This window comes from Campylobacter concisus (assembly GCF_015229965.1).
GTDB lineage: Bacteria > Campylobacterota > Campylobacteria > Campylobacterales > Campylobacteraceae > Campylobacter_A > Campylobacter_A concisus_BD.
In genome coordinates, this window is the sequence record NZ_JAAKZB010000012.1 from 1 (window position 1) to 57,671 (window position 57,671).

Annotated in this window: 55 protein-coding genes and 2 tRNA genes (1 of these 57 running past the window's edge); 21 read left to right on the top strand and 36 right to left on the bottom strand. The window is 38.0% G+C overall.

The window, feature by feature from the left end; translation table 11 throughout:
• Window positions 1–620: hypothetical protein (locus G6W43_RS06230; RefSeq protein WP_194169380.1), on the top strand; the 620-nt coding region annotated here is incomplete at its 5' end.
• Window positions 621–681: 61 nt separating this feature from the next.
• Here the strand turns inward: G6W43_RS06230 and G6W43_RS06235 are convergent.
• A complete protein-coding gene (locus G6W43_RS06235; protein WP_194169381.1) occupies window positions 682–1,512 on the bottom strand; it encodes a peptidylprolyl isomerase in 831 nt (276 codons plus the stop codon).
• Window positions 1,513–1,582: 70 nt separating this feature from the next.
• Here G6W43_RS06235 and gltX point away from each other — a divergent pair, with 70 nt between their 5' ends.
• From gltX to G6W43_RS06270, 7 genes are all read left to right on the top strand, one after another.
• Window positions 1,583–2,962 carry a glutamate--tRNA ligase gene (gltX, locus tag G6W43_RS06240; RefSeq protein ID WP_194169382.1) on the top strand — a complete coding sequence of 460 codons (1,380 nt, stop codon included), beginning with the start codon at window positions 1,583–1,585 and terminating at the stop codon, window positions 2,960–2,962.
• On the top strand, window positions 2,959–4,212 hold the full coding sequence (locus tag G6W43_RS06245; RefSeq protein WP_004317644.1) for a malic enzyme-like NAD(P)-binding protein: 1,254 nt from the start codon (window positions 2,959–2,961) through the stop codon (window positions 4,210–4,212). The genes gltX and G6W43_RS06245 overlap by 4 nt, the downstream gene beginning before the upstream one ends.
• Before the next feature lie 89 nt (window positions 4,213–4,301).
• A complete protein-coding gene (gene upp / locus G6W43_RS06250; RefSeq protein ID WP_103615123.1) occupies window positions 4,302–4,928 on the top strand; it encodes a uracil phosphoribosyltransferase in 627 nt (208 codons plus the stop codon).
• A 9-nt stretch (window positions 4,929–4,937) separates the two neighbouring features.
• Window positions 4,938–5,444 (top strand): ribonuclease domain-containing protein, encoded by a 507-nt coding sequence (locus G6W43_RS06255; protein ID WP_103615124.1) that lies wholly within the window; start codon window positions 4,938–4,940, stop codon window positions 5,442–5,444.
• Window positions 5,441–5,713 (top strand): barstar family protein, encoded by a 273-nt coding sequence (locus G6W43_RS06260; protein WP_194169383.1) that lies wholly within the window; start codon window positions 5,441–5,443, stop codon window positions 5,711–5,713. Before G6W43_RS06255 ends, G6W43_RS06260 begins: the two co-directional genes overlap by 4 nt.
• Window positions 5,710–6,384 carry an MqnA/MqnD/SBP family protein gene (locus G6W43_RS06265; protein WP_103618079.1) on the top strand — a complete coding sequence of 225 codons (675 nt, stop codon included), beginning with the start codon at window positions 5,710–5,712 and terminating at the stop codon, window positions 6,382–6,384. Before G6W43_RS06260 ends, G6W43_RS06265 begins: the two co-directional genes overlap by 4 nt.
• A gap of 294 nt (window positions 6,385–6,678) precedes the next feature.
• Window positions 6,679–8,514 carry an aryl-sulfate sulfotransferase gene (locus tag G6W43_RS06270; protein WP_194169384.1) on the top strand — a complete coding sequence of 612 codons (1,836 nt, stop codon included), beginning with the start codon at window positions 6,679–6,681 and terminating at the stop codon, window positions 8,512–8,514.
• Window positions 8,515–8,571: 57 nt separating this feature from the next.
• Here the strand turns inward: G6W43_RS06270 and G6W43_RS06275 are convergent, their stop codons facing one another.
• The 10 genes from G6W43_RS06275 to gatC are packed head-to-tail and all read right to left on the bottom strand — an operon-like array spanning window position 8,572 to window position 16,685.
• A complete protein-coding gene (locus G6W43_RS06275; protein WP_107930074.1) occupies window positions 8,572–9,168 on the bottom strand; it encodes a hypothetical protein in 597 nt (198 codons plus the stop codon).
• A 27-nt stretch (window positions 9,169–9,195) separates the two neighbouring features.
• On the bottom strand, window positions 9,196–9,984 hold the full coding sequence (locus G6W43_RS06280; RefSeq protein ID WP_103589954.1) for a shikimate dehydrogenase: 789 nt from the start codon (window positions 9,982–9,984) through the stop codon (window positions 9,196–9,198).
• Window positions 9,981–10,874, bottom strand: coding sequence for an SPOR domain-containing protein (locus G6W43_RS06285; protein ID WP_194169385.1), 894 nt, complete (start codon window positions 10,872–10,874; stop codon window positions 9,981–9,983). The genes G6W43_RS06280 and G6W43_RS06285 overlap by 4 nt, the downstream gene beginning before the upstream one ends.
• Before the next feature lie 9 nt (window positions 10,875–10,883).
• The gene (locus G6W43_RS06290; RefSeq protein WP_002941307.1) at window positions 10,884–11,426 is read right to left on the bottom strand and encodes a DUF1882 domain-containing protein; all 543 of its coding nucleotides are present in this window, start codon (window positions 11,424–11,426) and stop codon (window positions 10,884–10,886) included.
• The gene (locus tag G6W43_RS06295) at window positions 11,426–12,670 is read right to left on the bottom strand and encodes a serine hydroxymethyltransferase (RefSeq protein WP_149712066.1); all 1,245 of its coding nucleotides are present in this window, start codon (window positions 12,668–12,670) and stop codon (window positions 11,426–11,428) included. Before G6W43_RS06295 ends, G6W43_RS06290 begins: the two co-directional genes overlap by 1 nt.
• The gene (lysS, locus tag G6W43_RS06300) at window positions 12,667–14,175 is read right to left on the bottom strand and encodes a lysine--tRNA ligase (RefSeq protein ID WP_223154912.1); all 1,509 of its coding nucleotides are present in this window, start codon (window positions 14,173–14,175) and stop codon (window positions 12,667–12,669) included. The genes G6W43_RS06295 and lysS overlap by 4 nt, the downstream gene beginning before the upstream one ends.
• 4 nt (window positions 14,176–14,179) lie before the next feature.
• Complete coding sequence (locus tag G6W43_RS06305; protein WP_002941362.1) at window positions 14,180–14,647, bottom strand: Fur family transcriptional regulator; 468 nt, start codon at window positions 14,645–14,647, stop codon at window positions 14,180–14,182.
• A 2-nt stretch (window positions 14,648–14,649) separates the two neighbouring features.
• A complete protein-coding gene (locus G6W43_RS06310; RefSeq protein ID WP_103639273.1) occupies window positions 14,650–15,261 on the bottom strand; it encodes a CvpA family protein in 612 nt (203 codons plus the stop codon).
• The gene (locus tag G6W43_RS06315) at window positions 15,261–16,394 is read right to left on the bottom strand and encodes a type IV pilus twitching motility protein PilT (protein ID WP_021085022.1); all 1,134 of its coding nucleotides are present in this window, start codon (window positions 16,392–16,394) and stop codon (window positions 15,261–15,263) included. The genes G6W43_RS06310 and G6W43_RS06315 overlap by 1 nt, the downstream gene beginning before the upstream one ends.
• Before the next feature lie 3 nt (window positions 16,395–16,397).
• Window positions 16,398–16,685 (bottom strand): Asp-tRNA(Asn)/Glu-tRNA(Gln) amidotransferase subunit GatC, encoded by a 288-nt coding sequence (gene gatC / locus G6W43_RS06320; protein ID WP_021085025.1) that lies wholly within the window; start codon window positions 16,683–16,685, stop codon window positions 16,398–16,400.
• Window positions 16,686–16,809: 124 nt separating this feature from the next.
• Here gatC and G6W43_RS06325 point away from each other — a divergent pair, with 124 nt between their 5' ends.
• From G6W43_RS06325 to hisG, 5 genes are read left to right on the top strand one after another with little or no spacing between them, the layout of a single operon-like run.
• The gene (locus G6W43_RS06325) at window positions 16,810–17,373 is read left to right on the top strand and encodes a hypothetical protein (RefSeq protein WP_194169386.1); all 564 of its coding nucleotides are present in this window, start codon (window positions 16,810–16,812) and stop codon (window positions 17,371–17,373) included.
• Window positions 17,373–18,380, top strand: coding sequence for an L-seryl-tRNA selenium transferase (locus G6W43_RS06330; RefSeq protein WP_087581314.1), 1,008 nt, complete (start codon window positions 17,373–17,375; stop codon window positions 18,378–18,380). The genes G6W43_RS06325 and G6W43_RS06330 overlap by 1 nt, the downstream gene beginning before the upstream one ends.
• On the top strand, window positions 18,377–18,709 hold the full coding sequence (locus G6W43_RS06335; protein ID WP_103650332.1) for a hypothetical protein: 333 nt from the start codon (window positions 18,377–18,379) through the stop codon (window positions 18,707–18,709). Before G6W43_RS06330 ends, G6W43_RS06335 begins: the two co-directional genes overlap by 4 nt.
• Window positions 18,696–19,325 (top strand): type III pantothenate kinase, encoded by a 630-nt coding sequence (locus G6W43_RS06340; RefSeq protein WP_194169387.1) that lies wholly within the window; start codon window positions 18,696–18,698, stop codon window positions 19,323–19,325. The genes G6W43_RS06335 and G6W43_RS06340 overlap by 14 nt, the downstream gene beginning before the upstream one ends.
• Complete coding sequence (gene hisG, locus G6W43_RS06345; protein WP_012140323.1) at window positions 19,322–19,936, top strand: ATP phosphoribosyltransferase; 615 nt, start codon at window positions 19,322–19,324, stop codon at window positions 19,934–19,936. Before G6W43_RS06340 ends, hisG begins: the two co-directional genes overlap by 4 nt.
• Before the next feature lie 705 nt (window positions 19,937–20,641).
• Here hisG and G6W43_RS06350 read toward each other — a convergent pair.
• The 10 genes from G6W43_RS06350 to tupB all read right to left on the bottom strand — a co-directional run bounded on the left by G6W43_RS06350 (window position 20,642) and on the right by tupB (window position 30,260).
• Entirely contained in the window at window positions 20,642–21,967 is a 1,326-nt protein-coding gene (locus G6W43_RS06350; protein ID WP_194169388.1) for an aminotransferase class V-fold PLP-dependent enzyme, read from the bottom strand.
• 85 nt (window positions 21,968–22,052) lie between these two features.
• Window positions 22,053–22,241 carry a hypothetical protein gene (locus G6W43_RS06355; protein ID WP_002941192.1) on the bottom strand — a complete coding sequence of 63 codons (189 nt, stop codon included), beginning with the start codon at window positions 22,239–22,241 and terminating at the stop codon, window positions 22,053–22,055.
• 25 nt (window positions 22,242–22,266) lie between these two features.
• Window positions 22,267–23,010: a winged helix-turn-helix domain-containing protein gene (locus G6W43_RS06360; RefSeq protein ID WP_194169389.1), complete on the bottom strand. Its 744-nt coding sequence runs from the start codon at window positions 23,008–23,010 to the stop codon at window positions 22,267–22,269.
• Complete coding sequence (gene fdhD / locus G6W43_RS06365) at window positions 23,003–23,785, bottom strand: formate dehydrogenase accessory sulfurtransferase FdhD (protein WP_194169390.1); 783 nt, start codon at window positions 23,783–23,785, stop codon at window positions 23,003–23,005. The genes G6W43_RS06360 and fdhD overlap by 8 nt, the downstream gene beginning before the upstream one ends.
• A gap of 219 nt (window positions 23,786–24,004) precedes the next feature.
• Window positions 24,005–24,646, bottom strand: coding sequence for a formate dehydrogenase FDH3 subunit beta (gene fdh3B / locus G6W43_RS06370; protein WP_194169391.1), 642 nt, complete (start codon window positions 24,644–24,646; stop codon window positions 24,005–24,007).
• 1 nt (window position 24,647) lies between these two features.
• Entirely contained in the window at window positions 24,648–27,470 is a 2,823-nt protein-coding gene (locus tag G6W43_RS06375) for a formate dehydrogenase subunit alpha (RefSeq protein WP_194169392.1), read from the bottom strand.
• A gap of 30 nt (window positions 27,471–27,500) precedes the next feature.
• On the bottom strand, window positions 27,501–27,674 hold the full coding sequence (locus G6W43_RS06380; RefSeq protein WP_002941238.1) for a twin-arginine translocation signal domain-containing protein: 174 nt from the start codon (window positions 27,672–27,674) through the stop codon (window positions 27,501–27,503).
• Window positions 27,664–28,359, bottom strand: coding sequence for a TorD/DmsD family molecular chaperone (locus G6W43_RS06385; RefSeq protein ID WP_103636030.1), 696 nt, complete (start codon window positions 28,357–28,359; stop codon window positions 27,664–27,666). The genes G6W43_RS06380 and G6W43_RS06385 overlap by 11 nt, the downstream gene beginning before the upstream one ends.
• A gap of 245 nt (window positions 28,360–28,604) precedes the next feature.
• Entirely contained in the window at window positions 28,605–29,558 is a 954-nt protein-coding gene (gene tupC, locus G6W43_RS06390) for a tungstate ABC transporter ATP-binding protein TupC (RefSeq protein WP_194169393.1), read from the bottom strand.
• 9 nt (window positions 29,559–29,567) lie between these two features.
• A complete protein-coding gene (tupB, locus tag G6W43_RS06395; protein ID WP_103646470.1) occupies window positions 29,568–30,260 on the bottom strand; it encodes a tungstate ABC transporter permease TupB in 693 nt (230 codons plus the stop codon).
• Between the two features lie 75 nt (window positions 30,261–30,335).
• On the opposite strand from tupB, the gene tupA reads away from it, so the two are divergent.
• On the top strand, window positions 30,336–31,154 hold the full coding sequence (tupA, locus tag G6W43_RS06400) for a tungstate ABC transporter substrate-binding protein TupA (protein WP_149712071.1): 819 nt from the start codon (window positions 30,336–30,338) through the stop codon (window positions 31,152–31,154).
• Window positions 31,155–31,413: 259 nt separating this feature from the next.
• Window positions 31,414–33,657 carry a molybdopterin oxidoreductase family protein gene (locus tag G6W43_RS10815; protein ID WP_242040008.1) on the top strand — a complete coding sequence of 748 codons (2,244 nt, stop codon included), beginning with the start codon at window positions 31,414–31,416 and terminating at the stop codon, window positions 33,655–33,657.
• A gap of 274 nt (window positions 33,658–33,931) precedes the next feature.
• Here G6W43_RS10815 and G6W43_RS06415 read toward each other — a convergent pair whose 3' ends face one another.
• Complete coding sequence (locus tag G6W43_RS06415; RefSeq protein WP_223232047.1) at window positions 33,932–34,954, bottom strand: tyrosine-type recombinase/integrase; 1,023 nt, start codon at window positions 34,952–34,954, stop codon at window positions 33,932–33,934.
• A gap of 469 nt (window positions 34,955–35,423) precedes the next feature.
• On the opposite strand from G6W43_RS06415, the gene G6W43_RS06420 reads away from it, so the two are divergent.
• Both G6W43_RS06420 and G6W43_RS06425 read left to right on the top strand, forming a co-directional pair.
• Window positions 35,424–35,675 carry a hypothetical protein gene (locus G6W43_RS06420; RefSeq protein WP_107945880.1) on the top strand — a complete coding sequence of 84 codons (252 nt, stop codon included), beginning with the start codon at window positions 35,424–35,426 and terminating at the stop codon, window positions 35,673–35,675.
• A complete protein-coding gene (locus G6W43_RS06425; RefSeq protein ID WP_194169395.1) occupies window positions 35,676–35,963 on the top strand; it encodes a type II toxin-antitoxin system RelE/ParE family toxin in 288 nt (95 codons plus the stop codon). It abuts the gene before it with no gap.
• 21 nt (window positions 35,964–35,984) lie between these two features.
• Here G6W43_RS06425 and G6W43_RS06430 read toward each other — a convergent pair whose 3' ends face one another.
• The 6 genes from G6W43_RS06430 to G6W43_RS06455 form a co-directional block, all read right to left on the bottom strand.
• Complete coding sequence (locus G6W43_RS06430) at window positions 35,985–37,223, bottom strand: hypothetical protein (RefSeq protein WP_194169396.1); 1,239 nt, start codon at window positions 37,221–37,223, stop codon at window positions 35,985–35,987.
• Window positions 37,224–37,724: 501 nt separating this feature from the next.
• Window positions 37,725–38,993, bottom strand: a complete 1,269-nt coding sequence (locus G6W43_RS06435; RefSeq protein ID WP_194169397.1) for a 5-methylcytosine restriction system specificity protein McrC — start codon at window positions 38,991–38,993, stop codon at window positions 37,725–37,727.
• Between the two features lie 4 nt (window positions 38,994–38,997).
• A complete protein-coding gene (locus tag G6W43_RS06440; protein ID WP_194169398.1) occupies window positions 38,998–40,626 on the bottom strand; it encodes an AAA family ATPase in 1,629 nt (542 codons plus the stop codon).
• Between the two features lie 100 nt (window positions 40,627–40,726).
• Window positions 40,727–41,179, bottom strand: a complete 453-nt coding sequence (locus G6W43_RS06445) for a DUF1566 domain-containing protein (protein WP_194169399.1) — start codon at window positions 41,177–41,179, stop codon at window positions 40,727–40,729.
• A 224-nt stretch (window positions 41,180–41,403) separates the two neighbouring features.
• Window positions 41,404–41,844 carry a DUF1566 domain-containing protein gene (locus G6W43_RS06450; protein WP_194169400.1) on the bottom strand — a complete coding sequence of 147 codons (441 nt, stop codon included), beginning with the start codon at window positions 41,842–41,844 and terminating at the stop codon, window positions 41,404–41,406.
• Between the two features lie 26 nt (window positions 41,845–41,870).
• Window positions 41,871–42,338 (bottom strand): DUF1566 domain-containing protein, encoded by a 468-nt coding sequence (locus G6W43_RS06455; protein ID WP_021092599.1) that lies wholly within the window; start codon window positions 42,336–42,338, stop codon window positions 41,871–41,873.
• Between the two features lie 199 nt (window positions 42,339–42,537).
• Between G6W43_RS06455 and G6W43_RS06460 the strand changes: the two genes are divergently transcribed.
• The 4 genes from G6W43_RS06460 (at window position 42,538) to G6W43_RS06475 (ending at window position 46,846) form a co-directional block, all read left to right on the top strand.
• Window positions 42,538–42,969 carry a hypothetical protein gene (locus G6W43_RS06460; protein WP_002941319.1) on the top strand — a complete coding sequence of 144 codons (432 nt, stop codon included), beginning with the start codon at window positions 42,538–42,540 and terminating at the stop codon, window positions 42,967–42,969.
• Between the two features lie 375 nt (window positions 42,970–43,344).
• Complete coding sequence (locus G6W43_RS06465) at window positions 43,345–44,631, top strand: hypothetical protein (RefSeq protein ID WP_194169401.1); 1,287 nt, start codon at window positions 43,345–43,347, stop codon at window positions 44,629–44,631.
• Between the two features lie 96 nt (window positions 44,632–44,727).
• A complete protein-coding gene (locus G6W43_RS06470; protein ID WP_021083671.1) occupies window positions 44,728–45,285 on the top strand; it encodes a ClpP family protease in 558 nt (185 codons plus the stop codon).
• 1 nt (window position 45,286) lies between these two features.
• Window positions 45,287–46,846 carry a TraM recognition domain-containing protein gene (locus G6W43_RS06475; protein ID WP_194169402.1) on the top strand — a complete coding sequence of 520 codons (1,560 nt, stop codon included), beginning with the start codon at window positions 45,287–45,289 and terminating at the stop codon, window positions 46,844–46,846.
• 38 nt (window positions 46,847–46,884) lie between these two features.
• Here G6W43_RS06475 and G6W43_RS06480 read toward each other — a convergent pair whose 3' ends face one another.
• The 8 genes from G6W43_RS06480 to G6W43_RS06515 form a co-directional block, all read right to left on the bottom strand.
• Window positions 46,885–48,858, bottom strand: coding sequence for a double zinc ribbon domain-containing protein (locus G6W43_RS06480; RefSeq protein WP_194169403.1), 1,974 nt, complete (start codon window positions 48,856–48,858; stop codon window positions 46,885–46,887).
• Window positions 48,859–48,870: 12 nt separating this feature from the next.
• The gene (locus G6W43_RS06485; RefSeq protein ID WP_194169404.1) at window positions 48,871–49,422 is read right to left on the bottom strand and encodes a zinc ribbon domain-containing protein; all 552 of its coding nucleotides are present in this window, start codon (window positions 49,420–49,422) and stop codon (window positions 48,871–48,873) included.
• A gap of 97 nt (window positions 49,423–49,519) precedes the next feature.
• Window positions 49,520–49,984: a hypothetical protein gene (locus G6W43_RS06490; protein WP_194169405.1), complete on the bottom strand. Its 465-nt coding sequence runs from the start codon at window positions 49,982–49,984 to the stop codon at window positions 49,520–49,522.
• Window positions 49,981–51,615, bottom strand: a complete 1,635-nt coding sequence (locus G6W43_RS06495) for a phage integrase SAM-like domain-containing protein (protein WP_194169406.1) — start codon at window positions 51,613–51,615, stop codon at window positions 49,981–49,983. The genes G6W43_RS06490 and G6W43_RS06495 overlap by 4 nt, the downstream gene beginning before the upstream one ends.
• Before the next feature lie 58 nt (window positions 51,616–51,673).
• Complete coding sequence (locus G6W43_RS06500) at window positions 51,674–52,957, bottom strand: tyrosine-type recombinase/integrase (protein ID WP_194169407.1); 1,284 nt, start codon at window positions 52,955–52,957, stop codon at window positions 51,674–51,676.
• A gap of 147 nt (window positions 52,958–53,104) precedes the next feature.
• Window positions 53,105–53,195 (bottom strand) — tRNA-Ser (locus G6W43_RS06505).
• A 30-nt stretch (window positions 53,196–53,225) separates the two neighbouring features.
• Window positions 53,226–53,301 (bottom strand) — tRNA-Phe (locus G6W43_RS06510).
• Window positions 53,302–53,428: 127 nt separating this feature from the next.
• Window positions 53,429–57,671, bottom strand: partial view of a hypothetical protein gene (locus G6W43_RS06515; RefSeq protein WP_194169408.1) — the 3' portion only. Its footprint extends 1,016 nt past the window's final position; only the last 4,243 of its 5,259 coding nucleotides appear in the window; its start codon lies off the right edge, out of view; the stop codon is at window positions 53,429–53,431.

Consider the following 57,671-nt stretch of genomic DNA (forward strand, 5'->3'; position numbering starts at 1 on the left):
ACTTTAATGGTATATATGATTTGCAATATAAAAATTCTGACTTTGTAAATAACCTTTTTGGTTATCTAGAAAAAAATAAGAAAAGAATATTAGAGATAATAGAGATTGATTCTTTTTTATTATATATAGAAAAACTAGGCGAATTTGACGAAAAATATAAAGAAAAATATCATAAATTTGCTATCGAAGTATTATTAAAACATTTAAAATCTATATTTGACAATAAACAATATGAATATTTTGATACAGAGACTATCAATAAAATGAATGGCTTTGATGACCAAATCAAAGATTTATACAATAATCTTATGCGTGAAAAAGAGTTTTTTAAAATATATACTGCAAAAGGTATAATAGAAAATATTTTCATGAGTAAGAGCCCAATACCAGAAGTATTGTCATCTAAAATAAAGAGTGAAGACTTAGAAAAATATTGCTATGCGAATAAAGATTTTGTATATAGTGCAGTGAAATTTTTACGCTCTGATAGGCATCCTGAAGCCGATGAGCTTAAAGATAAAATACTAGGTGTATTTAAAAACATATCGAAAAATGGCAATGAAAGTCAAAGACTTAAAATGGGGTTAATTCTGAAGTATTTAAATAATAAGGATTGCTAAAAAACTAAACTCATGATTGTTGTAGGAGAAATTTAGCCACCAAAGATGGCTAAATTTGAAGTTATCTTAGAATTTGAATTTTTGCTTTTGCGCGGAGTTTTTCAAAGTAATCACTCATTAATTTTTCTTGCTCGCCTTGGTAAAGCTCGTTTATAACACCATCTTTTACATCAGCAAAGCTTGGTGTATATGAGCCAATCTTCTCTTTTACCAAAAACATATCAAAGCTGTCAGGTCCTTGCAAAGGCTGTGTGTAGTCGCCGTTATTTGTGCTTGAGATGATCGCAGCAAGCCTTGGATCTATGCTTTGATAGTCCAAACTAACCTCCTGTGTTTGCACGCCGTCTAGTAGTTTCGGGCTTGTCTTTTGAGCTTCAAGCAGATCTGGGTCTTTTGCTCTATAAACTACGACTCTAGCGGTGCTAAAGACCTTAAATTTATCAGGATTAGCGTCAAAATACGCCTTTGCTTTTTGCTCATTTATATTTTTGCCAGCCTCAGCAGCTATGCTTTTATAAAGCTTTTCTTGAAGCATCTTGTGCTCTAAGTTGTTTTTAAAGTCCAAAAAGTCCATGCCTTGAGCTTGGATAGAGTTTCTAAACTGCGAATTTGTCATGCCATTTTGCTTTGCGATCGCCTCGATCCTGTCGTTTAGCTCAAAAGGTGTCACGCTTAAATTTAAGTTTTTTATCTGTGCATCTTCAAGCCTATCTCTGATAAGCAAATTTAAAGCATCCTGCTCTGTTGTCTTTAGCTGTTCTTTTAAGCTATAAACCTCGTAAAGCGTGATAGGCTCGTTCTCCACGATAGCTGCGATGCCGTTTATCATCTGAGCTGAATATAAATTTAAGGCACTTAACACGCCAGCAGCCAAAAAGAGCAATTTTTTCATAATGAAACCTTTATTTAAGTATTTAGTAAATATAATTTTGGGCAATTATAACATAAAAATAAGGCACAAAATGATAGTTACTAGATTTGCTCCGTCGCCTACTGGATACCTACATATAGGCGGACTTAGGACAGCTCTTTATAATTATTTATACGCAAGAGCTAACAATGGAAAATTTCTGCTCCGCATCGAAGATACTGACTTAAAACGAAACTCAGAAGAAGCCACACAAGCGATAAAAGAGGCATTTGCTTGGTGCAAGCTAGATCACGACGGCGAAGTGACCTATCAGTCAAAGAGATTTGATCTTTACAAAGAGTATGTTAAAAAGCTGCTTGATGAGGGCAAAGCCTACAAATGCTACATGAGCAAAGAGGAGCTTGAAGAGCTTAGAGCCAGCCAAGAGGCTAGAAAAGAGCGCCCAAAATATGATAATAGATATAGAGATTTTACTGGCACGCCTCCAGCTGGCATCGAGCCAGTCATCCGTATAAAAGCCCCGCTTAGTGGCGAGATCGTCATACATGATGGCATCAAGGGCGAGGTTAAATTTAAGGTTGAAGATATCTTAGACGACTTCATCATCGCTAGAAGCGACGGCACGCCGACATATAACTTCACAGTTGTGATAGACGATGCGCTAATGGGTGTAACAGACGTTATTCGTGGCGATGATCACCTCTCAAATACCCCAAAACAGATCGTTCTTTACGAGGCGCTTGGCTTTAAGGTGCCAAAATTTTATCATGTCGCTATGATAAACGGTGAGGACGGTAAAAAGCTTAGTAAAAGGCACGGCGCAACTGACGTTATGGAGTATAAAAAGATGGGCTACTTGCCTGAAGCGCTCTTAAATTTTCTCGTTCGTCTTGGCTGGAGCCACGGCGATGATGAGGTTTTTACTATCGAGGATATGCTTAAATACTTCAATCCAAACGATATCAACAAAAGCTCAAGCACCTATAACGCTCAAAAGCTTGACTGGCTAAATTCTCACTATATAAAAACTTTGCCTTACGAGAGGCTAGCGCACGATATGCTCGAGTTTGGCGTGGATTTTAAGGCTTTGGTAAAGGGCGAGCTACTACTAAATTCGCTCCGTGAGAGATCAAAGACACTAATTGAAATGGCAAATAGTGCAAATGCTATCATCAACGCTCCAAAAAGCTACGACGAGAAAGCTTGGGCTAAATTTATAAATGAAAATAGCAAAGAAATTTTGGCAAAATTTGCTCAAATTTTAGACCGTGACCTTGACGCAAAGGGATATGAGGAGCTAACTAATAAATTTTTAGAGCAAAATGGCTTAAAACTAAAAGACCTAGCTCAGGCCCTAAGGATAGCGCTAACTGGCTCAAGCGTGAGCCCAAGCATATTTGAGGTGCTTGAAGTAGTAGGTAGCAACGAGATCAAAAACAGAATACAAAATTTATTAAAGGAAGAGAAATGACACATGTAACTAAAGAAGAGGCACTAAACTACCACATAGGCGGTAAGATCGAGATCAGAGTAAAGACACCTTGTGAGACTTCAAGAGACCTTTCAATGGCCTATACTCCGGGCGTTGCTGAACCATGCCGTGAGATAAATGCAGACACTGAGCTAGCTTACAAATACACAAATAAGGCAAATTTGGTGGCTGTCATCACTGATGGCACGGCTGTTCTTGGACTTGGTGACATCGGCGCTATCGCTGGTAAGCCAGTTATGGAGGGCAAGGCGGTGCTATTTAAGAAATTTGCAAATGTTGATGCCTTTGACATCGAGCTAGATGAGCATGATCCTGATAAGATTGTTGAAATTTGCAAGGCTCTAGCTCCTACATTTGGCGGTATAAATTTAGAAGATATCCGCGCTCCAAAGTGCTTTGAGATCGAGCGAAAGCTTCAAGAAGCGGTCGATATCCCTGTAATGCACGACGATCAACACGGCACAGCGATGATAACAAGTGCTGGCATTATAAATGCGATGGAAATTTCTGGCAAAGATATATCTAAGATAAAGATCGTAGTTAGCGGCGCAGGTGCAGCTGGCATCGCGTGCGCTAAGATGTATAAAGCACTTGGCGCAAAACACATCGTGATGATAGATAGCAAAGGCGTCATCCACTCAAAAAGAACAGACCTAACTCCAGAAAAGGTTGAATTTGCGCTTGAAACTGAGGATAGGACTTTGGCTGATGCGATGAAAGGCGCTGATATGTTTTTAGGTCTTTCTAAGCCTGGCGTTGTGACAAAAGAGATGGTTGCGTCGATGAATAAAGAGCCTATCATCTTTGCTTTGGCAAATCCAGTGCCTGAAATTTTCCCAGAGGACGTCGTAGCTGTAAGAGATGACGTTATGATGGGCACAGGCAGAAGCGACTATCCTAACCAAGTAAATAACGTTTTGGGCTTTCCATTTATCTTTAGAGGCGCGCTTGACGTTAGAGCTAAAAAGATCACTGAAAATATGAAAATGGCTGCAGCTAAAGCGCTTGCTCAGCTTGCAAAAGAGCCAGTGCCAGCTGAAGTTTTAAAAGCAAGTGGCGTTAGTGAGCTAAAATTTGGCAAAGAGTACATCATCCCAAAACCATTTGACAAGCGCGTGCTAACAGCGGTCGCTCCAGCAGTTGCAAAAGCTGCAGTTGAAGATGGCGTAGCGAGAGTAAAAGATTTTGATGTTGAGGCTTACAAAGCCAAACTTGCAAAAGGTTTTTAATTAAATTTAGCCCAAATTTGGGCTAAATTCTCCTCTTGGCATTTTGTAAAAGACAAACCTTGTAAAAACAGTAAATTTAAGGACAAAAAATGCAAAACGTGAAGCTCATCTCACATCCATTGATCGAGCATAAATTAACAATCTTACGTGATAAAAACACCCAACCTTTTCAGTTTCGCATGCTAGTTGATGAGATCAGCTACCTTATGATCTTTGAGGCGACTAGAAATTTAAAGGTAAAAGATGTCAAAGTCCAAACACCAGTTGCGGTGGCAGAGGCAAAGAGGCTAACTACAAAGGTGATGATATGCCCTATCTTAAGGGCTGCTCTTGGTATGCTTGATAGCGTCTTTACCATCATCCCAGATGCGAGTGTTGGCTTTTTGGGCTTTCAGCGAAACGAAGAGACAGCGCAGGCTGAGTTTTTCTACGCAAAGCTTCCAAAAGATGCAAAAGAGCGCATGGCGATCATCATCGACCCTATGTTTGCGACAGGTGGCACGGCGATAGACGCGGTTAAGTTTTTGCGTGAAAAGGGCGTTAAAGAGATCAAATTTGTCTCTATCATCGCCGCACCTGAGGGGCTAAAGAGATTTAGCGAAATTTACCCAGACGTTGAGGTCTATACGGCTTCGATCGATGAGAAACTAAACGAGAAAAACTACATCGTTCCAGGTCTTGGTGATGCTGGCGATAGAGTTTTTAACACTCTTTAAGGGCTAAATTTGAACAAAAGACTTTTGCCAGCTCTAGTTGCCTTTGTTATTGCTATCATCATCGGCACATTCTTTTTTTCAAAAGAGGGTGGCGAGGCAAACAAAAACGCTCAAATTTTACTTGAGCAGCTAAACAAAGAGGGGCAAAAGAGCCAGAGCCTCGCAGAAAATGGCTCATATACCTCAAAAGATGAGGTCGCTCTTTATATCTATAAATTTAACAAGCTACCAAAGAATTTCATAACCAAAAAAGAGGCACTTGAACTTGGCTGGGACGCAAAAAGCGGAAATTTATGGCAGATAAGCGGCGGCAAAAGCATTGGCGGGGATAGATTTTCAAACAGAGAAAAGAGGCTGCCTGAGGTTGATGGCAGAAAGTGGTTTGAGTGTGATGTGAATTATAATGGCGGCAGGCGCGGCGCTGAGAGAATTTTATATTCAAACGACGGGCTTATCTACTACACGCCTGATCACTACGAGCATTTTTACCTGCTTTATGAGAAGAGGATGCAATGAAAAGCGTGATCTTAGATGCCAAAAAGATGCTCAAAAAAGAGAAGATGCATGAGTATTTTGCTAAGAAATTTGACCTGCCAGAGTACTACGGTAGAAATTTAGACGCGCTCTTTGACTGCCTTTGCGAGATAAATGAGCCAACGCTTATAAAGCTAAAAAACGAGAATGCTTTGGATAGTGCCACAAAAGAGAGCTTAATCCAGCTATTTCGCGACGTTTGCAACGAAAACGCGCTAGTTAAATTTGAGCTTGTAAAAGATGAAAAATGATATTTGGAAAGATTGATTATCTAAATTTACTCCCATTTCACGTTTTTTTAAAATCAGCCCCACTAAGCTCTCAGATAAAAAAGGCGATCGAGTTTAAAAAGGGCGTGCCAAGCAAGTTAAACAGAGCCCTAAACGCCAGAAAGATCGACGCTGCGGTGATCTCAAGCATAGCTAGCAAAAAGGCAAATTTAAAGAAGCTAAATTTTGGGATAGTCGCCAAAAAAGATGTAAAAAGCGTGCTTGTGCGCAAAAACTCAGCCCCAAAGCCAGATCCTGCCTCAGCTAGCTCAAACGCCCTAGCCAAAGTGCTTAATCTAAATGGCGAGGTGATCATAGGCGATCGCGCGCTAAAGGCATACTTAAGCGAGGGCAAAGAGTGCTTTTACGACCTTGGTCAAATTTGGCACGAAAAGACAAATTTGCCCTTTGTTTTTGGTAGGTTTTCTTACGTAAAAAATGGTTCGTTTTACAAAAGACTAGTCGCAAAATTTTTGCAAAAAAATGTAAAGATCCCAAACTATATCTTAGCCCATTACGCTAAAAGTCGTGACATAAGCGAGCAAGATATCAAGTGGTATTTGAAATTTATAAGCTACAAGATCGGCCCAAAAGAGCAAAAATCACTCCGCAAATTTTTTAAAGAACATAGGTTTTTAAGAGAAGTAAAGTAGTAATAAGTCTAGGTAAATTTGCTAGCATTATTTTTATTATATTTGACCTTATAAATGGCGAAGATAACGAGGCCCGATACGCTATTTAATAAATTTTAAATATATTTTTAAATTTTAAGCTAGTATTAATCTTAGCGTGAAATTTATGTTATAAAGATTTACTACAATTACACACAAAGCAAATCATTTTTGTTATTCCTTTTACTGATTGAGGCCTTGGTTTTTGCCAAGGCTTTTTCTAAATTTTATAAGCTTTATGAGTAGAGTTTATAAAATTTATCTAAAGGAGATGTTATGAAAAAGACTTTGAGTTGTGTTGCACTAGCCTCTGTGCTTTGCTCGAGCGCTTTTGCGATAGGCGGTCCAAGCGGGGCTAAACTTGACTACGCTATCACTGGGCAGATCGGCGAAGTAGTAGTAAATCCATACGACACAGCGCCACTTACAGCAGTCATCAAAAATGGCGGCTACACACTAAGCAATGCAAAAGTAACCATCGTGCCAAAGCAAGGCGGTCAGGTGATAAGCTACAAAGTGGCTGACAAGCATCTTCGCACACATGGTGGCATCCCAGTTTTTGGCATGTATCCTGATTATCAAAACACCGTTGAGGTCGAGTACGACAAGAGCTACAAGGGCAAGACTGAGCATATAAAAGAGAGCTATAAAATTTACGCCCCAGCTATCTACCTAGAGAGCGCTGGCACGCCAAATCAAAAGGGCGCACTATTTGACAAGATCGAGGTTACTAAGCCAGCAAGCGCTAAATTTGCAAACCGCCTCTACTATGTAAATAACTTTGTAAATAAAACAGGCAAGGGCACAAAAGTCGTTTGGAACAACCCAGCTGGCGGTGCGATCGAGTGGAACTACAGCCCAAATAACTTCATACTTGATACAAAAGGCGAGGTTAGATGGTACCTTGAGCCAAGTAAAATTTATGATCTTAAACAGCCATTTCACGCTGGCGTTATGATGGGCTTTAAGCAAAATGACGACGGCGCTATGACTTGGGGTTACGGCCAAAGATACGCAAAATACGACATCATGGGTAGAGAAATTTTCAACCGCGAGCTACCAGCTAGCTACAACGACTTCTCTCACTCAATGGACGTAGCACAAAACGGACACTACTTCTTGCGCGTGGCAAATGCTGACTACAAAAGGGCTGATGGCAAAAACGTAAGAACAGTGCGCGACGTCATCGTTGAGCTTGATCGAGACGGCAACGTAGTTGATGACTTTAGACTATATGAAATTCTCGATCCTTACCGCGATATCGTGCTAAAAACACTTGATCAAGGCGCAGTTTGCTTAAACATAGACGCTAAAAAAGCAGGCCACACAGCAAGCTCTGATGAGCTTCAGTCTATGGATACGCATGATAAATGGGGCGACATAGTTGGCGCTGGTCCAGGACGTAACTGGGCACACGTAAATAGCGTGGATTACGACCCAAGCGACGATAGCATCATCATCTCAAGCCGCCACCAAGACGCAGTTATCAAGATCGGCCGTGATAAACAAGTAAAATGGATCATGGGCGCTCACAAGGGCTGGAGTGATAAATTTAAAGATAAACTCCTTCAGCCAGTCGATAGCAAAGGCAATAAGATCGTCTGCGAAGATGAGTACTCAAAATGCCCAGGATACGAGAGCGACAAAGGTGGCTTTGACTGGCAATGGACTCAGCATACAGCATTTAGGATAGATAGCAAGTCTAAAAAAGGCGAAATTTATCTAAGTGTCTTTGACAACGGTGACACAAGGGGTATGGAGCAACCAGCCATCGCTGGTATGAAGTACTCTCGAGCGGTCGTTTATAAGATCGATGAGAACAAAAAGACTATCGAGCAAGTTTGGGAGTACGGCAAAGAGCGTGGCAAAGAGTGGTATAGCTCAGTTACAAGCCTTACGCAGTATCAAGATGACCTTGATAGCGTGATGGTCTATTCAGCCGTTGCTGGCATGCAGTTTGACATCGCAAAAGGTCGCCCAGTAGGACTTCCAAGCCCACACATCGATGAGTTTGAGTGGGGCGCAAAAGAGCCTAGCATAGAGATAAAAATGACAAATGCTATGGGCTATCAAGCGTTTCCATTTAGCTTACAAAAAGCTTTTGAAAAGTAAATTTTTCCTCCTTTGCTTAGGCAATGGAGGGCTTTTAGTTTTGTGTGATCTTAAAATTTATTTGCTATTTTGCTCTTTTAAAATAACCTTTGCATTTTTCTCTTTTTTACAAAATTCCAGAAATTCTCTCCCATTTTTTGTATCGTCATTTAGTCCGATGCAGCCAAAGCCCTTCTCATCATGTGGATAAAGCGCTAAATTTAGGTTTGGAAAGATAAAAAAGCACCACTCGTTTAAGGAGTATGTATAGAGCATGAGTAATTTAGCTAGATCTTTGATCTCATCAAATTTCAAAGCATCTATCCTAAGGCAGATGGCAGGTAGCAAAATCTCACCATCTAAACCAAGGTCAAAGTGCTCATTTAGCTCTTGCAAGATGCCTAGTTTTTTAAATTTATCGTGCAAAGTTTTTATTTCAAGCGTTTCATCGCTCAAGTTAGTATCGTCGTAGTTTAAGGCGCTTATGACAAACACCTCTTTTTTAAATTTATTAAAATATTTATCAAATAGTTTTAGCGCGGCATCTACGCCAGAAGCCCAGTTTTCATCCTCTATCTCAAAAAAGCCGATCCAGTTTTTAGAGTGGCTAAAGGAGTTAAAATTTATATCGCTAAGCTTTAGAGCCTTATTTATCAAGCTTGATGATTTTTCCATTTTGTTTAATGCACTCTTGCAAGAGCTCTATAAACTAAGAGCCTCTCGCATAGAAATTTCTATCTTTTTCTCATCGAGGCTGCCATTATAAAATAAATTTAACGCTAAAACCGCTTGATACAAGAGCATATCAGCTCCGTCTTTGCATGCTAAATTTTGCCTTTTAGCCTCTTTTAAAAATGGCGTTTGCTTGCCGTATATCACATCAAATGCAAATTTAGCGCTTTTTAAAATGCCATCTAAAATCTCTTTTGGTGCTGGCAAAAGGTCATCTTTTAGCCCTGCTGAGGTCGAATTTACTACTAGATCAAATTTATGCTCTTTATAATCATCCCAGCTAAAGCACTCATAGTGATCTTTAAATTTTTCAAGTCTTGCCTTGCTTCTATTTAGTATGCAAACATCTATGTTTTGCGATCTAAGTGCGTAGGCTAGGGCGTTTGCGGTGCCTCCAGCTCCAAGAATGATGGCGCTTTTTGCCTCTTTGAAATTTGATATCGCTTTTAAAAAACCAGGCGCGTCAGTGTTGTAGGCATAAATTTTCTCATTTTTTAGCACCAAGGTGTTTGCAGAGCCTATTTTTTGGGCTGCCTCTGAGGCGTCGTCGGCTAAATTTAGAGCAAATTCTTTATGCGGGAGTGTGACATTTGCGCCGTTTAGTTTTAAGGATCTAAATTTATTGATTAGCTCATTGCCATCTTTTAGCAAAACCCTAGTATATAGGGCATCAAGAGCCAGATCGGCAATGGCTTTGTTGTGTAGTCTTGGAGATACCGAGTGAGCTATCGGATCTCCAAAAACTGCGAAGGTTTTCATTTTGCTCTAAAGACAAAAGCGTCTTTATTGACATCTTTTCTTATGTCATTTACAGCTTTTTGTAGCCCTTTTTCATCAAATGGACCAACTAAAATTTTAGTTAGCTCGCCAGCTTTTATAGTCTTGTAGCTATAGCCTTTGGCTGCTATTTTTTTCATATAGTCGGCATTTGGGTTAAATTTACTAGTCGCAAATACTTGAACGTAAGAGCCTTTTGCGACGCTCTCGACTTTTGCTGGAGTTTCAGCTTTTTTCTCTACTTTTTCTGCTTTTGCAGGAGCTTCAGCCTTTTTTTCTACCTTTGTTTCAGGTTTTTTCTCAGCCTTAGTTTCAGCTTTTTTCTCAGCTTTTGCCTCAGTTTTAGCTGGCTTTGCTTCAGCTTTTTTCTCTGCTTTAGCTTCGCTTTTTGTTTCAGCTTTCTTAGCTGGAGCCTCTACCTTTGTCTCAGCTTTTTTAGGTGCTTCAGCTGGATGTTCGACAGCTTTTACTACCTCTTTTGGCTCTTCAGTTTTAGGAGCTGACTTTGCACCTTCTTTATCTTTTAGCTTTTTGATCATATCTTCAAAATCATCTTGTTGCTTGTTTTCAGGCACGATAGGTACTTGCTCGAAAAGCTGAGTATCGCCTTTTTTAACATCTGAATTTGTATCTTGTGCAGGTACCTGCGTATCGACTGGCTGCTCTGCTGGCACTGGAGGCAGAACTAGTCTTGAGTCGGCTTCATTTTGTGCTTGTGTAGAGTCGCTTGAGTTTATAAGCTTCATGGCTACGATGATGATTAAAAAAAGTATAACAAGAGCTGCTATAAACATAAGAAGTTTCTTTAGTTTTGCACCCTTTGCCTCATCATCTTTTTCTAAAAGTATATCTTTTAACTCTTCGTTTTCCATTATTTCTCCTTACATATATTTTGACCAACTTGCCCCACGCTCTTTTTGATAGAGGTTATATGGCAAAGTTAGGATGTTAAATTCTTTTGGCATATCTTGATTAGGAAACATTCTCCACTCTTTGGCTAACTTTTGTGAGAGCTTTGCGCTTAGCATATTTGCAAGCGTGCAAGCTTCATTTAGCGTAGTGTGACCTTTATGCACATAAAGGTGCAAATGCCCTGGCGTCTTGGTCTCGTAGGCTGTGAAATTTATAAAGCCTTCTTCTCTTAAAAGAAGCTGAGCTCTATGCCAAAACCTATCTGGAGTTCTGCCGTTGTAGTCAAAGACTATATTTTCGACCTTATCACTTGCATTAATTAGCGAGTGGGCGATTATAGCTTTGCCCTCCTCATGCTCTTTCATGACACTATAAGTTAGTGGTTCGTTGATCTTTTCAAATTTATCAAAGAAAATTTTACCCTTGTACTCTATCTTATTGACGATCGTGTCACGTTTGATGTAGTAGTGGGTCGTTATTATCTTTATAAGAGATGTATCAATACTTTGCATCAAAATGTCGCTTTATCGTAGATTATAAATTTATGAGCAAGATCGACTAGTTCGGCTTTTATCTTCTCTTGTAAAGATGCGTTGTTGATGTCGCTTAGCACGTCAGCGATCTTGTTTGCTATTAGCTCAAATTCAGCCTCTTTCATGCCGCGCGCTGTAAGAGCTGGGCTACCTACACGTATGCCACTTGTGATAAACGGACTTCTTGTCTCACCTGGAACTGTATTTTTATTTACAGTTATACCAGCATTTCCAAGAGCGATATCAGCGTCTTTTCCGCTAAATTCGCGGTTTAAGAAGCTCATTAGGATTAGGTGATTATCAGTGCCGCCACTTACTAGATCAAAGCCTCTACTTATTAGCACTTCGCCAAGTTTTTTAGCGTTTGCTTTTACTTGTTTAGCGTAAATTTTCCACTCAGGGCTAAGGTTGTGCTTAAAGCCAACAGCCTTTGCAGCGATGACATGAACTAGTGGTCCGCCTTGGATGCCTGGAAAGATAGAAGAGTTTATCTTTTTAGCGTACTCTTCGTTGTTTGTCATTATGATGCCGCCTCTTGGGCCTCTTAGAGTTTTATGAGTAGTTGAGCTTACGACATCGCAGTATGGGAAAGGATTTTGATGCTCACCAGCTACTACAAGGCCAGCGATGTGAGCAACGTCTGCAAAGAGTATCGCACCAACAGCGTCAGCTATCTCTCTAAATTTCTTAAACTCGATCTCTCTTGTATATGCGCTTGCACCACAAACGATCATCTTTGGTTTTACTATCTTTGCGATATCCATAACTCTATCGTAGTTTATGCGACCATCAAGCTCTACGCCATAGAAAAAGCTCTCATACATCTTGCCAGAGCTGCTTACCTTTGCGCCGTGAGTTAGGTGTCCGCCGTGGCTTAGATCCATACCTAAAATTTTATCGCCTGGGTTAAGCAAAGCACCATAAACGCCTTGGTTTGCCTGAGAGCCTGAGTTTGGTTGAACGTTTGCAAATTCGCATCCAAAGAGCTCTTTGCATCTATCGATCGCGATTTGCTCGATCTCATCGACAAATTCACAACCACCATAATATCTCTTACCAGGGTAGCCTTCAGCGTATTTGTTTGTTAGGATTGAGCCCATAACCTCCATAACATCTGGATATGTGAAATTCTCGCTAGCGATCATCTCAAGGTGATCACACTGGCGTTTTAGCTCTAAATTTACTAGATCGTAAATGTCTTTATCATAGCTTTGCAAACTCATTTTTCGTTCTCCTTTGTCTCAGTTTTTAGTGGCCTCATCGCTGGGAAGAGGACAACGTCGCGTATTGATTTTTTATCTGTTAGAAGCATCACAAGTCTATCTATGCCTATGCCTTCGCCTGCAACTGGCGGCATGCCGTATCCTAGAGCTTTTACATAGTCCTCATCCATCTCATGTGCTTCGTCGTCGCCTGCGTTTTTAGCATCGATCTGCGCTTTAAAGCGGTTGTATTGATCGATCGGATCATTTAGTTCGTTAAAGCCATTTGCTAGCTCACGACCAGCGATAAATAGCTCAAATCTCTCTGCCACATCAGGATTTGTGTCGCTTCTTCTTGAAAGTGGGCTAATAGAGATCGGATAGTCGATGACAAAAGTTGGGTGTATTAGCTTACTCTCCACGTAGTTATCAAAAAGTTCAGCCTGCAAGTGACCAAGGTCAAGCTTCTCGTTTGCCTCAAAGCCATCTGCTCTTAGTTTTGCTAAAATTTTAGCCTTATCGCTTACGATATCTTCAGCAAGTCCGCCTATCTCAACTAAGGCTTTTTTATAGCTTATGCGTTTAAATGGCTTGCTAAAATCAATCTCCATGCCATCAAAATTTATCACTTTCTCCATGCCAAGTTTTTCTAAAATGACATTAAATAAATCCTCTGTAATGCCCATTAGATCGTGGTAGTTATGGTATGCCCAGTAAAACTCTATGCTTGTAAATTCAGGGTTGTGGGTTAGATCCATACCCTCATTTCTGAAGTTTCTATTCATCTCATAAACAGCTTCAAAACCGCCAACTACAAGGCGTTTTAGATATAGCTCAGGAGCGATCCTTAGGTATCTCTCAACTCCAAGGGCGTTGTGAAATGTCACAAATGGTTTTGCATTTGCGCCACCAGCTATTGGGTGAAGCATCGGAGTTTCAACCTCTAAAAAGCCCTTTTCTTCAAAAAATCTTCTAATCGTGCTTATAATCACTGAGCGCTTTTTAAAATCAGCCCTAACTTCAGGGTTCATTATCATATCAAGGTATCTTTGGCGGTATCTTGTCTCAACATCAACTAGCCCATGGTACTTCTCTGGAAGCGGACTTATCGATTTTGTAGCTAAGCTAAGCTCATTTACGTGCATTGAAAATTCGCCAGTTTTTGTTATAAAAGCGTAGCCTCTAACATAGACGATGTCGCCTATTTCTACATATTTTTTAACGATTTTAAACCACTCTGGATCAAGCGTCTTGTTACTAAAATAAATTTGTAAATTTCCATTTTCGTCTTCAATGTTTGCAAAGACTGCTTTACCAGCGTCACGGATCAGCTTTATCCTGCCTGCAAGGCCAACTAGCTGCCCCTCTGCTTTTTTCTCTTCTGTATCTTTTATATAGTTAAATTTAAGTCTAAATTTAGAGATATTCATATCTCTTCTAAGAAAATGTGGATATGGATTTATGCCTAAATTTCTAAGCTCATCTATGCTTTCTAATCTTTGAATTTCATGTTGGTTGTCAAATATCACCTTACTTTCCCTTTATATTATTTTTTGAACATTTTTCGCAAATTCCATAAAGCTGCATCATGTGACCAGTTAGTTTAAAGCCATGCTCTTTTGCGATGCTTATTTGCCTTTTTTCTATCATAGGATCTTCAAATTCTATGATAAGACCGCACTTTCTGCATATCATGTGGTCATGGTGTGGCTTTGTGGCAAGCTCAAATTTCTTACCTTGAGAGCCAAAGCTGATAGATGTTACCATCTCTGATTCTTCTAGTAAATTTAGTGTCCTATAAACAGTTGCTATGCCGATATTTAGCTCAGGATAGGTCTCTTTTATAAAAAGATATAGCCTCTCTGGCGTAAAGTGTTCGTCGTTGTTATAAAGCGTTTTTAGTAAAATTTCACGTTGTTTTGTATATTTTAAACCGTTGTCGCGAAGAACTCTTTTAAATTTCTCAAGCAAGGCATCGTATTCTAAATTTTCTATCATCTTTATTCCCCTTTGGTGACATTTGTGTCGGTGTTTGTGCTTGCATTTGCATCCATTGATATAAATGCATCACTCTTGTTTGTATCCTTTGGTCTTACTACCATTTCATCTAGCTCATTTTTGATATTTTTCATATCGACGTTTGTTATCCATCTGCCAGTTTCAAGTAGGAGCGGATAGACTTTGCTATTTGTGAAGTATGGCTCGATCATTTTATTTAGCGAAGTGCCTGACATCACGGCAACGACTGCTGAAAATGTGAGGAAAATTTTGCCACTTCCCATGACAAATCCACCAAACCTATCTAAAAAGCCAAGTCCGCTTACTGAAACCATCTTTGATAAAAATTTACCAACTAGCAGACAAACTAGCCAAAAAACTAGCCAAAGTCCGATAAATGCGACAAATTGTAAAAATGAAGGATTTTCAAATTTATATATATTTTTACTTATGAAGCTCTCAGCTACATCTGAAAATCTACTAGCGACAACTAGACCGCCGATAAGTCCGATAAGTCCAAAAGTCTCTTTTATAAGCCCGTTTATTATGCCTTTTACACCAAGTATCAGGACAAGGGCGATGACGATAATGTCAAACCAAGTTACTAAATCCATCATACAGTTCCTATTAAATTTTGAAGTTCTTGCTGGCTAGTCGAGTAGGCTAGCGCGTTTTCTTTTGTGATCAAGCCCTCTTTTAGCGCTTTCATCAGCGCTTGAGTCTGCGTGCTCATGCCAGTTTGTTGCTGATTTAGCTGCATTTGAGAGTAAATTTGATGCACTTTATTTTCGCGTATCAAGTTTGATATCGCCATGTTATTTATCAAAATTTCATGCACAGCGCACCTTCCACCGCCTATTTTTGGTATCAGACTTTGTGAGATGACAGCAGTTAGAGAAACGCTAAGCATATTTCTTACTTGAAGCTGCTCGCTTCCATCGAAGCTATCAACTATCCTATTTATAGTTTGTATGGCTGAGTTTGTGTGAAGCGTGCCAAAGACTAGGTGTCCAGTCTCAGCTGCTGTAATAGCCGTAGAGATCGTCTCTCTATCCCTCATCTCGCCCACAAGTATGATGTCTGGGTCCTCGCGAAGTGCAAATTTTAGCGCCTTTGAGTAAGAGTGCGTGTCGGTGCCGATATTTCTATGTGAAAATAGGGCTTTTTTGTTGTTGTGCACAAACTCTACTGGGTCCTCAACGGTGATGATGTGCTTTCTATAATTTAAATTTATCTCATTAAGCATCGCCGCAAGCGTCGTTGATTTACCACTGCCTGTTGGTCCAGTAACCAGGATAAGGCCTTTTTCTCGTTTGATGATATATTTAAAAATTTGTGGCGCATTTAGATCATCAAGCGAAGGGATGTCGATAGGTATGATACGAAAAGCTGCGGCTAGATCGCCATTCATCGTGTAGTAGTAGTTGCCACGGAAGCGGCCGATATTTGGAAGCTCTATGGCAAAGTCAAGCTCTTTATTGTTTTCAAGCTCGCTCTTTTGGGCGTCTGTGATTAGAGCGTAACATAAATTTTCTATATCTTTGCCACTTAGCACGCCAAATTCAAGCGGTCTTAAAGTGCCATCTATCCTTATTTGAGGCTCAGACCTTGAGACTAGGTGGAGGTCACTGGCTTTATTGAAAACAACGGTTTTTAGAAGCGTTTGGATGTCACCAGAGAGATTACTCTCTGATGCTTTGGTTTGGGCATCCGAGCTTTGCGCTCTTAGTTGTTCGATTAGATCCATATTTTACTCTATGATCTTTGGCACGGCAAAAAAGTGTCCTTCACGTGAAGGGGCATGCTTTAAAATTTCATCGACAACGTCACTTAAATGTGGCTCATCTTCTCTTAATGGAGTGCCACCTTTTATAGAGCTAACTACGGCCTCATCGCTGCTTAGATCGAGCTCATTTAAAACATCGACAAAAGATACGATTTCACTTAATTGCTTCTTGATCTCTTCTCTTTTTTCATCATTAATTTGTAATGCTGAGAGTTTTTCTAGTTTATTTAAGAGAGTGTCGTCTATTTGCATTATTAAGCAACCTTTTAATTGATTTTGAGGCATTATATCACATTCAAGCTTTAATTTTGGGCTACTTTTAATTTAATTATGCTAAAATCTGCGAATTAAAATTTTTCAAAAGCAAGGAAAAACGTTGGCTATAAAAGAAGACTTAACCGAGATAAAAAAAGAGATCGACGCCCAGGAGCAGTTTCTTGAGAGTATGATCAAGGGAGAGCGTTTTTTTAGGAAATACAAAACTTTGCTGATCGTGCTATGCGTGGCAGCTATCGTCGCACTCATCGGATTTTACGCTAGTAAGGTTTTAAACGACAACAGAGTTGAGGAGGCAAATTTAGCCTATTCAAAGCTTATTTTAAATCCAAATGACACAAGCGCTTTAAATGTTTTAAAGGAGAAAGAGCCAAGCTTATATGCGCTTTTCTCACTTGGGCAAATGCTTGATAAAAACGATACAAAAGGCATTAGCGAGCTTGCAAATTTAAAGGTAAATCCGATCGTAAAAGATATCATCCTTTCACAAACTGGCGATACAAATACTCAAATTTTAAGCGAATATAACGCGCTTTTAAAAGGTTTTGAGCTTTTAAAAGAAAACAAGATCAAAGAGGCAAATGTGGAATTTGACAAGATCGCACTTGACTCACAACTACAAACTTTAGTTAGAAATTTAAAACACTATCAGGGAATAAAATAATGAAAAAACTTACACTATTCTTGGCTTTTGCCTTGGCTTTAGTTCTAAGCGGATGCGGCACAAAAAGACAATATTTTGAGCCTGCGCAAACTTCTGGCGAGATATCTTTGTCAAAAGATCTTCCTTCTTACATCAAATCAGCAAATGCAAATGGCGCAACGCTGGATAATGGCAACATCATCACGAAAAATGGGCTAAATAAAAGCATTACCTTGCCTGAAAATTTCAACTTCTTAAACGAAAACAACGGCTTTGTTATCTCAGCTAGCATAAATGGCGATCTAAACGTGACTGATCCTAGCGGCCACAGCGTTTATAGTGGTAAATTTCCAACTGCGATCGTAGCAGCCTCACTTGATCAAAACCAACTTGCAGCTATCAGCGCATCAAACCACATCTATCTAATCGACATCAACACAGCTACGACACTAATGGAGTACAGCTCATCTGACATCGCAGCGGTTGATTCAAGAGTTGTGGCACCTTATTTCATGAGCTCACTCATCGTCTATCCAGCACTTGATGGTAAAATTTACATCGTGCAAAAAGAGACTGGTAGAATTTTGCGCGACGTTGTCGTAAGCTCTGAAAATTTCTTTAACAACATTATATTTTTAGGCGTTGAGGGCGATAATCTAATCGCAGCAACAGCCAAAAAACTAATCGTCATCAACCCAAGCCAGACAGTCTATTATGACGGTGAGATCAAAGACGTGCTAGTTCATAACGATGAAATTTACATCTTTAAAAAAGATGGGACGATAGTAAGAACAGACCTTATGCTAAAAGAGCAAAATAAGGTAAATTTCAAATTTGCTATCTTCTCAGCGGCTACTATCATCAACAATAAGCTCTATGTTATCGAAAAAACAGGCTATGTTATAAAGACAAATTTAGACCTTAGCGGAGCTGAAATTTATGAATTTAGCGACGAGATAAAAGATAAAAGCTTCATGGGCAATGGCGCATTTTACTACGATAACGAGTATGTTAATCTAGGACAATGAACCAAAAAATTTGGGAGCTTTTTGAAGCTAAAAAGATCTTGCTAAGGGATCTAAAAAGGCTTGAGCTTAGCGAATTTACCAAGAAACGCTCGCTTGAGGCGTTTTTTGGTGTTGATACAAAAAATTTCTACGAGATCGTTTTTTTAAGAAGTGCAAATAGCAGGCTTTTGCTTAAAGAAGCCAGCGAGATAAATGAAATTTGTACTAAATTTGAAGAGAAATTTCAAACCAAGATCAAAAAACGTGTGATCTTTTACAACTCTCAAATTTGCTCAAAATCCCTAAACTACTTCAAAGAAGAAGGCTGGAGCTGTTATGATTTTGTGTGATATCGGCAACACCAACGCCTCTTTTTTACAAAATGGCAAGATCACACACATAAAAGTTAGTGAATTTAAGAACTATAAACCAAACGAAAAGGTCTATTTTATCTGTGTAAATGAAGAAATTTTGCGCATGATAGATAAGGATGAAATGTTTGTAAATTTAGAGCCTTACTTTGAGATAGACACGATATACCAAGGTCTTGGTGTAGATAGAAAAGCAGGTTGCTATATGATAAATGATGGCGTTATAGTAGATGCTGGAAGTGCTATAACTGTCGATATAATGGCAAACTCACTTCATCTTGGAGGCTACATCTTGCCAGGCATCGCAACTATGTTAAATGCCTATAAAAGCATCTCGCCACGCCTTGATGTGACGCTAAATTCGCAAATAGACATCGAAGCGTTACCTCAAAAGACGAGCGACGCTGTGAGTTATGGCATCATAAAGCCCATTATCACGCTCATTTCAAAGTTAGCAGGCAGCAAAAAAGTCTATTTTACTGGCGGAGATGGTGACTTTTTGTCTAAATTTTTTAAAAATGCCATTTGCGACAAGATGCTGATCTTTCGTGCCATGCAAAAAATAATCGATGAGAAAAAGGAAATTTTAAAATGATAACAGTAGCCTTGCCAAAGGGCAGGATCGCAGAAGATACACTTGAAATTTTTAGAAAAATTTTTGGTTCGAGCTTTATGTTTGAGGATAGAAAACTCATCCTTGAAGAGGGAAATTTTAGATTTTTAATGGTTCGCAACCAAGACATACCAACTTACGTCACCGAAGGCGCCGCGGACATCGGCGTAGTCGGTCTTGACGTGCTTGAAGAGCATAAGCCAAATGTAGTGAGACTGCTTGATCTGCAAATAGGCAAGTGCAAGGTCTGTATCGGCATAAAAAACGAAGAGGAGCTTGATTTTTCAAGGTCTGAGCTAAAGATCGCTACTAAGATGCCAAATATCACTAGAAACTACTTTGCCAAGCTTGCTGTTGGTGTCAAGATCATCAAACTCTATGGCTCGATCGAGCTAGCACCACTTGTTGGGCTAAGCGACGCGATTGTCGATGTGGTCGAAACTGGCTCAACCATGAAGCAAAATGGGCTAAAAGTGGCTGGCGACATCATGCAAAGCTCAGCCTATCTGATCGCAAATAAAAATAGCTTCATCATCAAAAAAGATGAAATTTTGGAGCTTTATCAAAAGATAAAAGATGAAATTTCAAAGTGAAATTTGAAATTTCGGCTTCTAAATTTAAAAAATTATTAAATTTATCAACTTTAAAGCTACTAAATTTAACCATGTAAAATATTAAATTTATATGGCTTACTTTATTTAAATTTTAAAAGCTTTACCACTAAAATTTAAGCTAAGTAAGATAGAGCAAAAGCCGTAGCCGCCACTAAATTTAAAAGTTAAATTTGAATGTATTTTGTTGGGTGCAAATATGTTTTTCGGTTAGGCTTATGAGCTAGCATGATCAATTTTATTTCGAAACCAAATTTGATATAGGTAGAGCCAGTTTAAATTTGAAAAACAGAGCTAGTTTTACAGAAGCTGTTTAAAAAACAAAATGCTTAAATTTCAAAATCTATTTTTAAAAGACTTTGCTGTTAAAATTTAGGCAAATTAAAAGTTGTATCCACAACTAAATTTATAAGTTAAATTTAAAAGGGGAAGCAGATATGCTTTGCTTTGCGGTTAGGTTTCTGGGTTGCTATGATAAATTTTAAATTTTTATTCCAGACTGACTAAATTTGATATAGATAAGCTGGTTTAAATTTAAAAAACAGAGCTAATTTTGCGAAAGCTATTTAAAGCAAAGCGTTTAAAATTTCAATGAGATTATGATATAGCTAGTTGTATCTGTGCTGGTACTTAAAAATAAAGTGCTTAATATCCAAAACCTATTAAATTTAACTCAAAAAATTTAACCTAAATTTTCCCGCCAAACATCTCATACATCGCCTTCTCCTCGCCCCAAAGCTCGCGGTGCTTTTTGATTGATGATTTGATAGCGTTTATGAGATAGAGCACGTCCTCTTTTGTGTGCGTGTAGTGCATGCTCACCCTCACAAAACCTGGCTTTTTCTCTAAGATCTTATTCTCTTTAAGCCCCAGTAGTTCAAAAGCATAAGGTCCAGCGCACATCACACCAGCGCGGCTTTGTATGCCGTGGTTATTGCTAAGCGTTGCAGCAAAGTCATATGGCGAAATGTCTCGCACATTAAATGAAAAAATAGGCAGTTTTTCTGCATTTTTAGGCCCATAAATGGTGACATCTTTGATGCTACTAAGCTCTTTTTCAAAGAAATTTGCCAGCTCCTCTTCGCGAGCTTTGATATTTTCTACTCCGACACTTGCTTGCAAGTTGTAGGCTAGACTTGCTCGCACCAGCCCCAATATAGATGGCGTGCCAGCCTCTTCAAGCTGCTCGGCATTTTTTATAAAAAGGTGCTTTGATGGCGTCGCAAGCGCGATGGTGCCGCCACCTGCAAAGCTTGGCATATCGCTTGTGTAAAGCTCTTTTTTGATCGCTAAAAGCCCACAACTCCCAACTCCGCCAAGTAGCTTGTGAGGCGAGAAAAAGGCTGCGTCAAAGTATGTGGCGTCTAAAATTTCATGCGAGCTGGTTGCTGCGCAGTCAAATGCCACCACTCCGCCAAATTTCTTAACGAGCGAGTAGATTTTCTTGTAGTCAGTTTTTACGCCTGTGACGTTTGAGGCGGCGCTAAAGCAGGCGATGATCTTTCTTTTTTCGTTTAGTTTTAGCGTCCTCTCAAGCATCACGTAGTCTATCTCGCCGTTTTCATCAAGCCCGATGCGCTCGCAGTCGCAAAGCCCTTCACGAAAGCTGATCTCGTTTGAGTGGTGCTCATAGGGGCCTACTAGCACTAGTGGTAAATTTACGCTTCTTAAATTTGCTTCGCCGATCAAGGCTCTTGTGGTTGGCGGCAGATAAATTCCCATTATCTCCTGAAATTTTTTTATCGCAGCCGTTGCGCCTTGTCCTGTTGCTATTAGATAAAAGCTATCATCAAGCCCCAAAAGCTCTTTTAACTCGACTCTTGCGTTTTCGTAGCGTTTTTGCGTTAGCACGGCGCTTGAGCTGCTGTCCGAGTGAGTGTTTGCGTAGGTTTTTAAAAATTTTGAAATTTCATCTTCGATAGGCGCATAGGCAAGGCCTGAGGCCGTGTAGTCAAAATAGTAAATTCCATCTTTTAAAATGATATTTTTTCTTACTTCATCTATGGTTGGCACGATTTTCCTTTTGGTTAAAAGCGCGATTATAGTGAAATTTTGTATAAAGTGAGGTTACAAGCGGGCAGAGCGCCCACTCGTGTGTTTATTTGTTTAAGAAGTTTTTCTCTAACCACTCGTTAGCTTTTGCTTCACTCTCAAATCTTTGGCTCTTAGCAACTTGGTTTGCACCCTCGTAGAAACGGATACGAATGCCGTCTTGAACGCTATCGATCTTGATTCTAGTGATCTTATCTTTGTTTAGATAAGTCCTGTCATTTAGTTTTACATACATGTTTTTCTCCTTTTAAAAATTTGGTTTATTTTTTATCGTTTTTCTTTTCGTCTTCTTTTAAAAATAGCTCTTTAAAGCGCTTATTTGCATAGTCTTCGATGTCGTTTTGAAGCTGTTTATAGGCGTTTATAAGCTCATGGGCCCTATCATTTAGCGTGGTGCCAGCGCTATCTCCTCCACCTTGCTTGGTTGTAAAGATATCTTCTTTTAAATTTTTTTGCAAAATTTGCAGATGCGACCAGCATTTTTTATAGTTCATACCTAAAATTTCAGCTGCCTTTGATATCGAGCCAACCTCGGCTATAACGTCTAAAACCTCGGTTTTACCCTTGCCAAATATAAGCTCGCCCTCGTCGTTTTCTATCCAAGTCTTTGTCTTTACTCTCATCTTTTTGCCTTTCTTTTCCTTAAAACAGCCTAGCTGACAGTACTTCACGTCAAAGCCGTAGTCTCTAAGCGTCGAGCGCATGGTCTTTAGCCCGCCGCTAGTTGCCGCCATATCCCTTGCATCTTTGCAAAAAACTCTGCCCTTTTCGTCGCTCACTTCTTTTAGTTTTAGTGACAATGTAAATTTACCGCGGTCTTTATCCAAGCCACCAAACTGCCCAAGCTCGCAGTTGTCTATCTTGATGCCTAGCCTAGTTGCCTCGTCGCTTACCTCGCCGACTTCTATGCCAAGCTTGTTTGCGATCTTAAAAGCCGTACCGCAGTCAAGTTTGCCACTTTTATTTAACGTTTGTTTTATTAGCTCTTCTAAATTTTCACTCATAAATTCTCTCTTCACCGCTATAAACGTTGATATTTTCGCCCCTTGCAAAACCACAAAGTGTGAGCTCAAATTTACGAGCGATCACTACGCCAAGGCTAGTCGGTGCTGTCCTTGAGATAAGCGCTGGGATGCCGTGCATAACGGCCTTTGCGACCATCTCTGAGCTAAGCCTGCCACTCACCATCAAAAATGAATTTGCTAAGTTAGCTCCGTCTAAAACGGCCTTGCCAACGGCTTTGTCTATCGTGTTATGCTGAGCGATATCCTCGCCTATGTAAAATTTATCTTCGCTCACAAAGAGCTTTGCCGTATGCACGCAGCCAGTCATCTCGTAAAGCTCGCACTGCGTGTAAAACTCCTTCATTTGAGCAAGGATCATATCTTTGTTAAATTTAGCTCCGCTCTTTACAGCTCTTGCCGCCATCGCCTGTGGGTCGATATTTGCCGTTGAGCTTCTGCCACAGCCGCTTATTATGACCTTTTCTTCGTCAAACTGCTCTAAGCGTTTTTCATTCACTTTGGCGCTTACATAGACGCTTAGCTCGTCGCTTGAGAGCCTAACTTCGGCTATGTTCTCTGGCTTTGTGATGACGTTTTCACTGATCAAATAGCCCACAGCAAGCGCCTTTTGATCCGTTGGCGTTGCCATAACGGCACCAAATTTTTTGTCATTTATGTAAATTTCAAGCTTGATCTCACGCACCAAAATATCATCAACATGCGCTTTTTGCTCGCCTTTATATTTGATGATCTGCGTTTTATAAATCGGTTCCATCTTGCTCCTTGAAGTTTTCACAAATGATAGCCCAAAAAGCTAAATTTAATTTTGGATTGTAGTAAAAACTTGCTTAAACAAAGCAAAAAGCTTAAACGTATTTTGATACGAAATAAACGTTATTATAATTAAAATTTGATATGCAAGATAGGCATATTTCTTAAAGTATAAAATTAGAGAAAATAACAAATTTTATAGGTGCAAAAAGCACCTATAAATTTACGCTTTTAGTTTTAGTCTGTCGCCAGCGTAGTAAGCGATCTTCCAAACAGTAGTTTGTTTTAGGTTCTTTTCGCCATAACCTCTTGCAGCAACTCTGTCTTTGTAGATTTTTTCGATCACATCTGACTCGCCAACTAACAAAGCCTTTGTAGAGCACATCGCAGCACAAACTGGCACCTTGCCCTCAGAAATTCTATCTTGTCCATATACTTCGCGCTCTTCTTCGCTATTAGTTGGTAGCGGACCGCCTGCACACATGGTGCATTTATCCATTACGCCCCTTGCACCAAAAGCACCATCTTTAGGGAATTGTGGCGCACCAAATGGGCAAGCATATAAGCAGTATCCACAACCTATGCAGATATCTTTATCGTGAAGTACGATGCCATCAGCTCTGATGTAGAAACAATCAACCGGACAAACAAGCGAACAAGGCGCGTCTTCGCAGTGCATACATGCGATTGACGTTGAAATTTCTTTACCTGGCACACCTTCATTTAGCGTTATAACGCGGCGTCTTCTTACCCCGATAGGCAACTCATGAGCTTCATCACATGCTACTGCGCAGCCGTTGCAATCAATGCATCTATCTGTGTCGCAGTAAAATTTAAGTCTATTGTTATCGTTAAATGCGCTCATGTTATGCCCTTTCTATGCGGCAAAGACCGCCTTTTGTTTCTGGAATTTGAGTGACTATGTCATATCCGTAGTTTGTTACGGTATTTGCGCTCTCACCAACTGCAAAAGGTCTTGTTCCCTCAGGGAAATTTCCAGTCATATCAACACCTTGCATATATCCAGCCCAGTGGAATGGCAAGAAGATCATATTAGGCTTGACTGATGGCACTATCCTTGCACGAACCTTGATCTTGGTACCCTCAGGCGAATGAACCCAAACAAAATCCCAATTTTTAATGCCATGTTTAGCCGCTAGCTCTGGGTGGATGTCAGCAAACATCTCAGGCGTAATGCGTGATAGATACTTACTAGCACGCGTCTCCATACCAGCACCACTGAAATTTACGAGACGAGCTGTGATGAGATTGATAGGGAATTCTTTTGAGAAGTCCTTACTTTGCTGCAAGCTTTCAAATTTAGTATCAACGCGGTATTGTTTTGCTTTATCTTTAAAGCTTGGATACTTCTTGGCTAGATCTGGTCTTGGTGAGTGGATCGGCTCTCTGTGTTGAGGGATCTGATCAGCAAATGTCCAAACGATAGTTCTAGCACGTGCATTGCCATACGGAGCGATGTTTTTCTCCAAACATTTTGTTGCTATGATATTACTATCATCAGTTGACCAGCTAGCTCCTATCCTTGCTTTTTCATCATCAGTTAGTGTGATGCCTAAAATTTTCTCGATATTGTCTTTTTTGATCTCAGGATATCCGCCATTTATAGATGAACCAACTGGCGCTGAGCCTTCAGCTGCTAGCTGGCTAACACCGTTGTGCTCTAAACCAAAGCGGTTTCTAAAGCCCATTCCACCTTCGCGAACTGATTTGTGTGTATCATAAAGTATTGGGCTACCTGGGTGATTTTCTGTCCAGCATGGCCATGGAAGTCCGTAGTATTCGCCCTCAACAGGAGTGCCAGGCTTGCCAAGAGATGTTACTTCATCAAATTTATCCCAGTTCTCTTGGTGGCGTTTTAGGCGCTCAGGTGTCCAGCCAGTCATACCGATAGTTTTTATAATATTTGCTATCTCGTGAGTAGCAGCTTCTGGCCACTCTATCTTGCCGTCAGCGTCCCTTATAGTGCGAGTTAGCTCATCATAAAAGCCTATGCGTTTAGCTAGTTCAAATAACAATTCATGATCAGGTATGCTCTCATAAAGTGGTTTGCATACTTGGCTTCTCCATTGACCACTTCTGTTTGTAGCTACGACTGTGCCGCTAGTTTCATACTGAGTTGAAGCAGGTATGACATATACATTATCTTTTTTATTTGTTATAACGGCAGCGTCATTTACAAACGGATCTACACAAACAAGTAACTCAAGTGCATCAAGACCCTCTTGAACCTTTGCTTGTTGTGCAGTAGATGTTATGCCGTTACCTATAACTACAAGAGCTTTTAGGCTATCTCCTGCATTATCGATCGCATCATTGCCATCTTTACCATTTAGCGTACCAGCCCACCAGCGTGCAAGTGAAAATCCTGGCTTAAACATCCACTCAGGCTTGATAAAATTCTTTTGCAACCACTCGAAATCAACCTTCCACATTTTTGCAAAATATTTCCAGCTTCCTTCATTTTTAGGGTAATAACCAGGTAGGTTATCTGGTAAATTTGCCATATCGGTTGCACCTTGAACGTTGTCGTGGCCTCTTAGGATGTTACATCCGCCGCCACTTACGCCCATGTTGCCAAGCACTAGTTGCAAGATCGGAGCTATACGAGTGTTTGAGCTACCTATTGTGTGCTGAGTTAGACCCATCGCCCAAACGACTGAGCCAGGGCGGTTTTTAGCATAGACTTCCGTGATCTCTTTAAGAGTTGCAGCTGGCACTCCAGTCACGTCTTCAACGACTTCTGGTGTCCATTTTGCAGCCTCTTCACGAATCAGATCCATGCCATAAACACGGTCATCAATAAATTTCTTATCCTCCCAGCCATTTTCAAAGATGAGATTCATCATGCCATATACAAAAGGTATATCCGTTCCTGGGCGAATTTGTGCGAAATAATCAGCCTTTGCAGCTGTTCTTGTATATCTTGGATCGATTACTATTAGCTTAGCGCCCTTTTCTTTTGCTTTTAAAAAGTGTCTAAAGCCAACTGGGTGATTTACCGCTGGGTTTGATCCGATTATAAAAATAGACTTCGCGTTTTGGATATCTCCAAGGTGATTTGTCATAGCTCCATAACCCCAAGTATTCGCCACACCGGCGACTGTAGAGCTGTGTCAAAGACGTGCTTGGTGATCTAGGTTGTTTGTCCCAAACATCGCAACGAATTTGCTTATATAGTAGCTTTGCTCGTTGCAGTCTTTTGCTGATCCTAAAAACATTACTTGCTCTGGATTTTTCTCGCGGTAAGCTTTTAGTTTTGCACCGATCTCGTCAAGTGCTTGCGTCATAGAGATGCGTTGCCACTTGCCACCAACTTTTTTCATCGGATATTTTACACGGCAGTGTGAGCGCACCATATCGATAACGTCTGCTCCTTTACAGCAGTGACCACCAGCACTTACTGGGTGATCTTGTGCTACTTCTTGACGCACCCATACACCGTTTTCTACCTCTGCTAGTACTCCGCATCCTACAGAGCAAACTGTGCAGACAGTTTTTACTATTTTTGAGTCTGGAAATGGGTTTGCCATCTCTTGAGCTGTTGCTTCTCTTGTGACATTGCTTGCTGCAAAGCCGGCCGCTCCACAAGTACTTGCTAATGCAGCCATTTTTAAAAACGATCTACGGCCGATGTTGTTTGGCGTAGCGTTTAATCTAGCTTCAGACATTTTCATCCTTTCTTAAATTTCTATCAAATTTTATTTTGCTTGTTTGTAGTAAAGTTCCCAGTTTTTGCTTCTTTTATAAAGCACTTCGGTCTTTTTACTCTTTCCTGATTTTAAATTTTCATTAGCATTTGCTGCTACCGCACCACTTGCTGCCACAGCGCCAACTAGACCGACTTTTTTTAGAAATTCGCGTCTATTTTGCATATGTACCCTCCGTTCTTAGTTTTCTTATCCTATTTTTTTCTCTTCTTATGCTTTCAGATCTTGAAAGACCATCGCTCTTTTTGTGGTCTATCTTGACTGGTTTTGGTGAGTTTAGTGCCACGCGCTCAAACGCGATAAATTCGTTTAGCAAAACGGCCACATCCTTGTAAATTTCACTATTTTTATGCTCATATAAATTCTCTATAAACTCATCAATGTTTGGATTTATAATATTTTTAAAAAGCTCATCTTCGCACTCGTCAAATTTGCCGATAAACTCGTTCATAAGCGTAAAGACAAAGCCCACGTTATCTTCATTCTCTTTAAATTTACTCTCATCTCTTCTGATGTTTGTCTTAGCTAAAATTTTACGCACATTAGCGCAAGCATGACCCACTTCATATCCCTCATCGTAAAAAGAGAGCGAGTTTCGAAGCGGACTTGGCGGAGTGTGAAAAATGTCATCAAATTCGGTGATCAAATTCTCTGGATTTTTTTCATTAAATTTACTTTTTATATTAGTAGCAGCTTGCGAGACTTCATCGTTTAGGCTATATTCTTTGATAAGATCAAGCATTTTACTAAGGCCATCAAATCTCTTTTCATCTTCACTAAATACGAAGAATTTAGAGAAAGTAGCGTAGTAAAGTTTTCTGCCAGCTGCAAATTCCTCTTTTGTGCTCACCTTTTTCCTTAAATAGTTTTTTAACGACACTGAAACTATACAATTAATTGCCTTATTAATGTGGCTTAAAATAAAATAAATTAGAAAAGTTAAAAAAAGCTTAAATATGCCTTGATTGCATATTTAAAAATGCTATTTTTAGGGGGTTATATAAGATATGATTTGTTAGCATGATTATTAAAATTTAGCTCTTTTTTGACATCCATTTTTATTTTTGGGCTAAATTTAAAAAGTGTGTGTAAATTTTACTCCAAAGCTAGCATCGAGCCATCTTCAAATTCTAAAAATACTCTCTCACCGATCTTTGTAATTTCATCATCGTGGCTAAAAATTTTGATCAAAAAGTCGCCAACTTTGACCTTCAAAAGCTTTTCATCGCCCATGTAAAGCGAGGCCGAGTGCAAAATCCCTGAAATTTGACCACCACCACCTGTTTTAGAAATTTTTATCTTGCTTGGGTTGATCGTGATCTTGCTTTTACCTTTAAAATTTGAAGGTAAATTTAGCCGTGCGCCACCACCAAAGCTTAGCACTCCACCTTCTATCTCAAAAATATTTTTGTATTCAAACTCGCAGACCCTGCCTTTGTGCAAAAACACGCACTCGTTTGCTAGCATGCTAAGCCACTTCTCGTCGTGACTTGCGATGACAAAGCCGCAGCCATATTTCTCGTGCATCAAATTTATAGCCTTGCTAAAGAGCTTTGAAGTGCCGATATCAACGCTATTTGTCGGCTCATCAAGCAGATAAAATGGCACTCTTAAAGAAAGTGCAAGTGCAAATGCGATGCGCTGCGTCTGACCAGAGCTTAGCTCAAAGTGGCGCTTGTTTAAAAACTTCTCATCAAGTCCCACAAAGGCGAGTGCTTCGCTGGTTCGCTCATCAAATTCGCTTAGTAAATTTCTACTTTTTAAAATGGCTTTGAAATTTTCTCTAACACTTCTTTTTAAAAGGGCAGGTTCAGGCAGTAAAACTGAAATTTTACGCAGCATTTCAAGGCTTGGTTTGCTCTCTCCCCAAAGTGAAATTTCACCGTTATTTGGGCTTTGTAGGCGTGAGAGCACACGTATGAGCGTGCTTTTGCCACTGCCATTACTGCCCATTAGAGCGGTTATCTTTTTAGTATTTATATCAAGGCTTGGGATATTTAGGATCTCGCTTTTGCCGTAGCTTAGGTGTAAATTTCTTATCTTTATCAAAATTTGCTCCTATTTGTCTAGTTTTTTGAGCGCAAAGATCGCTAAATTTACTAAAAATGCGATAAATATCAAGACCATAGCCAGCGCAATACCCATGGCAAATTCGCCCTTGTTCGTCTCGAGCGAAACGGCTGTGGTGATCGTTCTAGTAAAGTACTTGATGTTGCCACCTATCATCATCGCAACGCCAACTTCAGCCACGATCCTACCGTATGCGGTGGCGATGACGACCATGAGAGCGTAGCGCAGCTCGTAAAGCACACAGCAAACTAGCTTTGTAGGTGCAAGGCGTAAATTTAGGATAGTTAGATAGTGCTTTTTCTCCATATTTTCAACCACGCTTGCAGTAAGCGAGATGATGATAGGAAGGGCTAGCACAAACTGGCCTAGCATGACCGCTTTTAGTGTAAATAGTAAATTTAGGCTGCCAAGCGGGCCGTTTCTAGTGATAAAGGCGTACAAAATAAGGCCGATCGCAACCGTTGGCATAGCAAGAGCCGTGTCACTTAAAAGGCGTAAAATTTTTCGGCCCCTAAAGTCATAAAAGCCAAGCATGAAACCAAGTGGGAAACCCACAATAACAGCAAAAAGTATCGACACGCTTGATGTGTAAAGAGTAGCCTTGATGGCTGAATATGTTTCAAGGTTGCCGTTTAAAAGCAGATTAAAGGCTTCTGCAAAGCCGTTAAGTAAAAAATCCAATTATTCTTTCCTAGCATATTTCTTAAGATTATTTTAAATGTGCTATAATATCACAATTTTTTTTAAAGGAGAAAAATGAAAAAGATTATTTTAGGCTCACTAGCAGCCGCAGTTTTGGCGTTTGGCGCTGACAATGAACTAATCATGGCGACTACAACAAGTACAGATAACACTGGCTTGCTTGATGCGATCTATCCAGCTTATAAGGCAAGAACAGGTGTTGATATAAAATGGACAGCTGTTGGTACAGGTGCTGCACTAAAGCTTGGCGAAGACTGCAACGCTGACATACTTTTCGTTCACTCACCAAAAGTTGAGAAAGAATTTGTAGAAAAAGGTTTTGGCTTAAAAAGAAATGCCGTAATGTACAATGATTTCGTCGTTATCGCTGATAAATCAATCGCTGATAAATTTAAAGGTAAAGATATCAAACAAAGCTTTGAACTTATCAAAAAAGATGGTATCAAATTCTTCTCACGTGGCGACAAATCAGGCACAGACAATAAAGAAAAAGGCATCTGGAAAAAGATTGCTGGTGAAGTCCCTGAAAAAGATAGCTGGTATATGCAAACAGGTCAAGGCATGCTAGCTACGATAAATGCTGCTGCTGAGCAAAAAGGCGTTACATTTACTGATCGCGGTACTTACATTAAATATGAAGCAAATCAAAAAGGTCATCCTGAGATGGTCATCATCAATGAGGGCGACAACGACCTTAAAAACTTCTACTCTCTAATCGCAGTAAATCCAAAACACTGCCCTAAAACTGACATCGAAAATGCAGAGAAATTTATAAAATGGGCGACAAGCGAAGAGGGTCAGAAATTTATAGGCGACTTTAAACTTCTTGACAAGCCACTTTTCACTCCAGACGCAAATACACGCAAAAACTAATTCAAAGGGCGAGCAATCGCCCATCTTTTTATAAATTTTCATAATCTTTAAATTTATTTTTAATCACTTAAGCTAAAAACCAAATTTAAAATAAGACAAAAAATGGTAAAAAGCTCCGTAAATTCAGCGTCAAAGTAATATGCAAATTTTGCATATTACTTAAAATTTTTTTAAATAAAATAATTAATTTTAAAACTACTTTTATTTTATAAGGTATATAATAACCGAACTATTAGAAATATTACTTGAAAGGAAATCTATGCAAAAGATTGTTCAAACAACCTGTCCGTATTGCGGAACTGGTTGCGGCATAGACCTTATCGTAGAAAACGGTAGGATAGTCGATGCAAAGCCGACTGAGAACCACCATGTAAATGATGGCGAGTTGTGCTTAAAAGGTATGTTTGGTTGGGAATTTGTAAATTCTCCAAAACGTTTAACTAAACCAATGATGAGAAAACTAAACGGAGAGTTTAACAAAGAGGGCAAACTTGAAGAGGTTAGCTTTGAAGAGGTTTATGAATTTTTAGGAAAGACTTTTAAAAATAGCGTTGAAAAATATGGTCCAAGCTCTATCATGGGCTTTAGTTCAGCTCGTTCAAACAACGAAGACAACTATGTATTTCAAAAATTCTTTCGTGCTTTAGGAAGTAACAACGTAGATCACTGCGCTCGTCTTTGACACGCTCCAACAGTGGCAGGTCTTGCCAGCACCCTTGGAAACGGAACGATGACAAACGATCTTGTTGAATTTGCGACTGATACAGATGTATTTTTACTAATAGGCACAAACACAAGCGAATGCCACCCGATCATCGCTATGCAGATGCAAAGAGGCTTAGAGCGTGGTGCAAAAATGATCGTTGTGGATCCAAAACGCACCGATATGGCTAAAAAAGCCGATATATTCTTGCAAATTCCAGTTGGCTCAAACATCAAAACACTAAACACAATGATGAACGTCATCATCTCTGAAAATTTACAAGATACAGAATTTATCGAAAAATATGCAGAGGGTTTTGAGTACCTAAAAGAAGCGGTAAAAGACTTCACTCCTGAGAGATTTGAGCGTGAGACTGGTGTGAAAAAAGAGCTCATCATTGAGGCTGCTAGACTTTATGGCAAGGCTGGCACTGCGGCTATTTGCTACACTATGGGTATCACTCAGTTTAGCGACGGTACATCAAATGTATTCTCACTTTCAAATTTAGCGATCCTAACAGGAAATTTAGGCAAAAAAGGCGCTGGAGTAAATCCACTTCGTGGACAAAACAACGTTCAAGGCTCATGCGATATGGGCGCACTACCTAACGTCATCCCAGCAGGTGCAGTAAATAGCGCTTACGCACAAGAGCAAGCTCGCAAAGTATGGCACTTCGAGCTTAATCCAGTGCCTGGCTTTAAACTAACATACGCACCTGATAAGATGGATAGCGGCGAGCTAAAAGTGCTTTACGTTTATGGCGAAAACCCTGTTATGAGTGACCCTTGGACAGAGCACTTTGTGCATGCTACACATCACCTAGACTGTTTCATCGTGCAAGATCTATTCTTTACTGAAAGTGCTCAAAAGGCTGACGTTGTCTTACCTGCAGCTGGTTGGGGTGAGAAAGATGGAACATTTATCAACACATCTCGCCGCGTTCAAAGGACTAGAAAAGCAAGCGAACCAGTAGGTGGCGTAGAGCCTGACTGGAAAGTAGTTTGTAACATTGCAAAAGCTATGGGACTTGAGGGATTTGACTTCTTAAGTGCAGAAGAGGTTTGGGACGAGCTTAGAAAACTAATGCCTAAATTCTTTGGCGGTATCAGCTACTATAGACTTGAAAAACTAGGTGGCATCAGCTGGCCATGCCCTGATGAAGATCATCCAGGCACACCTGATCTTTATACCGATCACAAATCAATGCTACCTGATGGTAAATTCCGCCTAGCTCCAGTGCTTTACGCTGACGATAAAGATAAGCGTGCGAGCATGGAGGCTGAATTTAAAGCCAAAATGCATATACCTGATGGCTATCCAGTAGGTTCAGGGGCGATGAGCGAAGTGCCAGATGAGGTATATCCTTGCTTATTTACAACAGGTAGAAAAGTGTATCACTACCACACAGGTACGATGACAAGAGAGTGCCCACCACTAGAGTATGGCGCTGGTATCGAAGGTCCGCTAATCGAAGTAAGCCCTGATATCGCAAGAGAAAGAGAACTAGAAGATGGCTGCTATGCAATGGTAGAGAATAAACGTGGTAGGATCGCAGCTAAACTTCGCGTAAATCCTGACCTTAGAGAAAGTACGATATTTACGACTTTCCACTATAGTGAGGCTGACGGTAACGAGCTTGCAAACGCACAAGACCACGACCCACTCTCAGGTATCACACCTCTTAAGATCACTATAGCTAACATAAAAAGGTTAAGCGAAGAGGAGTATATAGCATTTAGACAACAAAACGAGATGTCTATGCACTCTGAAAAACCTTATCTTTCACCTGTTAGATCATAATTTCAAGGGCGCAATGCCCTTGAATTTTTAATTCAAATTTTCATAGCAAATCAACTTTTATTAACTAAAATTTTCTATTGTTTCTAGATGAAATCTCATAGTAAGAATGGGTTGTTTTTATAAAATTGCTATAAAGTGCTATCTCTATTTTTTACATCTATCAAGGCTCTTAGACTTTTAAAGCTTGTATGCGCCGGCTAAAAGCTTTTGTTGGCTTTAACTTTTAAATTCTGTGATCACTAGCTGGCATGAGAGTATAGGTATTGTTTTTCTTTTAGCTGACTAAGGCAAAATTTTTGGCTGTTTTTGAATTGTCTGTCAAATACTCAATATTCTTATGTAGTGGAATTTGCCTATATTTGCTAACGCCTCCTTTTTGCTTGGTAGTCTTAACATTTATAAATTTTATGCCATCTTCTTCTCCTACACTTTTGCTATCAAGTTGCCAAATTTCATTAAACCTTAGCCCAGTGTGAAGAGCAAACATCATATAGTTTCGTAGATCAAGCCTTTTTGTATCAAAAACTATTTTTAGTTCATCTGGGCTAAAGTTATCTTTCGGCGACTTCTCGTCGGCTGGAATTTTAAAAGATGTAAGCATTTTAAAAGGATTGGTCGTGAGCTTGCCCATCTTTATAGCATAGTCAAAGAGCCTTTTTGAGTAAGATGTGTAGTTGTTGATGGTCTTTTTATTGAGCTTTTTGCTTGCTAGAGTTGTTTGAAAATTTTCAGCATCGCTGTAGCTAAACTCTTTACTTTGATGATCCTTAAAAAACTCATCCAAGAGCTTGCCAGTTTTAACATAATAGCCCTTTGTCTTATCGCTAGATTTTAGCTTTAAACACTCTGTTTGCACATATCTTTTAGCTACCGCTTCAAAGGATATTGGTGTGGTTTCTTTTGGACTTAAAGATGCATCCAATAATGTTTTGAGCTCTTTTTCAAGCTTTTCTTCTGGAGTTACTAGATTGTAAAATTTAGCTATTACCTCTTGTGACAGCTCTTTATATTTGCTAACATCTAAAAATATGCCATTTTGTTTAATGCGCCGCTCATTTTGCCTTTTAATGTTTATCAAGGCTCTTAGGCTTTTAGAGTTTGTATGCGCTATGGTTACCTTTTTAGTAAGAGCTTCGTTGGCTGCAGCTTTTATAGAATTTGCCAGTCTTGCCGCCTCATCTAGATCTTTTGTGAAAAGGCAAAATTTAACAGTTAGCTTTTTACCATCTTTAAGAGCAGTATCAAAAAAGTAGAAATTTGGTCTGTTGGGAACCTTGGTGATCAATCTAGAGCTCATAGTATGATCCAAATAGTTTCTGTAACAAAAGTGCAAATTTTCTGTAACAAAGCTGATTTGTCTGAAATTTAGGACAAAAATATCTGCTAATAAATGTGGTTAAAATACCGAAATTTAGGGAAGTTGGAAAGAAAAATATTGTGTTGGTGGCGGACAGAGAGGGACACTCCGCCAAGTTTATGACTTTTATCACTTTTTAACCTTTCAAAAGCCCGATATATGCGACTTTTTATTGATATGGAGATTATATATTTTAAAGCTTTATTTTTGCTGATTTTCTGTAACAAAGTCTCAAATTTTCTGTAACAAGTATTCTATGATTTTAAGGAGCTTTTAGAACATTTTTAATAAAAAACTTGTCCAATTATCAGGACAAGTTTTTCTAGAATTTTTAGCTATAGAAATTTTTGTTTTAATAAAATCAAAGACTCTAAAGTGTTATAATCTACCCAAATTTAAAAGGACTCTTATGATTACCATGATAAACATTCAAACAACTGCAGATAATACAACTCTCGAAGCGATAAAGGCTCTACTTTTTAAAATAGATCCAGCTGCTATTTTTGAAGCCTATGGTGAGCAGCAAAACTATCTTAGTAAAGAGGACGAAGAGCATCTAAAGAGGATTTCTGATATGGATGATAAAGGAGAGCTAGAGTATGTCTCAATGGACGAAATGAATGCTCATGTAAATTCTCTTTTTAAAAAATACGGTGCCTAAATGCAGCAAATTCCTTATTTAAGCAAGGAATTTCTAAGCCAACTTGATGCGATTTTGGATTTTTACTCTAAGGATAGCGTTGAGACTGCTTGGATTTTTTATTGCGAGCTATTAGAAAGGCTAAAAAGCATCTCTTATATGCCTTATAGATTTAGAAAAAATAAAACAATCAATAGAGAAGACACGAGAGATCTTATCTTTAAAGGGTATGTGGTGGTCTTTCGTATAGAACAAGATTACATAAAAATACTTGCAATATATAAGCACAATCTCACTCCTTACTCATAGAAATACACTATTAGCTTAAATTTATAAAGACTGTAGCTCTAAATTACTATTTAGCTCTTGCACCTTAATCCCCACAGGAAAGGCTATACCAAAGTGTTCAAGCTCTCTTTTTAGCTTGATATTTGTATTTGCATGAGTTATGACTAGATTATAAATTTCTTCTTTTACTTGCCTTATCTCTTCTCTTGCAAGCTCTATTTCACTATTCTTTTTGATAAGCTCTTCATTGGCTTTACAAAGCTCATTTTTAGTAGTTTGTAGCTTCGTCTCTTGAGCTTTATATAAGCTTTCTTGATCGCTAAGCCTTGTTCTTAGTGTTTGATTTTCATGCTCTAGCTCTTCTATCTTTACTTTTTGATCTTCGCTGTATCCAGTAATGATCTCTATATATGTCTCATCTTTTTCAATGATAGCCTCTAGCTCTTCTAGTTTTTTCATAAGCTTATCATTTTCGCTAGCCACTCTAAAAGCTTTTAGTTTCTTATGCTTACTGCCACCATCTCCTTTTATCATTCCCAGAATTTCAGCATTTGTGTTATATACAGTTTTAAAAACGGTTTTATAGTCCAAATTTGGATCAGTTGTATTCTTTTTGAATCTTTGCATTTGGTTTCTGCCATTTACTAAGCTATTCCATTCTACATGAGCATGCTTTTGAAATATTGGTTCAAATTTTTCATATTCCAGTTCAGCCCCTTTTTCATAGTATTGCTTGCCATTTATGCTCTCTTTTATATGAATATAATAAGCCCTGCCATCCTTATCTGTAATGTATGTGCCACCTAGTTTGCCATTTTCATCATGAAATAGTGGAAATATCTCCTTATTATCGCTCTTTCTCAAAAGGTGCCCCTCATCACTATGAATGTATAAATTTATGGGTTCAATATTTAAAATTTTGCTTACAGCTTTTATGGATTTTAGTAAGCTTGATAGTTGCGTATGCTCATTTAGTCCTATGACGCATTCATAGTGACAGTTTTGCTTTAGTGGCTTTTTGCCTTTATATTTATCTACTAGCTTGATCTTGCCAAGATGTGATACTTCATACTTCATCTCGTCTCTTCTTTTTTGCCATAAATCATCGAAGCTAAACTTATTTAATCTTATGTACCTCACAGGCTTTTTCAAGATGCCATATTTTTCGTTTAGATAGTATCCTGGCATTAGGTAGCCAGGTTTTTCTTCTCTACTATTGTGAGTATTTGTGCGGTTACTAGCTAGCTCAAATGTTATGTTTGCTTGTTGGTTTTTAAACATATTGCCTCTTTAAATTTAATATCTATTTATAGTAATTATATGTGTTTGGGCAAAAATCATTAGCCTAAACCATTTTATTGCCCAAATTGGTTTAGAGAGCTCTAAACCTTTGGGCTCTGCGAGGCTTTTTAATGTAAAAGAGAGATTTGACCTACATTCTTTTAAAATATAAGTCATATTCTAGAGCTAGACTAAATGAGTCCTTTATGCCTTAGCTTGTTTGTGCATCATCTGCTACATAGGCATTTTTCTAATTGCATATTTTACGTATTTTATTTTTTATCTTTAAAGCATATCTTTACAGTATGTTTCTCCGCTTAGCACTGCGACTACTAGCGGATCACTTGATGATATAGTGCCTTTTATCTTATATCCACATAGACAGCGATACTATCTTTTTTCTTTTAAAAGAACATCTTTACCATATATCCTTCTATGGATAAAACAGCTTTTGCATCCAACAAGCTTATAGCCATAAACGTTACAATTTTTATAATGTTTTCACATTATCTCTTTTATTTTTATAGTTTCTAAAATCTTCTTAAGATACTTTTTAAATTTGTCAGCAGATGTTTTATTATCATTTTTTAATACACTGAGTATAAAAATTTTGTTTTCAGAACTATGTCTTATGTTTTTTGGCTCATTAAAGACGTTACTTTTGGCATAGATTAGAATTCCAGTGTTTGAACCGGCTTTCTCCACGTATTGTTTTATTTGTAGCAAATTCTTGCAATCAGTTTCACCTATATAGGCATTATAAAAATGCCTATATTTAGCATCCAAAACAGCTAAAATTTTCCCTTCTTCATCTTTTATCGCAAAATCAGGTCTCAAATCCAAGCCTGGAATTTTATACTGAGTCTCTAGGCTAAATTTACCGCCAAATTCGCCTAATACACTTCTTATGAGCCTCTCGACATAAAGTTCAAAAAGGTTGGGCGCATACAGTAAATAACCAAAATTTAGATTTTTGACGGCGCTTTCGTTCGTATATCTAGAATCTTGCAAAATGATAATCCTAGCGATTTGAAGGGCAATTTTGTAGTCTTTGTAAAGCTCGTTCATCACGGATTTTGAGTTCAAAGCCGTATCTATGTCTCTGATACTCTTCATCTTGCCATTAGCATTGGCTAGCAAAAAATTCTTTATTTCTTTGTCGTAAAGTGCGAATTTAGTGTTTTTTCTAACCAAGATATCGTAAGCTTTTAAAAGCACCCTTGCGACCACTTCGTCAGGCACTCGCGAGCTTTTTCGACTTGAAATTTTACCCATAAAGGGCTGATCTTTTTTGATAAAATTTTTAACGTCAAGGCTTCCGTGCAGGGCGTAGTCTCTAAAAGGAATTTTCTTATAAACGCTTGGAAAGCCGCTTAACTTGGCTAGCTTTAAGCGGCTGATAAACGAGGCGTAAAGGATGTGGTCCATAGGGATCTCGCCATTTATCTCGGCGACGCTACTGCCAGAGCTAAAAAACGACGAGTCGATAGTTTTAAAAAGCTCGGCTTCTAGTTCTTTGCCAAAACGCGAGTTTATGATATATTCTTGTCCTTCAAAGGTAAAACGGCCTATGTAATTGTCAAATACATAGTTATCGTCTTTGCATCTTTTAAGGATATAGTGCGCATCTTTGCCGTCTTTTTTCTTTGGATCAAATTTATCGTGCCGTCCATTTAAAAAAATTACATCCGTCTTACCTTTTATCAGCTCATCAAAGGTTATTTCTTTTTGATGCTCGGCACACTTGTAGCAGCTGTTATCTTCAAACATCGCACTAGCCTACGAAAATTTTCTTAGCCATCTTTAGTTTTTTCTCTACTTCGCCGTCGCCAAACTGCGTTCTGATATATTCACGCAAGATCGGCTCTATATGCCTATCCCAAATTTGCTGCTCGCTCATTGTTTCCTGTTTGAGAAAATACGAATGTCCAATCTCGTAAGCTCTGCCTAAATTTAAGCCGTTATTTTCCGATGAAACTATGTGCTTATTTAAATTTTTGCATTTTTCTTTGTAACCCTTATTGTTTGCCTCTATATTATTTAGAGTTTCATAATCACACTCCATCAAAACCCACGTAAAGCGCCTTCTTAGAGCCAAGTCAAAGCAGTCGATGCTTTTGTCCACGTCGTTCATCATACCTATGAAATATACGTTGCTTGGTATAGAAAACTCCTGCTTACTAAGTGCATAATTTTTAGTCTTTATGCTTTTACCTCGGTAATTCTCCTCTAAAAGCGATAACGTTTCGCCAAATACTGCTGCTATGTCGGCTCTATTTATCTCATCAACTATGAAAAAGAAATTTTCTTTTTCATTTTGCGCCGCTTTTAAGCAAAATTCTTTAAATATGCCGTTTGTCAAAGCTAAATTTAAATTTCCGTTTTGTATGCCGATCGGTTTTATGCCGTCTATAAAATCCTCGTATTCAAAACCGCTATGAAACTGTACCCATTCGGTTCTAGTGCGGTTCGGATCTAAAATATCAAGGCAGTCTTTTACGAATTTCGTTTTGCCGGTTCCAGGCGCACCATAGTAGATGATGTTTTTAGAACCCTTAGTAAGCTCTCTTAGAACTTTATTTTTAATAATTATGCCTATAGCTTCCCAAATAGCTTTTCTAAAATCCGCAAAAATTCCAAAGAGATCGCCTAAAATTTCTCTTAGCTCATCATCTGTTAGTTGCTCTCCGCTTCCATCGTTACTCCAATTAATCTTGGACAGCAACAAGCAAAGTATTTGATGAATTTTAAAGCACATATTTAAAGCCCAGTTTTCTCCTCGCATTTCTTCAGTGCCACCCTTTTGCGTATAAACATAAAAGCTATTTTTACCATCTTTAAAATATTCTATTAGCTTTTGAAAAATATTTATATACAAGACCTTTTTATCGCTATCGAATTTAAAATCGCAAACTTGTAAAAGCTCATAAAACGCTGTATATAAAATTACAAGGTCGTCTTTTTTGATCTCGTTTGGAAATTTATTTAGCAGAATCGAAAAGTATTGATCTATATTTTGGTTATTTTTTATATCGCCTATCTTAAAATTCGATGCGGTTATACCAAGAGTTTTTATGTCGGCGTCACCTATTTTAAGCATAGTTTTTGGATTTAAATAAAAAGTATTTAAACCGTTTTCATGAATTTTATTAAATTTTTGTTCATCGCTTTGTTTTTGGTTGGCTTCATTTCTATCAAACGTGTCTTTGTATTTAGTATTGTTTGCGCTATCCACGTATTCTCTTGTATATACAATAGGAAAAATTTGATTGTTAAATTTACCGCCTGTTTCAGTTAAACTCCAATCAAACCCCCTAAACACTTTCAAATTTCCCTTGCAGTCGACAACTCTGCTAAAAATTTCGTTTATTTTTATTATCTGTTCTGCCGTAAAATTTGTCATTTTATTCTCCAAAATTTAAAAAGCTCCCGTAATGGGAGCAAAAGGCTTTTCAAAGCGCCTCCATTAAGTCCGAATTTCTCAAAAAAAGAAATTTCAAAAATCAATCCTGTCGGACGCACCGCACGAAGTAGCGATGAGAAATGTCGTCCCAGCCAGCGCGGCCGCTATTGAAACGCATGATCATCGCATTAGACGAGTAGATGTTATGTTTGGTAGAGCTCCAGTACCATGGTAATTCGGAGTCTGCTATGTATTTAAAAGCGGTATTTAGAGCGAGGTTGGATCTTACTTCATCCGTTATACTTAGCAGCTCTGTTCCGGTCGGTAGCCTCCAGTCTTTGTATCCGGCTAGGTTTACTATCTTGCAGTATTCTTGCGCCTGCTCCCACGTTCCTTCAAAAATTTGTTTTTCATCCTGCCACATTAGTCTTCCTAGATTCTTTTCACTACATATCACTACGTTTTTATCATTATCTCGGTAGCACACAGTGCTTAGCGCCTCTGCGTGAAGCAGTCCGCAAAGCAGCAAAGATATAGTTATGCATTTTTTCATCCATCTTCCTTTACTTTTTAAAGTTATATATCGCTTGGATATTTTCCAGGCTTTCATTTATCAAAGCCACCTTTTACTTAGCCCATTTTATATGAGTTAGAAACGAAGCTTTTTTAAATTTATAAGTTTTCACCACACTGTTTTCTAAATAGACGCAAAATCTCATAGAAGCTCTAAATATAGAAAAATTTTTATATCATAACTCTTTCAAATCCTTTCAAAAATCAATACTGTCGGACGCACCGCACGTAGAGAGGACCGCTGTTCCCGGAACTTCCACCATTCCAGAAATCCACGTACCACGCAGGCAAGCCGTTGACGAAAGTTTGGCTCCAGTACCATCGATAACCAGAGTCTGCTATGTATTTAAAAGCTGTATTTAGAGCGGGGTTGGATCTTGCTTTATCCGTTATACTTAGTAGCTCCGCTATGGTTGGTAGCCTCCAGTCTTTGTATCCGGCTAGACTTAATGTTTTGCAATACTCCTGTGCCTGCTCCCACTTTCCTTTAAAGTTTTGCTTTTCATCCTGCCACATTAGTCTTCCCAGTTTCTTTTCGCTACATATCACTACGTTTTTATCGTTATCTCGGTAGCACGTAGGGCTTAGAGCTTCTGCGTGAAGCAAACCGCAAAGCAGCAAAAAAACGGCTATATGTCTTTTCATCTTTTATCCTTTCTTAAATTTTAAAATCAATACTGCCGGACGCACCGCACTAAGCCTTTATGAGATGAAACGCTGTAGCGGAAATCTTCGCCGTTATCGAAATCCACGACCCACACATCAGACGAGTCGTCGGCGCTCTTTGTAGAGCTCCAGTACTTGCCGCTAGGTATGTCGGCATACTTAAAAGCTAAATTCATAGCAGAACTATACTTGCTGTAGTCAATGATGCTTAAAAGCTCGTTTACTGTAGGTAGCCGCCAGTCATCAAAGCCAGCAAAATTTAAATTTTCGCAGTATTGGACTGCTTTGTCATAATACATACGAAATGGTGGCAAATCACCATCTTGCCACATCAGCTTATATATATCGTCTCTAACGACTTCCAATCGGTTATCTCTGCTAAATCCGGTAGTTATATCGCCCACAATTTGATCAAACGCAAACGCAGAGCCGCAACACAGCAAAAGCGCAAACATAAAAGCTATCTTTTTCATCTTTATCCCTTCTTGTTTTGCTTGAAATTAGACCTATTAACCTGATGACGTATGTTGGTTTATAAAAACTATCACTATTAAGAAAAAATTTACTATACGGATAATCTTATTAGAATTATTCTTATTGAATACTTAATTCATATAGTATTTTTTTATCAATTATACTTCTTAAATTTAGAGCAATTTCAAAGAGTGTAAAATGCAAATTTATGAAAGAATAAATGCGATCCTAAGAAGTAAAAAGTTAAAGAAAAAGGACTTTGTCCAAAAATTTATAGATCTTGAACCTAGGCTAAAAAGCACAGGCGAAGTGCCGTCTCTGCCATCTATATATAACTATCTCAATGGAAATAGAGAGATCAAAGCTGAGCTTATACCTTATATAGCAAAAGCCCTTGAAGTAAGCGAGCAAGAACTTTTCATAGACGACCTTAACATCTCAAGCTTTTTAAAAGATATGGTCAATAAATGTAATTACAATGACAAAGAATATGAAAATTTACAAAACATAAGTCGTATCATAGACCTTTGTCAATATGCTTCAGAACCACTCTTATCAAGGCTAATAGAAATTCTAGAGAAAAACAAAGAGCAAACGCTAAGACATATGAGAGATATTTCTCTTTTATAACCACCTTCTACTCGCCATAAAGACAACCATACCTAGAAACTATGTAGTTAGAATAAATTTTATATTAAATAAAGTTCGTAATGAATAATATACTTGAAAATTTTTACTTATAGAAAAAGGCATTATTTATTATATGCTTTTTTGCTAGTATGGTATATGGATTGGAAAGAGGTGCTACTAGCAATTTCAAATACATTATAGATACAGGTGTTCAATCAATCTATGTGCTTCAAAATAGAACAGACGGCTATGACTTATCATTTCAGCAATATTATTGCTTTGTTTTTTGGAAAACTAATAAAAATGTAGATAGAATTTTGGTGGATGTAGCTTATTGAAATACTACGGGTCTATTAAAAACTACAAGGATAAAATATGTCATTCGAGGTCGAATATAAACTTTTTAATGGTAGAAGCAAAAAGAAGTCAAATAATAACCTAAAAATAAATCAAACACCTATTTTAAACTCTCTTGTAAATACATATGCACTCTCTCTTTTTGTTGGTAAATTTTATGATTTTAGTAAAGAAAATGATCTACCTATACTGAAAAGGTTGGTTGATAAAGAAAGAGATAAGCAGACTGAAAAATTTATGGATGAAGTTTGCAAAGTTTGTGGTAAAGACGAAGATCTAATAGTAAATGTGCCAAGACTTCGTGGCTACATCAAAAATTTTGATGAAAAAATAGACAGCAAAAGAAGGCAAATAAATATAAAGCTAAAAAAAGTATGTGAAGAGTATGCACTTATAAAGCTAGATCGAAATTTATCACTGAGCCAAAAACAGCATATAAATGATAAAAATAGTTACATCCTAGCTCCAAATGAATACCTAGAAAAGCATGTAAAATCTCTAAAAAGTAGATCAATAGACGATGATGAAAAATTTACATATATGCAAGACGCTGCTTTTATAATGATGTGTTTAAGACCAGGAAATTACCTTTGGGATTGCGAATACAAAGACTTTTCAAGTAGCCAGCCAGATGGTATGCCGCTTTATCTTTTAAGCTATGTTTATGACGAGGCAAAAGTTCAGAGATTTTTAAAATCCATGAATGTTTTGATCATAAAAAGAGGCTTTGTGATGGGGCTAGATATGGACAATCAAGCGCTAGTTTTTAGCAATATGGGATCTGAAATTTTTGAACTTGAAATTTTTAAAGATAGATATATAAGCTTTAGAGAAGATGATGCTTTGGTTATATTTTCACCTGCATTTTTTGGTAACTTTGATCAAATTTATGATGAAATTTGGAAGATAAAGCAAAATATGATAAAAATAAAAACCACCCCTACTAAAAAGCGCTTAAGATCTTTAGATGATAGCTCACTTTTAGATCCTGAGCTTATATATAAATCCCTTAAAGATGAAAATATCTTTGTATTAAGCAAATTTAAAAAGGAGCTAGATAATCTAAAAAATGATCTTTCTTACAAAAATTTTGAAATAAACAAAGATAGATACGCAAGGCAGTGGCTTATAGATGATATCTACGGACTATACCTTGCCACGCATGCTCCTTTTAAATATAAAAACTCTAAAGAGCTAGCTAAAATTTACTTCGAGGATCTCCTTGGTAAGAGCTTAAATTTATTCATCGATGAAAAAAGATCTCCTGCTTTAGGACATCACATAAACGATATAGAGCTTTTATAAACTACCAAGCCACCGGCTCTAGAAGCAATAGGTGGAATTTAAAGACTCATCTACTATCTTAAACTTCTCTCACAAAAATCAAAACAAGGAGAGAAGATGGCAGAGTTTGACAAGTTAAATTTCGCCGACATTCACATGAGCTTGCTAGCTGATAGAAATATCTTTTTATATGGGCAGATAGATCAAGAAATTTGCCTAACTACACAAAAGACGCTTTTGTATCTTGACAGCGTAGATCAAAGCGACATAAACATATATATAAGTGGCCCTGGAGGCTCGATATATGATGGCTTTGGGCTAATCGACTTTATGAAGACCATAAAATCACCAATCAATACATTTTGCGTGGGGCTAGCTGCCTCTATGTCCGCACTCATATTTTTAAACGGAGATAAGCGCTATATGTTGCCAAACTCAAGCCTCATGCTTCATCAGCCTCTTGGCGGTGCATCGGGTCAGGCAAGCGACATAGAGCTGATCGCAAATCAAATTTTAAAAATCAAATCAAAAGTCAATGAGATGATAAAGGCTAACAGTAACCTAAAAATAGCAAAGATAGAACAGCTCACCGATAGAGACTGCTATATAGACGCATCATCAGCCATCGCTTATGGCCTAGCTAATGAAATAATACCAACTAACAAAGGAGAATAATATGTCAGTTTTTTCACTAATTAATAATACAAAAGGTGCAGCCCAAATCGCTACTTCAAACGCTCTTAGCATACCTATTAGCTTTACGCATGCGATGATAACAGGGCAAACAGGTTGCGGTAAGACCACTTCAGCGATCCTGCCAGCGATGGATGAACGCATAAAAGTAGGGCATGGGATGCTTGTCTTTGACTACAAAGGAGTTGAGCATAAAAAGGTTAAATTTCTAGCCAATAAGCATGGCAGACTAAAAGATGTCGTAATGATAAATGTGCCATGGGGGAACAAAATAAACATAATGGATGATGCAAGTGAAAGTTTATTGATGAATTTCTTTCAAAAGACATTTGGTACAAAGCGTGATCCTTTTTGGGGAAATTTAGCAGCAAATATCGCTACAAAGTCCCTTTCAACGATGAAGGCGATATGTGACCTTACAGAGCAAGGTTTTTGCACCCCATATATAGAAAATAGAACAAAAGATCTAAAGCCAAGCTTTGCAAATTTATGCAAATCAACCCAGCAGCTAGGCGACTTTAAAAAATTTTATGCCTTAGTTAAGCTGGTAGATGATCATGTAAAAAGCGACACGGCATTTGCAAAAGGTATAAGCAAAAGAAGACATTTGGCTAACTCTTTAAATGAGAAAATTTGGGCATTAGGTGAGTTTAATGAAAAATCTGAAAATTTCATACAAGCTTTTAAGGAGTATGAGGGTGTAAGAAATGATGAAGAATCACAAAAAGCAAGGCTTTTCTCAAACTATACATTTATGCTCTTTGCCTTGCAAAGCATAGCCGACGATGAGATGCTAAACTATCATGGCAATAGCATAAGTAAGCTACTAAATGAAGGAAAGATAGTCGTTGTAAATTCTCAAGGACTAAAGGATAGTGCGGTTGAGCTTATGCTAAATTCCACCCTTTCAAATATGGCGCAACGCATAGCAAATGAAGAGAAGGTGCCAGTTAGTATCTTTATAGATGAGGCGCAGCGTGTGCTAAATCCATCAACGGACCTGCACGCTGACGTGCTAAGAGAAGCTAGGGTCGAGCTCATACTCGCCTTTCAAAACGAAGATGTGCTAAAAAGCAGCCTTGGTAGTGACTCAAGATATAAAGAGCTGGTGGGAAATTTAACCAATCAATACTTCTTTAAAAACTCGGTCAGACAATATGCCAGCGGAGAGGATAAAGACTTTAGCAAGTTAAAAAAATTTGAGTATTACCACGATGGTAAAATTTATAAAGCCTCGCCTATATTTATAGATGAAAATGACCTATTAAAGGCTGAGTTAAGCTATCAAAAAGAGCTTGGCATCGGTAGTAGTTTTACTAATGTAACTCTTGGGGATAATGAAATTTTAGTATATAACGAGCAGCTATTTAAAAGGCGCTCTTTGCTCATAAAGCAAGACATAGTGACAAAAAAGAAGTCTGAAGTACCAGTGCTAAATCAAAAACTTGATGCACTGCTTAAAAAGCTAAATGCTTTAGTTCAAGAAGCAAACGAAGCAAACGAGGCAAGTGACGAAGATAAAGAGCTCTGGGAGATTTTATAAGATGTAAATTTACTCATGGGAGAGCTTCCCATGAGTGTTTAGTTGCTAAAATATTGATTAAGTATATCTAGTGCTTTTTTATCGCCCAGTTTATAGTATGCTTTATTTAGCGCATCTTTTGCCTCTTGTTTTGCATTGGTATAATTGCCATATTTGCATAATATTTCGCCTAAATTTGTGCATCCCCTAGCATAGTTGTAGTCATAACAAGATTTTTTGAAGTAAGAGTATGCGTTTTGCATATTTTTTTCAAAGCCAGCGCCATCTCTATAATTTACGCCAAGGTAGTTACAACCTCTACCACTTCCTGCGTCACAAGCTTTTTTATTATATTCATTAGCCAAAGTTAGATCTTTAGTTATCCCATAGCCATATTTATAGTTATAACCAAGACTTGCACATCCATCAGCATCGTTATTTAGATCGCAAGCTTTTTGATAGTATTTATTAGCTTCTTTAAGATCCTTTTTTATACCATCGCCTTCTCCGTATCCAGCACCAAGGATAAAGCAGCTCTTGCCATCTTTTAGATCGCACCCTTTTTTAGCAAATTCGATAGCTTTTTTTAGATCCTTAAAAGAGTTTGCGTCATCCTTAAAAAGTTCGCTTGCATACCCACAAGATTTAGCCATACCAAGATTACAAGCTTTTTCAAAATTTATAGCAGCACTATCTATCTTTTCTTCAACTATATAATATACAAAAGCTAGGTTTTGGCAAGCAAAACCATCTTTAATATCACAAGCTTTTTGGTAAAACCCTTTTGCTTTGTCTATATCCACTAAGACTCCTTTTCCAGTTTGGTAATTAGCGCCTAAATTAGTGCAAGATTCGCCATTTCCTAAATTACACCCCATTTCATAATATTCATTCGCTTTCTTGTAATCACCCTTGTTGCTATATTCTAATCCCAATTCAAAGCAAGCAAGACTATTGTTTAGAAGGCATCCATGTTCGCCGTTAAAAACTGTATTTGCTTTAGAGGCATCAACTTTTTTATATATCTCATAAGCTACTTTTATATTTTTTTCAGAGGGATTACCTTTTAGTAGATTGCCAGCTAAAGCCTTGCAAGCTTCTTTGTCGTTATTGTTACAAAGCTTTGTATAGATCTCGTTTGCATGCTCTAGGTCGTTTTTTTGTTCATAATCTTTAGCCAGTTTTATGCAGCCATCGCTTATCCATATCTCGCAAGCAATTTTTGCATCGTCTTCAAGTGCTTTTTGCTTATCGCAAGCTTGTGTATTATCTAATTTGCAAGATGTTTTGTAATATTCATAAGCCTCTTTATAATCTACATTTTTTATCTTCTCTAAAGTAAAACTACTAGTTTGATAGTCGCCATGTTCATAAAGCAGGCCTAGTTGATAGCAGGCTTTAGAGTCAGATTTGCACTTCTCTTTTAGAAGACTTATTGCTTTGTCTGCATACAGCTTTGCTGCAGTGTCATGCTTCTTTTCATAAAAGTATGCCAACTTCATACAACTATCACCATTTTGATTTTCGCATTCATTTTCTAGACTATAAATTTCATATCTACTTGGATTTCCTAAGAATATAAATGCAGAAGCTACCGCTACAGCAAGTATAAAAATAGATATAGCATATATAAATTTATAGTTTTTTATATGCTTTTTTAGTTGCTCTTTGTTTTCTCTTTTTTTGGCTTCCTCAGCAAGTCTAGCTTCTTCTAACTCACGCTGTCTTTGCTCTCTCAAGCGAATTGCCTCTTCTTCTTTTTCTTTTCTTAGCTGCTCCTCTCTTGCTTCTTCTTCTAACTTTCGCAGCCTTTTTCTTTCACTCTCTTCTTGCTCTTTAATGATCTCTTTTTTGGTTTTTGGCATAAAGTGCAAGGTTTCACCACAAAATCTGCACTTGGTAGCATTTGTCTTTACTTCTTCTTTGCAAAAAGGGCACTGTGTTTTTAGCTGTGTATCGCAGATAGGACAAAACTCCAAGTCCTTTTCTATTTCTTCAGCACAAAAAGGACATTTGACTAGATTGTTATTCATGCTCAAATCCTACTAAAAAAATAGTCTTAGAGATATCAATTGTGCAATAAGCAATACTAAAAATGCACCAATTGCCCAGCCATAATTAAATTTAACTGTTTTTACTGGAAGAACATTATTTGCTATTGCACCCGCTATGATTTGCGTCACAAGCAAACCTATTGTATAAACTATAGAAACAATATTAATCATTTCTATACTATCATTTTTTACGCCTATACCGATTAAGAAGTATAATAAAACTGTTGATATAGTTGTTAGAAATATATATAGCAGGTTATCATATCCAGTATAGTATAAAGGCCCAAACAAAAATGCCCAAAAGTTAAAACCTTGTGGTTTTAGGATTATTTTTCCATCCCACGTTTTTATAAAACCAAGCGGAATTTCATTACTATTTGCTTGGTTTTGATATGGGAAATTATTCGCCATATTTTTTTGGCTATTCATTTGTTCTCTTGCTTGATTTTTGGCTTCCTCATTTAAGAAGCTACCACAAAATCTGCATTTAATAGCATCTTTGTTAATTATCTCACCACAAAATGGACAAAATTTAGTCTCCATACTACTTTCCTTTTTTTATTTTTAAAGAATAGAATTATTCAAAGTGAATAATTCTATTTAACTTTTACTAAGCTCATTCTTAAAAATAAGCATTGCTTTAATAAATATAAGAAGGCATGGACTGCTTGAAGCCATATTGCATATCTAAACCTTGTGGTATTTTAAACTTGTCTAGAATTTTTTTAAACTCATCAAGTTTTTTATTGAATTTTTGATAAATTTCGTCAAATTCCTCTTTGTCTGTGCAGCCTATGGACTGACAAAAGAGCCCAACTAGCTTGCCCCTGATCTTAAAGACTTCATCGTATAGCTCTTTACAAAAATCTAATACATTTTGGTAAGTCAATGCCTCGCCTTGTTCGCCACCTATTGTGAAATCACTCGTTTCTGTAGTAAATTCGCCAAGAGATGAACCGCTTAAAACAAAAGAGCATTCTTGTTTTAAGCCCATGATCATCGCATCAAGCCAATCATTAACAGTCTCAAACGGATCATCAAATATATAAAGTTCGTCTGAGTAAGCAGGTCTGAACAAAAGTTCATTGTTATGAATTACTATCATTTTTTGTCCTTTTTATTATTTTTATTATTTTTATTTGATTTAATGTGTGGTATTTTATTACTTGGTATATCTAAGTATTTGAAAATACCTGAATATTCATCAAATGCTTTTATGTCTCTTAGTTTAGTTTTCAAAAGTTTAGACTGGGCGTATATGTCAAGAGCGTCGGAGAGATTGTAACCCAACATTCCCCTAACTTGGTCGTTATATTGTTCAAGATTCTTTCTATTGTTTTTATTTGTATTGTGGCCTAATTCATCTGCAACATTTACAATGGAGTCACTTATGTTGTTTATATGATCGTATTCTACTAATTTCTTAGCAAAGTTGCCTCTCAAGCGATGATCACTAACTTTTTTATCACTTATAACTTTTCTTATGCAGCCATTGGCTTTTTTATTAAAAGACTTTATTGTAGGGTATTGTTCTTTTATGGCTTTAACCCATTTATAATTATGTAAGTCTTTGATATTTTCATGTAGGACAATTACTCTTTTGGATTCGCTACTGTATTTGCCTTTTGCTGTATCTATAATGACACAATTATATGCTTGCCCATCTATTGTCTCTGTTATGAAACTATTTTCATTTAATCTAAAGAATTCTTCCATACGAAGTCCAACATGTAGTTTGAACCGAAAATAGTCTAATATCTCTTTTTCAATACCATGTTGCCCTGAAAATAATAATCCTAATTCATCCACAGTGAAATTTCGCTTAGTAGTTTTTTCATTAATGGAAAAACGTATAAGTGATGTCTTGCTAAAATAGTTAGTTTCAATAAGACCTAAATTTACAGCTCTTTCAAAAATTTTTGAAAGAAAGCCAACTATATTATTCACTCTTTTTTCGCCACGTTTCTGTGTTTCATCTTTAGAATTTAAAAGACTTTCTTGAAAATTTTCAGCTACAATTAAATTTATATCATTTATCCCAATGCTTTTACTATCAAGAAATTCTTGAAGTAGTTTTGATACCAATCTGTATTCTTTTTTTGTGCTTTCGCTAAACTTTTGCCTTGATCCAACACTTTCTAAATAGTTTTCAACTAAATCTTCTATCGTTGTTATATTTAGTGAATATTTGTTAGGCTTGATTGGCTTTATTTTGGTTTTCTTTTTCTTTTCGGTATAGTTTAATATCTCTGACACGATATAATGTGGTATAAAAGTACCAAAAACAATAAGCCCACCTTTTACCTCTACTGTATTGCCACTAGGATTTTTTTTAGCATTCTTTTTCTTGTGGGCTGGTTTTTTCTCTGGTGTAGCTGGACAAAAAATATTTATTAACTCCTCTACAGGCAGATCATCATCTATTGGGACGGCAGGTCTTGGGGTAGTATCGGCCTTGAATTTTAAGGCACTAAGTCGCTCATCTATTATCTTATCAAGCTTTTTAGCTCCAGGCAAATGGACAGAGTATGGAAATAGACCAAAAAGATTAAAGCATATTTTTAGCCAGTAATCTTTATTCTTATCACTTGTGGCTCTCTTATATCCCTTTGTGAGACAATATTTTATATCATCAGATAGTTCTTTTACCTTATCTTGATAATAAAACCTTATTCCTAGATGATTTAACTCATTAAAATCATCAACTTCAAGTTGCTGTTTAATATCTTTTGTCATAAAAACTCCTTTATTAAAAGATTTATATTAGTAATTATACTTTTCAAAGTGGTCATTTTTAAATAATTAGTAAATGATAGTCATCGAGCCCCTTTAATGCCTCTTTTTTAGCTTTCAAGGACACTCCTTTTGCATATGTGTCAGTTGCTAGGTCTGTGCTATGACCTAAAAGAACCGAAGTAAGATCTGCTAGAGAATTTTCCAAACAATAGTCTTTAATGGCTTTTGCAAAATTGCCACGTAGTCTGTGAAAACTAACATTTGCACTTGGGATAGATTTATGAATATGTCGATTTAGGCGCTTTCCAAAATAATCACTACTATCTTTTCCTTTCTTGATTTGCTCTAGCCACTTTAAATCAGCCAAATGCTCAATATTCTTATGTAGCGGAATTTGCCTATATTTGCTAACGCCTCCTTTTTGCTTGGCTGTCTTAACATTTATAAATTTTATGCCATCTTCTTCGCCTACGCTTTTGCTATCAAGTTGCCAAATTTCATTAAGCCTTAGCCCAGTATGAAGAGCAAACATCATATAGTTTCGTAGATCAAGCCTTTTTGTAGCAAAAACTATTTTTAGTTCATCTAGACTAAAGTTGTCTTTCGGAGACTTCTCATCGGCTGAAATTTTAAAAGATGTAAGCATTTTAAAAGGATTGGTCGTGAGCTTGCCCATCTTTATGGCATAGTCAAAGAGCCTTTTTGAGTAAGATGTGTAGTTGTTGATGGTCTTTTTATTGAGATTTTTGCTTGCTAGAGTTGTTTGAAAGTTTTCGGCATCGCCGTAGCTAAACTCTTTACCTTGATGATCTTTAAAAAACTCATCCAAAAGCTTGCCAGTCTTAACATAATAGCCCTTGGTCTTATCACTTGATTTTAGCTTTAAACACTCTGTTTGCACATATCTTTTAGCTACTGCTTCAAAAGATAGCGGTGTGGTTTCTTTTGAACTTAAAGATGCATCCAATAATGTTTTTAGCTCTTTTTCAAGCTTTTCTTCTGGCGCCACTAGATTATAAAATTTAGCTATCACCTCTTGTGAGAGCTCTTTATATTCGCTAACATCTAAAAATATGCCATTTTGTTTAATACACCGCTCATTTTGTCTTTTAATGTTTATCAAGGTTCTTAGGCTTTTAGAATTCGTATGTGTTGTGGTTATCTTTTTAGCAAGAGCTTCGTTGGCTGCGGCTTTTATAGAATTTGCCAGTCTTACTGCCTCATCTGGATCTTTTGTGAAAAGGCAAAATTTAACAGTTAGCTTTTTACCATTTTTAAGAGCAGTATCAAAAAAGTAGAAATTTGGTCTGTTTGCTATCTTAGTAATTAGCTTAGAACTCATGATAGAGCCTGTCTATTTTCTGTAACAAAAGTGCAAATTTTCTGTAACAAAGCTGATTTGTCTGAAATTTAGGACAAGAATATCTGCTAATAAATGCAGTTAAAACACCGAAATTTAGGGGAGTTGGAAAGAAAAATATTGTATTGGTGGCGGACAGAGAGGGATTTGAACCCTCGAGCCCCGATTAAGAGCTGCACCCTTAGCAGGGGTGTGGTTTCAGCCGCTCACCCATCTGTCCACGTTCAAGAAAAATTTTATTAAAAAGAAATGGTGGTTAGAGGCAGAATCGAACTGCCGACACGCAGATTTTCAGTCTGCTGCTCTACCGACTGAGCTATCCAACCACCTTGATAAAAGAAATTGGATTATACATTTTAAATATTTAAACTAAGTTTAAAAATCTACAAGAAGCTTTTGTTTTTAAGAAATTTAAATATAAAACTATAAATTTTAGCCTGAAAAAAGTTAAATTTAATGCACCAAATTTACTACACTTACATCTTTATCTATCTCGATAAAAAATGTTTGTGCGCCAGCTCCGCTGCCATATATGCCTTTATAGACTTGATTTAGCGCATGTCCGCTACCATCAACTGTTACTTGGTTGTGTGTATCGCCTAAAGCGCTATGCTTTAAATTTAGTGCTGCCACTTCGCTGTCTGTAGCTTGTGTAAAGATAGTGCCTTTGCCCTCTAGTGCCACTTTGTCATTATTATCGCCTTTGATCTTTAACACGGTATTTACGCTTTTTAGACCACCATCTGTTACTTGTCGGTCTATGATATCAAGCACGCTTTTGGCATCCAGTCCTATCGAGACCGCCTGAGTGCTCTTGCTACCAAGCTGTAAATTTTCAAAGCTCTTTAGTTTATCATTTAGGTCAGCCACTCTGCTAAGATCGATATTTTCAGTAAAGATGAGTGTATCAACGCCACCTTTTGCGTCTATCTTGTTGCCTTCGTAGGTAAATGTATTGTCTTGATCATCTCCCTCGTGAGTGATCTTGATATTTTTATCTATCTCAACGAAAAATGTTTTTGTGCTAGCTCCATCAGTGTATGTGCCTTTATAGACGTGATTTACTGCATGATCCGGTTTATGTATCGTAGTATTTCCGCTAGCATCGTTTGTTACGTTTTTATGATCAGGACATGTTTTGCTGCCGCTATCAGCTGTGACTTCTACTTTGTTAAATTCATCTCCAATGGCTTGACTATGTTTCCAGTTAAGCATAGTCACTTCTTTATCAGTAGCTAGTTCAAATTTATTATTTCCATCACTTATTAGCTTAACGCCATCTTCATCATCGCCTGAGATCTTTAAGACAGTATTCATATTTTGCGTATCTTGTATCTTTTTTCTGCCACTTCCTGAGCCAATGGTTATGGTGGTCTCTTTTGAGTCTATGATATCAAGAACGTTTTTAGTATTGAGTGATATTGAGACAGCTTGGGTTTCAGTACCTAGTTGCAAACGTTCAAAACTTTTTAAAGTATCATTTAAATTACTTACTTTTTCTAGTTTTGTATCTTCAACAAATATCAGCTTATCTACACCACCTTTTGCATCTATACTCTTGCCATTATAGATAAAGACATCATTTAGATTACTTCCTTCAAGAGTATTTGTATTGTGTTTTAAGTGCATTACTCTATTAAAATCATCTGGGTCATTTCCATAACCATTTAGTGCTTTTCTATAGCCATTTGTATCAGCACTACTAACGTATCCTTTATCTTCCAAAGCTTTTATATAGCTATTACTAAAAAGATGTGTGCCACTTCCTTGTGAGCCAATATTTTTATAGTCAGCATTTGTATATATAGGATTTTTATGTTTTCTTATCTGTATATCGAGATCCACATCTGTTCTTTGGTCTATATAGTCGATATTTAGCTTGTAAAAGCCTTTTTCTAAAGTTATGTAATATGGGGATGCTAAGCTAGTATCACCCACTTTATTAACTTCTGTTGTAGACCAAAGTGTATTGCCAGAGCCATCTTCTGGTTGTCCTCTCCACCATGGCGCATCTATTTTATATTTTCCAAGCTCCATATGTACATAGTCTTGAAAGTGGTCCGCCCTTACGTGATACTCGCCATCTTCTTGTATATATATCCATCCACTCATATGCATGATAAGGTCTGTTCCTACAGTCTCAGCTTCTAGCAAGGTGTAGTTACCCGAGTGATTTACATTGTAGTGGGTGCCAGTGTGGTCTGTGTAACTTGCCATAGGGGAGTGTCCTACTCTTGCCATATCATTTGTGTTTAACTCTCCCGCTGATGGTCTAGTCCAGCTTAATTTATAATCTTTTCCTCCCCTAAAGGAGACTTCATCAAACGTAGTAGTTGCACTAACACCAGCCCACTCCATCCATTCTTTATAGTGATGCTTTACATAAAATAAATTTGCACTATCTGTTTGTAAAAATGGTCCAGGATACATAAATTTATTTATAAATTCTTTATTCGTACAATCATAAAACCACATATCAACATCAAGGCCTTTGTTTGCCACCATAGTCACGGTTTGAACGGCTAAATTTCCCGCATCATCTAGTCTTTCTACTATGTAGTTTTTGCTGCCAGTGTTTTGTGCTACGTTAAAGCTTCCAGAGTAGCTTAAATTTCTATCAAGTGTCAGTGTAGTCTTCTCAGATGTCTCAGCGTCTATGACCTCTACATCTTTTGATTTTTCATCGTGTGGATTGTTTGCAGCTTCGCCTTTGCCGCTAAAATTTATAGCGTAGCTACCAGAGCTATTTTTTATATTATCAAAGTCAGATTCTATTAGTTTGTCAGGCTTTGAGTCAAGATCGACTGTGATAGTTAGGTTATCATCTCTTTGAGGCACTCCGTCAGTCCCCACGTAGGTGGCGTCTATGATGTGGTGCGTTCTATCTAGCTTTTTGCCAACCTTTTCAAAGTCTGCTATGACGGTATTGTTTTCGATCTTAGCTATAAAGCTATCGCTTAGACCTCCATTTTCGTCTTTTATCTCGATTAGCACGTAGCCCTTGCCATCACTTGTGGTGTCAGGCTTATTTATGCCAAATTTAATGTATGGCTGTTCGTCATTCGTAAGAGCGATGTTGTAGTTTATCTTTTGGGTCGAATTTGACTCATACTGGCTTGTCGAGATGATATGCTCGTAGTTCTCTTCGTTTAGGTATTTTGCGGAGTGGATATCGGCATTATCTATCTTTGTAACAAGTTTTACATCATCTATATAGTCAAGCACTCCAAAGGCAAATAGCCTACCGCTTGAAGTGCCTGATATTGCACTTCCATCATCTTTTATAAGGGTCGCATCGACTAGGGTCGGACGCTTGCTACTTACCGTCACGTCTGGTATGGTGATAGCGCCGTCACTTATCACTTTTATATCGCTTGGATCTTTTTTGTTTATCATATGCACGCCATCATCGTCTAGGATGTAGCTTACGGTTGATTGTTTGTTGGTAAGCGGGTTTAGGATGCTTATCTTTAGCTCATCTTTTGGCACTGCGCTACTTGGGAGATAGACCTTTACATCAGAGGTCGTTATAGATCCGGTGGTGTCATCTATGAGCCCATCTCCGTCAGCGTCTTTGACAAATTTAGCCACTGGGCTGTCACTAAATTTTATCTCATTTGTGTCGCTCTCGCCTTTGTTGCCAGCCTTGTCCATCATGGTCGTCGTTATGCTTGTGGTTTTGCCATGCTCTATTGGCACTGTGATCTTAAATTTACCATCATTTAGTGGCACTTCATTGTGATCAGGGGCGATTATCTTGCCATTAGTGTATGTGTAAATTTTGTGCGTTTTACTGCCGTCTGGGTTGGTGACATCGATGGCTATCTTATCGCCTTCTTTTATCACGCTTGGGATTTTTATAGATGCCTCAGTTTTTGTTGGGTCGCCGTCATTGTATCTATTTTCTGAAGTGTCTATCTTGCCATCTGGTGTTCTATTGTTATGCCCTAGGTCGCTATCAAAGCTTATCTTGGCTGATTTTACAGGTGGAGCTACTACGACGCTTGGAGTGGTTTGGTTGCTTGCGCCATTTGGTTTTGGCGTGCCATGCTCGTCATTAACCGTTGTGTTTATAGATACACTTGAGCCAGGTGTCACTGGCACGCTTACGCCTGGCACTTCAAATTTACCATTAACTATTGGCACTACCGCGCTTGGGTTATCTTTATCATAAACGCTTGTGCCATCGTCGCTTACGACAAATTTTTTTGGCGAGCCACCTATGTTTATAGAGACGCTCTCTTTTGGCTTTATGGTGCGAGGTAAATTTATCTCAACCTTTGAAGTGCCATCTCCTATCTCATCGCTGCTTATCAGCCCATCGCCGTTTTTATCAGCTGTTAGCGTCACTTTGACGGTGTCACTTACACTGCTGCTTGGCGAAGTGCTTGTGGCTGAGACGTTGCCAAATTTATCGACTACGCCAGTTTCTATGCTGCTTCCTGCTGTTATGTTTGCGATGTTTGGCACGCTAAAGCTGACTGCGCCATTTTCATCGGTCGTAAATGTATAGGTGTTGCCGTCCTCGTCAGTGGCTGTGCCATTTTCTTTATCTAGTGTAAATTTCTTCTCAACTGGCGGTTTGCCCGGCTCATTTAGCTTAAACGTGATCTTATCTCCGGTGCTAAGCTCGTCAGGCACTATAAATTTCATACCGCTAGTTTGCGTGCCACTGCCATATCCTAGCTCGGTCGCG

Excerpts from the sequence above, each read along its gene's own strand:
- G6W43_RS06235 (WP_194169381.1), bottom strand. The coding sequence starts at position 1,512 with ATGAAAAAATTGCTCTTTTTGGCTGCTGGCGTGTTAAGTGCCTTAAAT.
- gltX (WP_194169382.1), top strand. The coding sequence starts at position 1,583 with ATGATAGTTACTAGATTTGCTCCGTCGCCTACTGGATACCTACATATA.
- G6W43_RS06245 (WP_004317644.1), top strand. The coding sequence starts at position 2,959 with ATGACACATGTAACTAAAGAAGAGGCACTAAACTACCACATAGGCGGT.
- upp (WP_103615123.1), top strand. The coding sequence starts at position 4,302 with ATGCAAAACGTGAAGCTCATCTCACATCCATTGATCGAGCATAAATTA.
- G6W43_RS06260 (WP_194169383.1), top strand. The coding sequence starts at position 5,441 with ATGAAAAGCGTGATCTTAGATGCCAAAAAGATGCTCAAAAAAGAGAAG.
- G6W43_RS06265 (WP_103618079.1), top strand. The coding sequence starts at position 5,710 with ATGATATTTGGAAAGATTGATTATCTAAATTTACTCCCATTTCACGTT.
- G6W43_RS06270 (WP_194169384.1), top strand. The coding sequence starts at position 6,679 with ATGAAAAAGACTTTGAGTTGTGTTGCACTAGCCTCTGTGCTTTGCTCG.
- G6W43_RS06275 (WP_107930074.1), bottom strand. The coding sequence starts at position 9,168 with ATGGAAAAATCATCAAGCTTGATAAATAAGGCTCTAAAGCTTAGCGAT.
- G6W43_RS06280 (WP_103589954.1), bottom strand. The coding sequence starts at position 9,984 with ATGAAAACCTTCGCAGTTTTTGGAGATCCGATAGCTCACTCGGTATCT.
- G6W43_RS06285 (WP_194169385.1), bottom strand. The coding sequence starts at position 10,874 with ATGGAAAACGAAGAGTTAAAAGATATACTTTTAGAAAAAGATGATGAG.
- G6W43_RS06290 (WP_002941307.1), bottom strand. The coding sequence starts at position 11,426 with ATGCAAAGTATTGATACATCTCTTATAAAGATAATAACGACCCACTAC.
- G6W43_RS06295 (WP_149712066.1), bottom strand. The coding sequence starts at position 12,670 with ATGAGTTTGCAAAGCTATGATAAAGACATTTACGATCTAGTAAATTTA.
- G6W43_RS06305 (WP_002941362.1), bottom strand. The coding sequence starts at position 14,647 with ATGATAGAAAATTTAGAATACGATGCCTTGCTTGAGAAATTTAAAAGA.
- G6W43_RS06310 (WP_103639273.1), bottom strand. The coding sequence starts at position 15,261 with ATGGATTTAGTAACTTGGTTTGACATTATCGTCATCGCCCTTGTCCTG.
- G6W43_RS06315 (WP_021085022.1), bottom strand. The coding sequence starts at position 16,394 with ATGGATCTAATCGAACAACTAAGAGCGCAAAGCTCGGATGCCCAAACC.
- gatC (WP_021085025.1), bottom strand. The coding sequence starts at position 16,685 with ATGCAAATAGACGACACTCTCTTAAATAAACTAGAAAAACTCTCAGCA.
- G6W43_RS06330 (WP_087581314.1), top strand. The coding sequence starts at position 17,373 with ATGAAAAAACTTACACTATTCTTGGCTTTTGCCTTGGCTTTAGTTCTA.
- G6W43_RS06335 (WP_103650332.1), top strand. The coding sequence starts at position 18,377 with ATGAACCAAAAAATTTGGGAGCTTTTTGAAGCTAAAAAGATCTTGCTA.
- G6W43_RS06340 (WP_194169387.1), top strand. The coding sequence starts at position 18,696 with ATGATTTTGTGTGATATCGGCAACACCAACGCCTCTTTTTTACAAAAT.
- hisG (WP_012140323.1), top strand. The coding sequence starts at position 19,322 with ATGATAACAGTAGCCTTGCCAAAGGGCAGGATCGCAGAAGATACACTT.
- G6W43_RS06355 (WP_002941192.1), bottom strand. The coding sequence starts at position 22,241 with ATGTATGTAAAACTAAATGACAGGACTTATCTAAACAAAGATAAGATC.
- G6W43_RS06360 (WP_194169389.1), bottom strand. The coding sequence starts at position 23,010 with ATGAGTGAAAATTTAGAAGAGCTAATAAAACAAACGTTAAATAAAAGT.
- fdhD (WP_194169390.1), bottom strand. The coding sequence starts at position 23,785 with ATGGAACCGATTTATAAAACGCAGATCATCAAATATAAAGGCGAGCAA.
- fdh3B (WP_194169391.1), bottom strand. The coding sequence starts at position 24,646 with ATGAGCGCATTTAACGATAACAATAGACTTAAATTTTACTGCGACACA.
- G6W43_RS06380 (WP_002941238.1), bottom strand. The coding sequence starts at position 27,674 with ATGCAAAATAGACGCGAATTTCTAAAAAAAGTCGGTCTAGTTGGCGCT.
- tupA (WP_149712071.1), top strand. The coding sequence starts at position 30,336 with ATGAAAAAGATTATTTTAGGCTCACTAGCAGCCGCAGTTTTGGCGTTT.
- G6W43_RS06415 (WP_223232047.1), bottom strand. The coding sequence starts at position 34,954 with ATGAGCTCTAGATTGATCACCAAGGTTCCCAACAGACCAAATTTCTAC.
- G6W43_RS06420 (WP_107945880.1), top strand. The coding sequence starts at position 35,424 with ATGATTACCATGATAAACATTCAAACAACTGCAGATAATACAACTCTC.
- G6W43_RS06425 (WP_194169395.1), top strand. The coding sequence starts at position 35,676 with ATGCAGCAAATTCCTTATTTAAGCAAGGAATTTCTAAGCCAACTTGAT.
- G6W43_RS06430 (WP_194169396.1), bottom strand. The coding sequence starts at position 37,223 with ATGTTTAAAAACCAACAAGCAAACATAACATTTGAGCTAGCTAGTAAC.
- G6W43_RS06435 (WP_194169397.1), bottom strand. The coding sequence starts at position 38,993 with ATGTTTGAAGATAACAGCTGCTACAAGTGTGCCGAGCATCAAAAAGAA.
- G6W43_RS06440 (WP_194169398.1), bottom strand. The coding sequence starts at position 40,626 with ATGACAAATTTTACGGCAGAACAGATAATAAAAATAAACGAAATTTTT.
- G6W43_RS06445 (WP_194169399.1), bottom strand. The coding sequence starts at position 41,179 with ATGAAAAAATGCATAACTATATCTTTGCTGCTTTGCGGACTGCTTCAC.
- G6W43_RS06450 (WP_194169400.1), bottom strand. The coding sequence starts at position 41,844 with ATGAAAAGACATATAGCCGTTTTTTTGCTGCTTTGCGGTTTGCTTCAC.
- G6W43_RS06455 (WP_021092599.1), bottom strand. The coding sequence starts at position 42,338 with ATGAAAAAGATAGCTTTTATGTTTGCGCTTTTGCTGTGTTGCGGCTCT.
- G6W43_RS06460 (WP_002941319.1), top strand. The coding sequence starts at position 42,538 with ATGCAAATTTATGAAAGAATAAATGCGATCCTAAGAAGTAAAAAGTTA.
- G6W43_RS06465 (WP_194169401.1), top strand. The coding sequence starts at position 43,345 with ATGTCATTCGAGGTCGAATATAAACTTTTTAATGGTAGAAGCAAAAAG.
- G6W43_RS06470 (WP_021083671.1), top strand. The coding sequence starts at position 44,728 with ATGGCAGAGTTTGACAAGTTAAATTTCGCCGACATTCACATGAGCTTG.
- G6W43_RS06475 (WP_194169402.1), top strand. The coding sequence starts at position 45,287 with ATGTCAGTTTTTTCACTAATTAATAATACAAAAGGTGCAGCCCAAATC.
- G6W43_RS06480 (WP_194169403.1), bottom strand. The coding sequence starts at position 48,858 with ATGAATAACAATCTAGTCAAATGTCCTTTTTGTGCTGAAGAAATAGAA.
- G6W43_RS06485 (WP_194169404.1), bottom strand. The coding sequence starts at position 49,422 with ATGGAGACTAAATTTTGTCCATTTTGTGGTGAGATAATTAACAAAGAT.
- G6W43_RS06490 (WP_194169405.1), bottom strand. The coding sequence starts at position 49,984 with ATGATAGTAATTCATAACAATGAACTTTTGTTCAGACCTGCTTACTCA.
- G6W43_RS06495 (WP_194169406.1), bottom strand. The coding sequence starts at position 51,615 with ATGACAAAAGATATTAAACAGCAACTTGAAGTTGATGATTTTAATGAG.
- G6W43_RS06500 (WP_194169407.1), bottom strand. The coding sequence starts at position 52,957 with ATGAGTTCTAAGCTAATTACTAAGATAGCAAACAGACCAAATTTCTAC.